This is a genomic window from Variovorax sp. YR752 (assembly GCF_943372545.1).
This window is the reverse complement of record NZ_CALRZC010000006.1, coordinates 1-55,183: the sequence shown is the minus strand read 5'-3', so window position 1 is coordinate 55,183 and position 55,183 is coordinate 1. Positions and strand designations below refer to the sequence as shown.

The window sequence follows — 55,183 nt, the reverse complement described above, 5'->3', positions numbered from 1 at the left end:
ACGAAGGCCGCGCGGCCTTCAAGGCACGCCGCCCCGCACAGTTCAAGGGGCGCTGAGATGCCGGCTTGGCAAGACGCCCTGAGCGTGGCGGCGACGCTGCCGTACGACGCCGACCGTGCACTGCTGGTCGGCCGCGTGTGGGTGCCCGGCCCTGGTGGCGGGCCCACGCTGGTGACGGTGCGCGACGGGCAGCTGTTCGACATCGGCGCGCTGGCGCCCACGATGTCGGCGCTGCTCGATCGTGCCGATGCAGTGCAGGCCGTTCAAGCGGCAACGGGTCGCACCCTCGGCTCGCTGTCCGACTGGCTGGCCGAGACCGCCGAGTACGGGCCGGACATCGCCCACCGCCATCTGCTCGCCCCGAACGACTTGCAGGTTGTGAAGGCGGCCGGCGTGACCTTTGCGGCCAGCATGGTCGAGCGCGTGATCGAGGAGCAGGCGCGCGGCGACGCGGGCCGTGCCGAGGCGGTGCGCCGCCAGGTGGTGGCCGTGGTGGGCGACGACCTCTCGGGCATCCGCCCCGGCTCGCCCGAAGCCGACCGGCTCAAGGCGGTGCTGCTTGCGCAGGGCCTGTGGTCGCAGTACCTCGAGGTCGGCATCGGCCCGGACGCGGAGATCTTCACCAAGGCGGCGCCGCTGGCCTCGGTCGGCACCGGCGTGCAGGTCGGCCTGCATCCGGGCTCGACCTGGAACAACCCCGAGCCCGAGGTGGTGCTGGTGGTCGATGCGCGCGGCGCCGTGGTGGGCGCCACCCTGGGCAACGACGTCAACCTGCGCGACTTCGAAGGCCGCAGCGCGCTGCTGCTCGGCAAGGCCAAGGCCAACAACGGCGCCTGCGCCATCGGCCCGTTCATCCGCCTGTTCGATGCGCACTTCGGCATCGACGACGTGCGCGCCACCGTGGTGTCGCTGCGCGTGGAGGGCGAGGACGACGGCTTCGTGCTCGAGGGTGCGAGTTCCATGGCGCGCATCAGCCGCGACCCGCTGGAGCTGGTGCGCCATGCCATGGGCGCTCACCACCAGTACCCCGACGGCATCCTGCTGTTCTGCGGCACGATGTTCGCGCCCATCCAGGACCGCGACGCGCCGGGCGCGGGCTTCACCCACCACGTGGGCGACCGCGTTGCGATTCATGCCGAGCGGCTGGGCACGCTGGTCAACCGGGTCGGGCGCAGCGATGCGATTCCGCCGTGGACCTTCGGCATCGGCGCGCTGATGCACAACCTGGCCGGGCGCGGCCTGCTGGCCGCCACGGGCACGCGTACCGACGCATGACGCGGCCGCCCCGGACCATGCGCCGGTTGACGGCAGAATGCGGGGCCTGCCCATGAACGACACCGACAAACGCCAGATCCGCCGCCGCTTCGGCACCAATTCGGTCACCATGGCCGACGTGGCGCGCGTGGCCGGCGTGTCGGCGCAGACGGTGTCGCGCGTGCTGCGCGAACCCGACAGCTGTTCACCGCAGACGGTGGAGCGCGTGCGCGAGGCGATCCGCAGCACGCAGTACGTGCAGAACCACGCGGCCAGCCACCTGGCGTCGAACCGCAGCATGACGGTGGCGGCGGTGATCCCCCAGATTGCTGCCTCCATCTTCGCGGAGACGCTGCAGGGCCTGTCGAACGTGCTGCTGCAGGCGGGCTACCAGGTCATCATCGGCCACACCGACTACAGCCACGAGCGCGAAGAGGCCGTGGTGCGCAACCTGCTCGGGCGCCGTCCCGACGCCTTCTTTCTCGTCGGCACGCACCACACCGACGCCGTGCGCGACATGCTCGTGCGCGCCGCGATCCCGGTGGTGGAAAGCTGGGCCTGGACCGATGCGCCCATCGACCAGCTCGTGGGCTTTTCGAACCAGGCGGCGCTGGCCGAAGCCGTCGCCTATGCGCGGCGGCGCGGCTATGCGCGCCCGACCTTCGTGGGCTCGCTGCGCGCCGGCGACGACCGCGCGCGCGAACGGATGGACGGCTACCTTGCCGGCGTGGCGCAGCACTACCCGGGCTTTGCGCCGCGCACCGTGGTGGCCGACGAACTGCCCTACACCATGGCCAGCGGCCGGGCGTTGCTGGACATCGCACGCGCCCGCCATCCCGACAGCGACCTGCTGCTGTTCTCCAGCGACCTGCTGGCCGCAGGCGCGCTGCTGGCGTGCCAGCGCCAGGGCATCGCGGTGCCGCAGGCGCTGGCCGTCATGGGCTTCGGCGATTACGAGGTCGCCAGCGAACTGAACCCCGGCCTCACGACCATCGCCGTGCCCACCGTGCGCATGGGCGAGGAAGCGGCGCGCATTCTGGTGCGGCGCCTGCGCAACGAGACGCCCGACACGCGCACGCTCGACCTGGGCTTTGAGCTGGTCGCACGCGGCAGCGCGTGACGAGGCGCCTGACTTGACCGTGGCGAAGCGGAAATGACGCGGCTCCCGCCGCGCTGATTTCAGTCCTCTTCGTGCCCCCGGTACTCGCCCATCAGCGTCTTCTGAACCGCCGGCGGCACGGCCTCGTAGTGCGACAACGCGATGGTGTAGCGGCCCTGGCCGGCGGTCATCGCATGCAGCCGCGACTGGTAGTTGGCCAGCTCGACCTCGGGCACCTGCCCACCGATGGCCACCGTGCCGCCGCCCTGGCCCGTGGTGCCGGTGACGAGGCCGCGTCTTGAGGATAAGTCGCTCGTGACGTCTCCCACGGAATGCTCGGGCACGGCGATCTCGATCTGCACGATCGGTTCGAGCACGGCCGGGTGGGCTTCGCGGATCGCGGCCATGAAAGCCTTGCGGCCGGCAGTCGCGAAAGCGATGTCCTTGCTGTCCACGCTGTGGTGCTTGCCGTCGTACACGACCACGCGCACGTCGACCACGGGGTAGCCGGCGATCGCGCCGTAGGTCAGCACTTCGCGCACGCCTTTCTCGACGGCGGGGATGAACTGGCCCGGGATCGCGCCGCCCCTGACTTCGTCGGCGAACTCGAAACCCGCGCCGCGCGCGAGCGGCTCGATGCGCAGGAAGACTTCGGCGAACTGGCCGGCACCGCCGGACTGCTTCTTGTGGCGGTGGTGGCCCTCGGCCGGCGCGGTCACGGTCTCGCGGTAGGCGATGCGCGGCGGCCGCGTCAGCACCTCGAAGTGGTACACCTCGCGCAGGCGTTCGAGCGCGATGCGCAGGTGCAGCTCGCCGAGCCCGTAAAGCACCGTCTCGTTGGTCGCGGCCACGTGCTCGATGCGCAGGCACGGGTCTTCGGCCGCGAGCTTGCCGAGAATTTCCCAGGCGCGCTGCTCGTCGCCGTGGCGCTTGGGCTCTATGGCCAGGCCGTACACCGGCACCGGGAACGGCAGCGGCGCCAGATGCACGTGGCTGTCTTCGGCGGCATCGTGCAGCACGGCATCGAAATGGATCTCGTCGACCTTGGCCACCGCCACGATGTCGCCGGGCAGCGCGCGCGACACCTCAACATGGTCCTTGCCCTGGAGCATGAACAGGTGCCCCACCTTGAAGGGCTTGCGGCCGTCGCCGATGTAGAGCTGGCTGTCGCGCGTGAGCGTGCCCTGGTGCACGCGAAAGATGCCCATCTTGCCGACATACGGATCGATGGTGACCTTGAACACATGCGCCAGCACATGCAGCGACGGGTCGGGCAGGGCCTTCATGGGTTGAGCCTGCGCGCCCTCGCCGACGATGAACTCCGGCGGATTTCCCTCGGTCGGGTCGGGCAGGAGCTTGACGATCACGTCCAGCAGCTCGGCCACGCCGGCGCCGCTGCGCGACGAGACAAAACACACGGGAATCAGGTGGCCTTCGCGCAGTGCCTGCTCGAGCGGCGCGTGCAACTCGGCCGGGTCCACATCGCCTTCGTCGAGGTAGCGCTCGACAAAAGCCGCATCGACCTCGACCACCTGCTCGACCAGCGCGCGGTGCGCCGCCTCGACGGAGCCGAAGTCGGAGCGGCCGAAGCGGTTGAAGAAGCAATCGATCACCTGCCTGTTGACGCCGTCGGGCACGTTCAGCGGCAGGCATTCGCGGCCGAAGGTGGCCTGGATGTCGGCCAGCAGGCCCGCCAGCGAGACGCCCTGCGAATCGATCTTGGTGACGACGATCATGCGGGCGAGGTGGCGCGAGGCGGCGTACTCCATCATGCGCACGGCCATCGGCTCGATGCCGTTGGCGGCATTGATGACCACCGCCACCGTTTCGACCGCTTCGAGCGCCGGCAGGCTCTGGCCGAGAAAATCGGGCCCGCCGGGCGTGTCGATGAGGTGGATGCGCGTGGCGGCATGCGTGAGGTGCAGCACCGAGGCATTGAGCGAATGCAGCATGCGGCGTTCGAGCGGGTCGTGGTCGCTCACGGTGCTGCCGCGCTCGATGCTGCCGCACGCCCCGATGGCACCTGCCTTGAACAACAAGGCCTCGGCGAGGGAGGTTTTGCCGGAAGCCGCGGCGCCCACGAGCGCCAGGGTTCGCACGGCTTGCACTTCGGCCGCGAGGCCGTTCGATCGGCTTGGCATGGCGGGTCTCCTTTGCGCGCCCGCAAGGCCGGCCCGGCGGCCCGCAGGGGCTCGGACGGTGCGCGTGGACGCCGGGCCAGCGTACGGGATTGACCGTGCGGATGCAAGTTGATTGCGCCGCCGGTCTTCCATCCGCAGGCGGGCCCCGGCCGATCGCCAACGCGATTCTTCAGCCCATGGGAGACAGCGTCATGGCCTTGACGACGTCACGACGCGGGCTCTTCTGGCCAAGGTCGGCTCGACGTGCACAGCACGCCCAAACCGACCCTCGCGCTCAGCTGGCGACGTTGACTGCGTCCTTCAGGGCCTTGCCTGCGGAGAACTTCGGCGCCTTGCTGGCCTTGATGGTCATGGGCTCGCCCGTCGACGGGTTGCGGCCGGAGCGCTCGGGGCGGTCCGACACCGTGAAGGTGCCGAAGCCGATCAGCTGCACGGTGTCGCCGCGTGCCAGTGCGCGGGAGAGGTTGTCGATGACGGAATCCAGTGCGCGGGCTGCATCGATCTTGCTGAGGTCGGTGTCTGCGGCAATGGCTGCAACGAGGTCGGTCTTGTTCAAGGCGGGGACTCTTTCAATGGAAGGGTGAAAAAAAGAATTCAGCGACACGAATGCGCGCAGGGGGGAGTCTAAGCACGACGCGGCCGGGTTCCCCGGGGGAAGCGTTTCGAAACGGAAAACTTCTTGACCTGCGTCATGCGCGCGCACTTCAACGTGGAGAGGCGCGGCATGTGGGAATGTCGCGGCACAATTCCGCGTGCCCCGAACCTTGCCTGCCCCGCCGCCCACTCCCTACTGGCTCTACCTCCTCGAATGCGAGGGCGGCGTGTACTACGCCGGCATCGCCATCGATGTGGAGCAGCGCTTCTTCCAGCACCTTTTCGGTCTCGGCGCCAAGTTCACGCGCGCGCGTCCGCCGCTGCGCGTGCTGGCCGCCCGCTGCTATGCGGACAGGGGCGCGGCGCTGCGGGCGGAACTCAAGGTGAAGGCGTTGCCGCGTGCGCGCAAGCTGTCGTTCTTCGACACGGTGGACTGATCAGCTCACTGAACCTCGTCGCACCACACCCTGAACCCGTCCAGCTCGTTGGGCCCGAAGGTGCTGGACAACGCGACGTCGCTGGCGTCGCGCCCTTGTGCAATCAGCACGCGGCCGATGCGGGGCACGTTGTTGCGCGCATCGAAGGTGTACCAGCGGTCACCCAGGAAGGCCTCGAACCAGCCTGCGAAATCCATCGTGCCGTAGGGCGGCAGGGTGCCGACATCGCCGAGGTAGCCGGTGCAGTAGCGCGCCGGAATGTTCAGGCAGCGGCACAGGGTGAGCGCCAGGTGTGCGTAGTCGCGGCACACGCCTTGCCCTTCGTTGAAGGCTTCAAACGCCGAACGCGTGCGCCGGGCGTGCTGATAGCCGAACTCGATGTGGTGATGCACGAAATCGCACACCGCCTGCACGCGGCCCCAGCCGGTCGGGCCGTTGCCGAAGCGCTGCCACGCAAAGTCGGACAGCAGGTCGGTTTCGCAATAGCGGCTGCCCAGCAGGTAGACCAGCGTCGATTCGGGCAGGTACTCCACCGGCACCTGCGGCGCCGAGGGCGCGACGATGTCGGGTGCGCCGCTGTCGCGGACCACGGTGTCCGTGCTCAACACGAAGCGGCCCGCGGGGGCGACCAGGCGGGTGCACCAGTTCCCGAACATGTCGCGGTAGGCGCTGGTGGGAACGGCCGGATTCGTGAGCAGATGGTCGGGCCGCACGAGGTCCGAGGCGCGCGAATAGTGGATGCTGAGGGTCAGGATCATCGGCGTCGGCCGGGGAAACTGGTACGCGATCTCAAAGCCGAGGTGGATGTTCATCGGCCCATGATGCGCCTTGAACCGCCCGCGCAGGGGGAATGCCCCGTCGGGGCCGGGTCGCACGCTCTAACATCCCCCCACGCAGACACACATTGGAAGTTGCACATGAGAGTTGAGGCCGAAGGTAAGTAGCCATGCATGAAATCATCTGCCCGCACTGCGGGAAAGCATTCAAGATCGACGAGGCCGGGTACGCGGACATCCTGAAACAGGTGCGCGACGGCGACTTCGAGAAGCAGTTGCACGAGCGGCTGGAGCTGGCCGAGCAGGACAAGCGCAACGCCATCGAACTCGCGCAAGCCAGGGCCGCCGGCGAATTGCAGAAGGCGGCCGCAGCCAAGGACGGCGAGATCCAGGAACTCAAGGCGAGGATCGAGGCCGGCGAGGTCGCGCGCAAGCTCGCGGTGAGCGAGGCCCTGGGCACGGTCGAAAAAGAGCGCGACGCGCTCGCCAACGAACTCGAGAAGGCCCGGCAGGACAAGCTGGCCGCGACCGCGCTCGCCGAGGCACGGCACCTGGGCGAACTGCAGAAGGGCGCCGCGGCAAAAGACGTGGAGATCCAGAACCTGAAAGCCAAGCTCGACGCCATCGAAGTGGCGCAGAAGCTCGCGATCACCGAGGCTGTCAGCACGGTCGAAAAGGAGCGCGACCAGCTGAAGAGTGGTCTCGAACGCACGCAGCTCGAAAAGCAGCTCGCCGAAAAGTCGCTCAAGGACAAATACGAGACGCAGATCAAGGACCGCGACGACGCGATCGAGCGCCTGCGCGACATGAAGGCGCGCCTGTCGACCAAGATGGTGGGCGAGACGCTGGAGCAGCACTGCGAGACCGAGTTCAACCGCATCCGGTCGATGGCGTTTCCCCGTGCCTATTTCGAGAAAGACAACGACGCGCGCACCGGCAGCAAGGGCGACTACATCTTTCGCGACACAGACGAAGCGGGCACCGAGATCGTCTCGATCATGTTCGAGATGAAGAACGAGAGCGACCGCACCGCGACGAAGAACAAGAACGAAGACTTCCTGAAGGAACTCGACAAGGACCGCACCGAGAAGGGGTGCGAGTACGCCGTGCTGGTGTCGCTGCTGGAGCCCGACAACGAGCTCTACAACACCGGCATCGTCGACGTGTTCCACCGCTACCCGAAGATGTACGTCGTGCGCCCGCAGTTCTTTCTGCCCATCATCACGCTGCTGCGCAACGCGGCGATGAACTCGCTCAAGTACAAGTCGGAGCTGGCGCTCGTGAGGGCGCAGAACATCGACATCACGAAGTTCGAGTCCGAGCTTGAAACCTTCAAGACGGCGTTCGCACGGAACTACGACCTCGCTTCCGGCCACTTCCAGAAGGCCATTGCAGAGATCGACAAGTCGATCGACCACCTGCAGAAGACGAAAGAAGCCCTGCTCGGCACCGACCGCAACCTGCGCCTGGCGAACGACAAGGCACAGGACGTGACGATCAAGAAGCTGACGCGCGGCAACCCCACGATGGCCGCCAAGTTCGCCGACCTCAAGACGCTGGGGCCTTCCGAGGCGGAATGACGCGGGCGCGGGCGGGGCCGAGGCCCGCCTGTAGCAAATGTCCTGCATCAACCGTGGCATCCGACCGGCACCATCGTGTTCGCCGGCGGCCACACTGCCGTCTCCCCTCAATCTGCCCGGAGGCCTGCGATGCTGGACACCCTGGAGATCCGCGTTCCCCCAGACGATGACGAGCGCATCGACATCACCGACCCCCAGGCGGTCGACTACTGGACCCAGTGGTTCGGCGTGACCGAAGAGCGGCTGCGCCTGGCGGTCGCGTCCGCGGGCACGGTGAAGGACGATCTGCGGGTCTACCTTGGACTTCCCTGAGCCCGGCCGCTGATGGCCGGCTCGAAGATCGCGATCTACGGCGCGATCGCGGCCAATGTCGCCATCGCGGTCACCAAGTTCGTGGTGGCCGGCATCACCGGCAGCTCGGCGATGCTGTCGGAGGGCATCCATTCGGCGGTCGACACCTTCAACGGCGTGCTGCTGCTCGTGGGCATCCGCCTGAGCCAGCGTCCGGCGACCGCCGAGCATCCTTTCGGCTACGGCAAGGAACTGTATTTCTGGAGCCTGATCGTCGCGGTGCTCATCTTCGGGCTGGGCGGCGGCGTGTCGTTCTACGAAGGCATCCAGCACATGCGCCACCCCGAGCCGATGCGCGATGCGACCTGGAACTACGTGGTGCTGGGCCTGGCGGCGTTGTTCGAGGGCACGAGCTTCTTCATTGCGCTGCGCGAGTTCCGGCGCGAGGCGCGGGGCCGGCCGTTCTGGCAGGCGCTGGTGCAGAGCAAGGACCCCACCACCTACACGGTGCTCGCTGAAGACTCGGCCGCGCTGGCCGGCCTGGGCGTGGCGGCGCTCGGCATCTGGGCGAGCCACCGGTTCGACATGCCGGCGCTCGACGGTGCCGCCTCGGTGGTCATCGGCCTGCTGCTGGCCGGCGTGGCGGTGCTGCTGATCAGCCAGGCGCGCGGTCTGCTGATCGGCGAGGGCATCCGGCCCGAGACGGCGCGCGCGATCCGCAGCCTGGCGATGGCGCAGCCCAGCGTGCAGGACGTGGGCCACGTGCTCTCGATGTACATCGGCGCCAACGAGGTGCTGGCCATCGTCGACGTGAACTTCAAGGACGGCACCGCCACCGGCGAGGCGGCCGACGCCATCGCCGCCATCGAGCAGCAGGTGCGCGCGCGCTTCCCGATGATCCGGCGGCTCTTCATCGAGGCGAGCGAGGCGCCGGTCGAGCCGCTTGCGCCTGCCTGAAGGGCGCCGTTGTCGTCGGCCTTGGCTGACGGGCGGTGCCGCCATTGCCTGAGCGTGTGGCGGCCCCGCGCACTGCACGGTCGATGTTCATCCAGGAGAACGCCTCATGACCTCGAAGCCCGCATCGCAGACGCAGAAACCCCGCAAGCCCGCCTCCGACGAGCCGGAGATCACGCAGGAAGAATCCGTGCCCACCGACGGCAAGGACACCGAAGGCGAAGGCCTGATGAAGAAGGTCGGCAACGACAAGCTCAAGGAGCCCGGCGACGCCGAGCACAAGACGCCCGAGAAATCCTGACGCCGGTGCTGCGCTCGGCGCCGGCCCGCGCGGCGCGTTGGTTTTGTCTTCTGCGCGGGAACGGCGATGCCCTACAGCCGCGGCGCCGGTCTCCCCGTCAAATCCTTCCTCGTGAGCCACAACGATGGAGGACGCAATGAAATTCGATGGCGCGGCCGGCCCGGCGTCGGACGAGGAAAAGAAAGCACAGGAACAAGCCCAGGCGCAGCAGCACGCCGAAGGCCTGATGATGGTCGGCGTGCCCGGCCTGGACGACGTGCTCGGCGGCGGCCTCACCGCCAACCGGCTCTACCTCATCGAAGGCACGCCGGGCGCCGGCAAGACCACCATTGCGCTGCAGTTTCTTCTTGAAGGCGTGCGGCGCGGCGAGCCGGTGCTCTACGTCACCTTGTCGGAAACCGCCGAAGAGCTGCAGGGCGTGGCGCAGTCCCACGGCTGGGACCTCAGCGGCATCGACGTGCGCGAGATGCTCCCCTCGGAAGCCACGCTCGAGCCCGACGAGCAGTACACGATGTTCCATCCGTCCGAGGTCGAACTCAGCGAGACGACGCTGCGCATCCTGTCGGATGTCGACGTCATCAAGCCCACGCGCGTGGTGTTCGATTCGCTGTCCGAGCTGCGCCTGCTGGCCGGCAGTTCGCTGCGCTACCGGCGCCAGATCCTGGCGCTCAAGCAGTTCTTTTCGGGCCGCCAGTGCACCGTGCTGCTGCTGGACGACATGACCGCCATGAAGCACGACCTGCAGGTGCAGAGCATCGCGCATGCGGTGGTGCGGCTGGAGCAGAACCACTCCGACTACGGCACGGCGCGGCGCCGGCTGCTCGTAAGCAAGTACCGCGGGCAGCGCTTTCGCGGCGGCTATCACGACTACCGCATCGAGCGCGGCGGGCTGCGCGTGTTTCCGCGCCTGGTGGCGTCCGAGCATGCCGCGGCACTGAACCAGCCGCGCATTCCCAGCGGCCTGGAAGCGCTCGACATCTTGCTGGGCGGCGGCATCGAACGCGGCACGAGCACGCTGTTCGTCGGCGCGCCGGGCACCGGAAAATCGACGGTGGCGGTGCAGTTCGCGCTGGCCGCGGCCCAGCGCGGCGAGTGCGCGGCGCTCTTCATCTTCGACGAGGGCATCCAGACCTTGCGCACGCGCTGCGAGAGCATGGGCATGCCGCTGTCGCAGTACATCGACTCGGGCCACGTTCTGGTGCGGCAGGTCGATCCGGCCGAGCTGTCGCCGGGCGAGTTCGTGCACCTGATCCGGCTGGCGGTGACGGAGTCGAAGGCCGCGGTGGTGGTGATCGACAGCCTCAACGGCTATCTCAACGCCATGCCCGACGAGCGCTTTCTCATCGCGCAGCTGCACGAGCTGCTGTCGTACCTGGGCCAGGCCGGCGTGGCCACGCTGCTGGTGGGCGCGCAGCACGGCCTCATCGGCATGCAGATGCAGACACCGGTGGACGCGAGCTACCTCGCGGATGCGGTGGTGCTGCTGCGCTACTTCGAACTCGACGGCGAGGTGCGCCAGGCCATCTCGGTGCTGAAGAAGCGCGGCGGCGCGCACGAGCGCACCATCCGCGATTTCTCGATGACCGCCACCGGGCTGCGGGTGGGCGAGCCGCTGCGCAACTTCAGGGGCATCCTGACGGGCGTCCCCGTGCCGATCGACGGCGTGCAGCGCACATCGTGAGTGCCAAGACGCCCGTTGCCATCGAACAGCGCATCCTGCTGCGCACCATGACCTCAAGGGACGCCGTCATGGCCAAGGCCGTGCTCGAACGCGCCCAGGTCGCGTCGCACACCTGCACCGACTTCTGCGCGCTCGTGCGCGGGCTGCAGGAGGGCGCCGGCGCGGTCCTGCTGGCCGAGGAAGCGCTGTCCGATCCGGCCGCCGCCGCGCTGACCGAGGCGCTGGCCTCGCAGCCGCCGTGGTCCGACCTGCCGGTGCTCATCCTGGCGCGCCAGGGCGCGGACTCGGTGGTCATTGCCAACGCGATGCGCCGGCTGGCCAACGTCACCGTCATCGAGCGGCCGGTGCGCGTGGCGTCGCTGGTGAGCACGGTGCGCGCGGCGCTGCGCGCACGCAACCGCCAGTACCAGATGCGCGACCTGCTGAGCGGGCTGCGCGAGGCCGACCAGCGCAAGACCGAGTTTCTTGCCACGCTGGCGCACGAGCTGCGCAACCCGCTGGCTCCGATGAGCACCGCGCTGACGTTGCTGAAGCGCAAGGCGTATGAGCCCGCCGAGGCGCTGCGCTACTACGAGCTCATGGGCCGCCAGATCGACCACATGGTGCGGCTCGTGAACGACCTCATGGAAGTCTCGCGCATCACGCGCGGCAAGATCGAACTGCGCATGGAACCCGTGGCGCTCGATGCGGTGATCAAGGACGCCCTCGAACTGAGCCGGCCCGTGCTCGAAGGCGCCCGGCACACGCTGCACATGGACCTGGGCCGCGAGCCGCTCGTGGTGCGCGGCGATGCGGTGCGGCTCACGCAAGTGTTCTCGAACCTGCTCAACAACGCCGCCAAGTACACGGCGCCCGGCGGAACGATCAGCGTGGTGCTGCGGGCGCAGGAGCGTGTCGCCGTGGTCGAGGTGCGGGACAACGGCGCGGGCCTTGCGCCCGACATGCTGCGCTCGATCTTCGAGATGTTCGTGCAGGTCAGCAGCACCTCGAAGGCCGCGCAGGGCGGGCTGGGCATCGGCCTGACGCTGGTCAAGAGCCTGGTCGAACTGCACGGCGGCAGCGTCGAGGCCATGAGCGCCGGGCTCGGCCAGGGCGCGACGTTCTGCGTGCGGCTGCCGCTCATCGGTGCCGCAAGCAGCGTGCGGCCCTCGCCGCCGCCCGCCATCGCGGGCTGGCCCGCCACGCTGCCGGTCACGGTGCTGGTCGTCGACGACAACCGCGACGCGGCCGATGCGTTGGGCGACCTGTTGCGCGCCATGGGGGCGTCGCCGCGCGTGGCCTACAGCGGTGAAGCCGCGCTCGCGCTGGTGGCCGACGGCCCGCCACCGGGGCTCGCGATCCTGGACATCGGCATGCCGGGCATGGACGGCTTCGAACTCGCGGCCCGGCTGCGCGCCAACGCGGCGCTGCGCGGGCTCGTGCTCGTCGCGCTCACGGGCTGGGGCCAGCAGGGCGACCGGGAGCGCATCGCCGCCGCCGGGTTCGACCATCACCTGCTCAAGCCGCTCGACCTCGCGGCGCTCATTGCGGCATTGCGCGGCACGGGCAGCCCGTCATGAACCGCCACGCCACCACGATCGATTCGACCGCCGCTGTGTCTTCGGACAAGCCGTCGCTGTGGCACCGCTGCCGTCGCTGGGCATTGCCGGTGCTCGGGCTCGTGGTGCTGGGCCTGTTGCTGTCGCACGCGCACAAGGTCGACTGGGCCGGCGCATGGGAGGCGCTGCAGCGCTATCCCGCGATGCTGCTGCTGGGCCTACTCGGGGTCGCCACGCTGAGCCACGCGCTCTACGGATGCTTCGACCTGATCGGGCGGCGGCACACGCGGCATCGGCTGCCGCGCTGGCGCAGCTGGGCCATCGCGGTCGTGAGCTATGCCTTCAATCTCAACCTCGGCTCGCTGGTCGGCGGCATCGCGCTGCGTGCGCGGCTCTATGCGCGTGCCGGGCTGGACGAGGCCACGGTGGCGCAGATCGTCGGCATCAGCCTGGCCACCAACTGGCTCGGCTACGGGCTGCTGGCCGGCAGCCTGTTCGCGGCCGGCGCCATCACGCCGCCGCGCGAGGCGCACATGGGCGTGGACGCCTTTCGCGCACTCGGCATCGGGATGGTGCTGCTCGCCGTTGCCTACGTGGTGGCCTGCTTCTTCCTGCACGGCCGGCACTGGCAGGTGAAGGGGCGGCGGCTCGAGCTGCCGTCGGCGCAGCTGGCGCTGGTGCAGCTTGGGCTCTCGGCCACCAACTGGGCCGTGATGGGCTGCGCCATGTACCTGCTGCTCAACCAGAAGGTGCCGTACGCGACGGTGCTGGGCGTGCTGCTGGCGGCGTCGATCGTCGGCGTGGTGACGCCGATTCCGGCCGGCCTCGGCGTGATCGAAGCCGTCTACCTGGCGCTGCTCTCGGGCAGCGTGCGCCAGGGCACGCTCATGGGGGCCGTGCTGGCGTACCGCGCGCTCTACTACCTGCTGCCGCTGGCTGGCGGCATCGTGCTGTACCTGCTGCTGGAGCGCTATGCGGCCCGCCATCCGGTGGCGGGCGAGGGCGGACACGGCGGTTGACGGCCGCGGTCCGGACGCCGAACGCTCAGGCCTCGGGCGGCGGGGTGTCTTTGGCGGGTGGCCGCTCGGGCGGCAACCGACCCAGGCGCGACGAGGTCGCGCGCTCGGTGCGGATTTTTCGCAGCGAGTTGGTCAGCGCCTGCGGGCTCGTGTTGAGCTGGCGCGCCGCCTTGGCCGGGCGCATGCCTTCGACCAGCACGAGGCGCGCGGCGGCGAGAGAGGGCGTGGCTTGCAGGTGCAGGAACTCCGCCACCTGCCAGAACTCGGCCGACGTGAAAGTGCCGAGGTCCGGCGGCAACGAGCGCGGCACGACAGCCTTGCGCTTCTCGAAAACGCAGCGGGGCGCGGGGTCCATCTCCGCGACACGGGCGACCAGCGCCTCGAGGTAGGCCTGCGTGGCGGGCGTGTTGGAAATCCAGTTCGAATGCAGCACCAGTTTCGACCCGTCGTCGGGAAAGGAGTGCTCCCAGCTGACCCTCAGCTCTGTCGTGGCCGGGGGTGGGGCGGGGGCATCGTCGGGGGGGCTTTTCTCGGTTATTTTTCGCCGCATTCGTGAAGTATGTCTCAGAAAATGGAGCGCCATTTCCAATTTGTCGCGAATCAGACACCAGGCGAATGTCTGGTGCCCGGGCCCCGACCGCAGGCCTCCGGGCGCCGAAGCGCGGTAGTTCAGCCCGACGTGGCGGGTGTCTGAGTCGCTTGCGGCAACTCCTGCGATGTGCGCACGGGCGCCGGCGGTCCGCAGTCGGTCGGCATCTTGCGCGAGGTGCCTCGCACCAGATGGCGGGGAACGTGGTGTGTCTTGATGAACTGCGCCAGCGCTTCGCTGCGTGCGGGCTCGGAGACCGGGATGAACATGTGCAGTGCGCTCATGGTGTCGTTCCGTCGATGCCAGGCAGGAAGGCGGCGCGCCCCGCTTGTGCCGGGGTGGCTGGCGACCCCTGGCATGGCCGCCCGGCGAAGATTATGTGCCTCTGGATCAACCCCGGTGGCGCAGATGTTTTCGGGCATTCCGGCCGCGCCAGAATGCTTGCTTGCCAACAAGGAGCACACACCCATGGGCCACGGAGTCACCGCATCGATCGTTTCCACCGACGTCGATTTCAATCACCGCATCCAGGTCGGCAAGTTCCAGCTCGTGGCGGACGAGCCGGCGTCATTGGGCGGGCAGGGCGCGGGGCCGGCGCCCTACGACTACTACCTGGCCGCGCTCTCCGCCTGTACCGCGATCACGCTGCGGATGTATGCGCAGCGCAAGGGTTGGGAGCTCGGCGAGTTCAAGGCCGAGCTGAGCTTCGCGAAGGACGCGGACGGCAAGGCGCACATCCACCGCGTGCTGCACGCCAGCGGGCCGCTGACCGATGCGCAGTGGAGCCGGCTGCTCGAGGTGGTGGCCAACACGCCGGTCACGAAGACGATGCGTGAAGGCGCCGAGATCACGAGCGAGCGTGGGGCGGCTGCGGCCTGATCTGCAGCCGATCAGAAGGCATGCCGGATGCCGACGTCGTAGCCCGTCGACGTCGTCGGCACGAGCGATGCGCTGCGCAGGTAGGCCGGTCCGCCGATGGTGATCGCCGCGCCGTTCTTGTTGCGCAGCCGGGCTGTGCGGCAGTGCGGCCTTCATTGCCCGTGCGCGGCGCGTGAGAAAAGCGGCGGGTGGCGCGATGCGGCAGGCCGGTGTGCTGGCGGCTGCAGCGCTGCATGCGCTGGACCATCACGTCGAGCGGCTCGCCGAGGACCATCGGCTGGCGCGGCTGTTGTATGAGGGCGTGTGTGATCGCCCCGGCGTGCGTGCCGAGGCGCCGCAGACCAACATCGTGTTTCTTGACCTGGTGGATCGTGGGGAAGACACGGCGCGTGCGCTTCAACAGCACCTGCAGGAAAGAGGCGTCCTCGTTTCGATGCTGTACGGCCGGCTGCGCCTGGTCACGCACCGGGACGTGGACGAGGCCGGCGCGCTGCGTGCGCTCGATGCGTTGCGCGAATTCCTGAGGCGGTAGCGGCGCCGCTCAGCGGCGCGAGATCACACGAACGACCGGTTCGCTGTGCACGCTGTCTTCCGCCCTGCAATCGGCACCGCCGCTTTCGCCGAAGCTGCGCGCGAATCAAAGCGCAGTGCATGCGTTGATGGCTGAACCACTTGGAACGTCCGCGGCCCGCTCTGCACGTGGATGTTGCAGAAGTTTCCTTGGGTAACAGGCGGTTGGTGATGGACGCTCGATTTTGCGACGCGTAGTCTCAGGACTACAACTTGCAAAGGCTGGAGGCGCTCATGATTCCTCAATTGCGTAGCCCACGCTTGGGCCAGCACGCCGCTTCCGGTCTCATTCAGCACGACGATTCGCAAGCCTGGGAGCAGCTCAATGTGCAGCCCTTCGCCTTCCAACACTTGCTGTCCAACCATCCCCTGTTGTCGATCGAGCGCCTGGCCCGTCTGTCGGAGCGCGCGTTCGACCGCGATCACTACAAGCGCTACTTCAAGGCCTGCGAGTTGACGGTGCCGCGCGACGTGCTCATGGCGCAGTTTCGCGAAGGCATCGAGCAGATTGCTGAGAACGGCAAGTGGGTGGCGCTGCACTACATCGACGAGATGGACCCCGAATTCAGCGATCTTTTTGACCTTCTGCTGGCCGACGTCGAGGAAATCACCCGCCGACCGATACGCAGGCAGATGACGTGGGGCGGTCTGTCGGTGTTCCTCAGCGCGCCGGGGCTGGCAGTGCCGTATCACTTCGACCACGAGACCAATTTCCTCATGCAGATCCGAGGGGAAAAGGACGTGCGCCTTTATCCGCGTGAGTTCGGCACTCTGACCGCGTGCGAGATCGAAGACTTCTACCGGCACAACCCCGTTGCCGGCATCTATCGAGACGACCTGGCGCATGCCGGCAAGGCCTGGACACTCCGGCCCGGCATCGGCGTACATCATCCGCCGCTGGCGCCTCATCGCATTCAGAACGGCAAGAACGTTTCGGTGAGTCTGTCGCTCTACTACACGATGCCGGAGATGGAGGAGCGCGGGCACGTCTACCAGGCCAACTATTGCATGCGAAAACTGGGTCTGCGTCCGCGTGCGCCAGGCGAGTCTGCGTTCTCTGACCACATGAAGATCAAGTTCATGCGCGCACTGTCGACCTCACACCCACGCACGCACGATGAGTTGCTCTATTCGGGCGTGTCGCGACTTGCTGCGCCCTTCAGGTGGGCCAAACGTTTGCGGGAAGCGCGGCCCTAGCAGGCCGAGATGTTCAGCCAGACCGGTGCACTCATCTTGTGTGAGCCTCTCAGAGGACGAGCCTGGACCGTTGTGGGGGAGGCACCTCCTCGTCGCAGACGAGGAGGTGTGTCGCGTCGCGCGGCGAGGGTGGCCTTGCCGGCGTCAGCGACTCAGAAGGTGTGAATGAATCCGGCGTGCCCGAGCAACTCGCCCAGGCGCGTTCGTTCACACCTTCTCAGCGCATCAGCACTTCATGGCCGTGGCTTGTGCGGCGAAGGCGTCGGAAGCGGCCTTGCAGGCGGTGCCGAGTTGTGCGGCGTTGGCGCCGTAGCTGGCCCAGGTGGCCTTGGTCTGCTCGAGGCTGCTCTTGAGCGCGTCGGCGGCGGCGCCGCTTTGCTTGCCCACGCAGGCGCTCACCTTGTCCAGGTATTCCTGGCATTCCTTGGGCACGTCGGCCGATGCCGTCGTGGTGGCAGCGGGTGCTGCGGCGGCCGGTGCGCTGGCGGCCGGAGCGGGTGCCGGCGTGGCCGGTGCTGCAGCAGGTGCTGCGGGTGCGGCCGGCGCTGCGGGCGTGGACTCTTGCTTGGAGCAGGCGGTGATGGCAGCAGCCACGATGATGAGTGCGAGCAGTTTGTTCATTTTTGTCTTACATGAGCGAGTTGGATGATGTGCCTCGCCTCGCGTCCCGCGACGCGCAGTCTGCACGCAAGGAACGCAAGGATCGAGGCCGAAACAGTATCGTCGTGCCCCGTGTCACGGACCGGGCGAACGTCACAGCTGCGCGTCGGGAACGACACAAAAATCGTAACAATCGTTGCTTTACGTTAAATATTGCCGGGTGTCGGTGGCCCTGCGGCGAGTGTCTGCGCGAGGCGCCCCGGGACCGTGCGAACCGGGGCCTTGACAAGTGGCGCGCCGGTCGCGCGAAGCTGCTAGTTATTTGGTGTTACGTCGCCGTCGCGGTTGTTGCGAGGGCGAGCCGATGGACGGCGTAGGCAGACAAACTTGCGTTCGAGGAGGCTTACTTGGTTTTGCAAGACAGTGAACGGGACACGGCGCGGCGATGAATGGGCAATCGGGGTTCTGAACAAGCGCGCCCGCTTGCTTATGTGGGGCGGGGCAGCGCCCGGTCACACCGGCCGGCGAAAAGCCGGCGGGTGCATGGCCTGAGGCCTGGGCCTTACAGCCGGGTGCGCTGCTCGGAGGGCGGGTGGTCCTGGTCGGAACGCAGGACCGCCAGCATGCTCATGAGCGTCACGCCCGCAGCAAGACCGACCAGAAAGGCGAGGGCAACAAGGGAGGGGTCGGATGTCCACATGGGGTTCTAACGCCGATCAATCCCACAAGGTTTACCAGTGTTTACACTAATTGGTCATGTTGGCATGACAGGGGTAAACAGGTGTTTGCAAGAGGGTCGCCGCACCCCGCTACACAGGTGCCACATGGCGTGGCTATAGTCGTTTCACCATGCAGCAACGGATCGAAGTCGTCTTTGTCTCGCGGCGCAATTCGCTGCGCAGCGTGCTGGCCGAGGCCTGCCTGGCGCACCTCGATTCGAAGCGTTTCGCGGCGCGTTCGTGCGGGCAGCCCGGGCGGCTTGCGGCCGATGTGCATCCCGCGGCGGTCGAGGCGCTGGGCAGCGCCGGCATGGCCTTGCCGACGTCGCCGCCGCGCAGCTGGGACCTGTTGGCGCGTGCGGGATCGCTCCGGGCCGATGTCGTCATCACGCTCGACCCCTCGCTCGAAGTGCTGCAGCCGCGCTGGCCCGGCCAGCCCGATGCGGCGTTGTGGCCTTACCCGGACGTGGCGGGCGCCGGCACTGGCCCGGACGACGCGGCGCATGGCGCGATCCAGGTGCTGTACTCGCTGCGCCGCCGGCTCGAATTGCTGATCAACCTGCCGCTTCTGGGCGCCGACCGCAGCGCGCTGCGCTCCGACATCCGCGACATGGCGCACATGCGCTGACGCGCAGGGTCAGGGAATGGCGAGCCGGAGCACGAAGGTCTTGGTGTGCGGGTCGGTCAGAAACACCTGCGCGACCTGCCAGGCCTGCTCGTGTGCGTCGCGCCATGCGGCGGCGTACTTGATGTCCAGGCGCGTCATGGGCGGTTCGTCGAGCTGCTCGAGCCGGCGCCAGAGCCGGTAGCAATGCACGACTTGCCGGGGGGAGCCCAGCAGTTCCTCGAGTTTGATGCGGTAGGTGAATGCCGCCACCATCACGTCCCGTACCGTGACGTTGCGCCCCTCGACTTCGACGGTGTAGAGGTGTTCGGCTGTGTGCGTCTCGTCCTTCATGCGGCGGCGCAGAAAGCAGGGCGGACGGTATCGACCTGCGGGGCAGGCCGGTCGGGAGGACGCACGGAAAGAGGGAGACGGATCACGGCCGCTCCATCCTAGATGGCACGCTGTTCCGGCGCGAGTGCCGAAAGTCATGCGGGTGTTCACACATGGTGTCCCTTTGCGCGGTGCGCGTGAAATTGTTATTAAACGAAATTAAATGCTAATACCTAGGAACTATGTCCTAGGGCGGCGCCGGCAGTAGCCCTAAGCTCCTCACTGACATGAGCGCCACACAGCAACATCTTTTCGTCGAACTTCCCGACGGTTGGTCCAGCCAGATCGACATCCGCCAGACCTCCGGCGGCCGCTACGCCGGCGTTGCCGAACTCAGCCTGCGCGGGCTCAAGCGCGGCGTGCTTGTCTTCATGCAGCAACCTTCGCTCGATGCCGCCGTCGCGCGCGTTCGCCTGCGGGCCAGCCAGTTCGCCCGCGAGCGCCTGTCGCTCGCCGAAACCCGGGCGGGCGTGCGGGCGAGCTGACCGGGCGCATCACCGCGCATCACCCGGCGGTTGAAGTTTTTCTATCCCGCCCATCGGGATTGCCAAACCCGCTGCGCTCTCCAACGGCGCACCATCGAGTCTTACCGATGGAGTGCACGACATGTTGAAGAACTTCAGGAAAGCCGTAGGCGTCGCCATTTCGCTGGCCGGTGTCGTCGTGCTGCTGACCCAGCAACTCTGAACGCCCGGACCCATTTCCCGCATGGCATCGCTCAGGGCCGGGGCGACATCAACGGCGACGTCGGCACCACCGGCGGCGGACGCTGCGGATACACCGAGGTGCCGAAGGTGTTGCCCATGCGGTGCCCGGTCGCCGCGCGATTGAACAACCCCAGCTGATTGCCCGGTCGCTGCGTGATCGCTTCCGAGGCGAGCCCGGGCGCCGCGTCGTCCGGCCCGCGTGCCGGCAGCGTGGGCGCGAGCTTGCGGGTCAGGCAGTCGTAGGCGGGCGTGCGCTCGCCGTTCACCACGACTTCGACGCAGCTTCCGTCATCGGCAGCCGATGGCGTCTGCGCGCCAGCCATGCCGCAGACCGCGCCGAGCGCCACACCCCACAGCCATACACCGACGCGCATCGTCGCCCCTTGAAGAAAAGATGAAGGTTCGCCGAGCGGATGCGGCGATCCACCCCGCAGTCTGGGCTGCTTGCAAGACAGGAAGAAGACGGTGGTCGAGGGGCTGACTGTCGTTGTGGTGAAGGCCGTCGTGCCCCCACCCCGACCCTCCCCCGGAAGGGGAGGGAGAAATACAAAACACAGCCGAGCGATGGCCTGGAGGTCTTGCTCCTTCCCCTCCCGGGGGAAGGCTGGGATGGGGGCAAGCGGCCTCCGATAAAGCACGGCTTCGCGACCAAAGAAAACACAAGGGCCTCCCATGCGAGGCCCTTCTTCTCATGCGCGCTCAACCCGCCGCGCCGGACCTCCTGCCGATTTCTTGATGAAGTTTTCGTGACAAACGGCAGTCGCCGCGCGCGCCGTGCGTCTAGGTATCGGTACGCAGCAGCGACATGAAGGCTCTCCACCCTGAGCCGCTGCCACGCGAGCTTCATCCTTGAGAACCGAGCTGTAAATGCATGACATGAAGAACAACGCGCCGCCGACCTGCTGGAGAGCGGTGTGGCTGGCAGTGATGGCGATGAGCGCCTCGGCGGCCTTCGCGCAGGCACCCGCCGCAGCCGCCACGCCGGCCGCAGCCACCGAGCCGGCCCGCAAGGTCGACATCGCCGAATACATCGTGCGCGGCAACACCGTGCTCGACGCCCGCGCCATCGAAAACGCGGTCACGCCCTTCCTCGGTCCCGAGCGCTCGCTGAAGGACGTGGAGGGCGCACGCGACGCGCTGCTCGCGGCCTACCAGGCGGCGGGCTACCAGTCGGTGTACGTCGACCTGCCCGAGCAGCAGGTCACGCAGGGCGTGGTGTTCCTGCAGGTCAACGAGACCCGCGTGGGCCGCGTGCGCGTGGTGGGCGCCGAGTACAACTCGCCGCTCGACGTGCGCGACCAGGTGCCGGCGCTGAAGGAGGGCGGCGTGCCCAACTTCAACACCGCGCAGGCCGAGCTCACCGCGCTCAACCGCGGCCCCAAGCGCCAGGTGATGCCGCTGGTTCGCCCCGGCGCACTGCCGGGCACGATGGACGTCGACCTGAAGGTCGAAGACCAGAGCCCGTGGCGCGGCAGCGTCGGCCTCAACAATGACTACAGCGCCGACACGCGCAAGCTGCGCGCCAGCGCTTCGCTGGGCCACGACAACCTCTGGCAGATGGGCCACAGCGCCTCCATCAGTTTCTTCGGCGCGCCGCAGGACCTCAACCAGACGCAGGTGTTCTCGGCCTCGTACAACGCGCCGCTCAAGGGCACGAACTGGAGCCTCGAAGCCAACGCCTTCGTGTCCGACAGCAACGTGGCCACCGTCGGCGGCACCACCGTGCTGGGCAAGGGCCACTCGATCGGCCTGAAGGCGACCTACACGGTGCCGAACAGCGGCAACTGGTGGCACGCCTTCAGCGTGGGCGTCGACTTCAAGAACAACAAGGAAGCGCTGACGCTCAAGGGCACCGGCGACACCGTGCCGCTCAAGTACGCGCCGATCACGCTGTCGTACTCGGGCTTCCGCCAGACCGACAAGAGCCAGTACGGCGTGGGCGTGTCGCTGGTGGCGGGCACCAGCAGCTCCTTCAAGTACGGCAGCGACTGGGAGGCCTTCGACTACAAGCGCTACAAGGCCTCGCCCAGCTTCATGGTGCTGAAGACCGACCTCAACGGCGCGCACAGCTTCGAGGGCGGCACGCAGGTGGCGTTCCGCGTCAACGCACAGATGACCGACTCGCCGCTCGTGTCCAGCGAGCAGATCGCCGCGGGCGGCATGAACTCGGTGCGCGGCTATCTCTCGGCCGAAGCCACCGGCGACTACGGCGTGGTCGGCTCGGTCGAGCTGCGCAGCAAGCCGCTCACCTTCCTGGGCAGCACCGTCGAGAACTGGCGCGTGTACGCCTTCGCCGATGCGGCGCGGCTGCGCCTGAAGAGCCCGCTGCCCGAGCAGGCCGAGCGCTTCGCTCTGTATTCGGTGGGCGTGGGCACGACCTTCAAGGTCGGCACCTATTTCTCGGGCCGCGTCGACATCGGCTATCCGCTGATCGACGGGCCGCGCACCAAGAAGCACGACCCGCAGGTGAATTTCAGCATCACCGCGAGCTACTGACGGCCTTTCCTCTTTCTTTCGATTTTTCTTCTCATTCCACGAGCTTTCCGGAGAACCCTGTCATGCGACGACTTCTTTTCATCGCGCTCACGCTGTTGAGCACGCTCCTGCCGGGCCTGGCCCATGCCTGGTGGCAGGCCGAATGGGCCTACCGCAAACCCGTCACCATCGACGGCGGCCCGCAGGCCGGCGCCATCGGCAGCGATGCCGGCCGCGTGCCGGTGCTGGTGCGCCTGCACACGGGCAACTTCAAGTTCGAAGGCGTGAGCGAGACCGGCGCCGATCTGCGCTTTGTCGCGGGTGACGACAAGACCGTGCTCAACCACCAGATCGAACAGTTCGATCCGCTGCTGGGCATGGCGCTGATCTGGGTCGACGTGCCCAACGTCTCGGCCGGCACGCCGCAAAAGCTCTGGATGTACTACGGCAACCCGAAGGCCCCGGCCTCGGGCAACGGCCAGCGCAGCTTCGACCCCGACTACACGCTGGTCTACCACTTCGCCGAAGGCGCGGTGCCGCCGCGTGACACCACGGCCTACGGCAACAACGGCCAGACCGCCGCGGTGCCCGTCGAAGGCACGGTCATCGGCAAGGGCGCGCAGCTCGGCAACGGCGCACTGATGCTGCCCGCCACGCCGTCGCTGGCCGTGACGGCCGGCGGCACGCTGACCTTCTCCGCCTGGGTCAAGCCCGATTCGCTCGGCGCGCGCCAGGCGATCTATGCGCGCCGCGATGGTGCCGGCGAACTCGTGGTCGGCATCGACCAGGGCGTGCCCTTCGTGCAGGTGAACGGCCAGCGCAGCACGCCGGGCCAGCCGATGCAGGCCGGCCAGTGGTCGCACCTTGCGGTGAAGGCCGAAGGCGACAGCGTGGCGCTGTATGTGGGTGGCCGTCCGGCCGTGTCGCTGGCGGCCAAGCTGCCCGCACTGAACACCGCCGCCGCGATTGGCGCCGATGCACCGGCCGCACCTGCTGCACCGGGCGCCGCACCCGCCGATGCCTTCGCCCCGTTCACCGGCGCGATCGACGAAGTGCGCCTGTCGAAGGTCGCACGCCCCGACGCGCTGCTGCTGGCCGATGCCGTGTCGCAAGGCGCCGAGTCGCGCCTGGCCGCTTTCGGTGCCGACGAGCAGCAGGCGGGCAAGAGCCACTTCGGCTTCATCCTGGCCGCGATGCCGCTGGACGCTTGGGTCGTGGTCGGCCTGCTGGGCCTGATGATGGTGCTGTCGTGGGCCATCATGATCGGCAAGGGCCGCAGCTTCGGCGCCACCTCGCGCGCCAACGCCACCTTCATCGAGCACTTCCGCGAAGGCGCCGGCGCTCCGCTGGACCGCATGGCCACGAACAACACGGTGCCGCAAGAGGTGCGTGCCGACTCGTCGCTGTGGCGCCTGTACGAAGTGGCCATCGAAGAGATGCGCCGCCGCCACGACCGCGGCTACGACCTGAACGCCGTGTCGGCCTCCACCATCGGCGCCATCCGCGCCGCGATGGACGGCGTGATGGTGCGCGAGACCGAGCGCATGTCCAAGCGCATGAACTGGCTCTCGACCACCATCGAAGGCGCGCCGTACGTGGGCCTGTTCGGCACCGTGATCGGCATCATGCTGGTGTTCGTGGTGGCGGCCATGGCCGGCGCCGTGGACATCAACTCGGTGGCACCCGGCATGGCCGCTGCGCTGCTGTGTACCGCCGCCGGCCTGGGCGTCGCGATCCCCGCGCTGTTCGGCTACAACTGGCTGGCCTCGCGCTCGGACGCCATCGGCGCCGACATGGCCGTGTTCGTCGACGAGTTCGTCACGCGCCTGGCCGAAGAGCAGGGCGAGGGCCGCTCGCTGCCGGTGGCCGTGCAGGCGCGCCGCGCCTGAGGACCGCGCACCATGGCAAACACAGCCGCGAAGTTCGCCGTGCGCAAGCGCACGGGCGGCATCAACATCACGCCCTTTGTCGACGTGCTGCTGGTGGTGCTGGTGATCTTCATCCTCACCAGCAACGCCAGCATCCCGGGCATCAAGGTCGACCTGCCGAAGGCCAGCGCCTCGGTGGCGCTCGAGAAGCCCAAGACCAAGGCCATCACGATCGACAACGCGGGCAACGTGTTCCTCGACGCCTACCCGGTCACGCTGCCCGAGCTCGAAGAACGCCTGCGCACCGAGAAGGCGCTGTCGCCCGACTTTCCCGTGATCGTGCGCGGCGATGCCAGCGTGCAGTACGCGAAGGTGGTCGACGTGCTCGACCTGCTGCGTCGCATCGAGCTGAACCAGATCGGCCTCGTGACCGGCAAGCAGAAGTGAGGACCGCAGCGTGAACCCTCGCGACCCGATTTCTTCTTCTGCCTCGCCTGCGCCGCGCTCCAGCGGCGCAGGTGGCACGGCCGCGCTCTGGCGCCGCTGGGGCGGGATGGTCATCGGCCTGGTGATCGTCGTGGCGCTGGCGCTGCTCGTGTGGCGGCTCTTGTCCGACACCGCGAGCCAGAAGCGCGTGGTGGCCGATGCGCCCACGCTGATGCTGCCGCCGCCTCCGCCACCGCCACCCGAACCCGAGAAGCTGCCCGAGCCCGAGCCGGAAAAGATCAAGCCCGAAGTGGTCGAGCCCGAGCCCAAGCCGGTCGAGCCGCTCGAAGCCCCGAAGGACGACGCACCGCCCAGCCCGTCGAAAGACCTGGGCGACCCGGTGACCATGGACAGCGCCGGCCAGGCCGGCAACGACGCCTTCGGCATCCAGGCCGGCAGCGGCGGCGGCATGAGCGGCACCGGCGCCGGCGGCGGCCTGGGCAGCGGCTCGTATGCGCGCTACGTGTCGAGCATGTTGCAGCAGGCGCTGTCGCGCGACCCGCGCACGCGCCAGCTGGTGTTCGATGACATCCAGATCGACCTGTGGCTCGGCGCTGACGGCAAGACCACGCGCGCCCAGCTGGTGCGCGGCACCGGCACCGAGGACATCGACGAAGCCGTGCTGGCGCTGCTGCGCGGGCTCGACCGCATCGAAGAACGTCCGCCGGCCTCGATGCGCTTTCCGATGCGCGTGTCCATGAAGGGACGCCGGCCGTGATCCGCATGACTTTCCATTTCTCCGCGGCCGACGCCCGGCCGACCTCTTCCATTCAGTGAACGAAGCGATGAACACCCTCCACAACACCCTCCCGCGCCGGGGCGCGATGCCGGCCCTGCGCCAGTGCGCGCTCGCGGCGGCCGTGGCCTCCGCGTTCGTGCTGTCGGCCGGCACCGCCATGGCCCAGACCGCCGCCGCGCCCGCCGCCGAATCCGCCATGGTCAAGCTGATCCGCGGCCTCATTCAAAGCGGCACGCTCGCCAAGGACGTGGGCGAAGCGCTGCTGGCCCAGGCCCAGACCGAAGCCATCGCCGCGCAGCAGGCACAGCGCCAGGCGGCCGTGTCGGCCACCGCCGCATCGGCCACCGTCGCGGGCGGCATGCGGCTCGAAGCCGGCGACGTGCGCGTGCCCTACATCTCGCAGACCGTGCGCGACCAGATCCGCGACGAGGTCAAGGCACAGGTCATGGCGCAGGCCAAGGACGAAGGCTGGGCCGCGCCCAACGAGACGCCCGAGTGGAGCAAGCGCATCCGCTTCGAAGGCGACGTGCGCGTGCGCAACGAGTCGCGCAGCTATGCCGGCAACAACAGCGACATCGAGATCAACTGGCCCTCGCTCAACCAGGGCAGCGGCTACGACGTCAACCCGAACACCAACCTCTCGCTGCCGTCGATCCTGAACACCCGCCAGGACCGCCGCAACCTGTTCCGCGCCCGCGCCCGCGTGGGCCTGCTGGCCGACCTGTCGGAGAACACCAAGGCCGGCGTGCGCCTGGCCTCGGGCAGCGACGAAAGCCCCGTCTCGACCACCACCACGCTGGGCGGCGGCCTGGGCAAGAAGAGCGTGTGGCTCGACCAGATGTGGATCTCGCACAAGCCGACCGACTGGCTCACCGTGACCGGCGGCCGCTTCGGCAACCCCTTCATGTCGACCGACCTGCTGTACTCCAGCGACCTGAACTTCGACGGCATTGCGGCGCAGTTCGACAAGAAGCTGTCGGCGAACCGTGACCTGTCGCTGTTCGGCACGCTGGGCCTCATTCCGTTGGAATACTCGGCGGACGGCTCGCCCACGCGTAGCCAGCGCAAGATGAAGAGCGAGAACAAGTGGCTGCTCGGCGCGCAGGTGGGCGCCGACTGGAAGATCAACGAAGACAACCGCGTGCGCGGCGCGCTGGCGTACTACAACTTCCGCAACATCAGCGGCCAGGTCTCCGAGCCCTGCGCGCTGTACGCGGGCGCCGACGGCTGCAGCACCGACTGGTCGCGCCCGGCCTTCATGCAGAAGGGCAACACGCTCATGCTGCTGCGCGACATCTCGCTGGACCCGCTCAACCCGGCCGGCACGCCGCAGCCGCAGTACGTGGGCCTGGCCTCGAAGTTCCGCCTGATCGACCTGAACCTGCGCTGGGACACCCAGGTGGCCGGCAACAACCTGCGCCTGGACGCCAACTTCGTGCGCAACAACGCCTACGACGCCAACGGCATCTGGGCCCGCGGCGGCATTCGCGGCGCCATCGTGAACAACTTCGGCCCGACCGGCGGCACCACCCAGTCCGACTTCAAGAGCGGCGGCAACGCCTACATGGTGCAGGCCACCTACGGCAAGCCGGCACCGGCCGCACGCGGCGACTGGAACGTGCTCGCCGGCTACAAGCGCATCGAGCCCGATGCCATGCCCGACGGCTACAACGATTCGAGCTTCCACGGCGGCGGCACCAACGCGCGCGGCTACTTCCTGGGCGGCTCGTACGCGATCGACAAGAACATGTGGTTCACCGGCCGCTGGATCTCGACCAAGGAGGTCTACGGCCCGCCGCTGTCGATCGACACCTTGCAGCTTGAATTCAATGCGCGTTTCTAAGCAAAAGAAGGAGTTCGCCGTGTCCCGAACGATCTTCCCGGCGCTGGCCCTGGCCGCACTGGCCGCCACGGCCGGCGTGGCGCATGCCCAGCAGGCGCAAGGCGCGAGCATGGAGGAGCGGCTGCGCGCGCAGCTGCGCACCACCACCACGCAGTTGCAGCAGGCGCAGAACGAGTTGGCCGCGATCAAGGCCGGTCAGCCCGCGGGCAAGGCGCCCGCGGCACCTGGCGCGGCACCGGCCGCGTCCGAGCTCGAGACGCTGAAGAAGGAACTGGCCGCCAGCCAGGCCCAGCTCGCGTCCGAGCGCCACGCGCGCGGGCAAGCCAGCGCCGGCAACGCGCAACTGCGCGAGCAGGCACAGGCCGCGAGCGAGAAGGCGAGTGCGCAGATCGCGCAGTACCGCGGCGCGTACGACGACCTGCTGAAGATGGCGCGCGCCTCCGAAGCCGAACGCCAGCGCCTGGCCGGTGAGGCCGCGCTGCAGCGCACCGCGCTCACGCAGTGCGAGGCCAAGAACACGCAGCTATACGCCGTCGGTCAGGAGGTGCTTCGCGCCTACGAAACCATGGATGTGGGGAGCGTGCTCGCCTCGCGCCAACCCTTCGCGGCGCAAAGCCGCGTCAAGTACGAACAGATCGCGCAGCAGTACGGCGACAAGCTCTACGAGAGCCGCTTCGACGTGCGCGCCGTGAGCGCGCCGGCGCCTGCGGCCGCTGCATCCGCTACAGAAGGAAAGCCGCAATGACGAACGCACAAACAACTCCCGCAGCCGGACTCGGCCGGCGCCTGCGCGCGGCGGCCGGCGTGCTGCTGGTCTCGTCGGTCGGCGTGGCCGCCGCGCAGCAACCCGTTGCGCCCGGCCCCGCCGTGGTCGCGCGCATCGGCGAGGTCACCATCGGCCAGGACGAAATCGAGAAGCTGCTGCAGACCCTGCCCGAAGCCGAGCGTGCTGCCGTGAAGGCCGACCGCGCGAGCCTCGACGGCTGGCTGCGCCAGCGCCTCGTGAGCGAAGCGCTGCTGCGCGACGCCCGCGCCAAGGGCTGGGCCGACCGGCCCGACGTGAAGGCGAAGATCGACGCCGCCACGCGCGAGATCACCGCGCGCATCGTCGCCACCAGTTATCTCGAATCCGTGAGCCAGGTGCCTGCGGGCTTTCCGTCGGACGCCGAGGTGAAGGCCGCCTACGACCAGGGCAAGACCGGCTTCAACCTGCCGGCCGCCTACCGCGTGGCGCAGATCTACCTCGCCACGCCCGAGCGCGACCCGGCCGCCATCGCCAAGGTGCGCGACGAAGCGAACCGCCTCGCGAAGCAGGCCCGCAGCGGCGACTTCGCTGCCGTCGCGCGCGCCAGTTCGCAGGACCGCCGCAGCGCCGAGCGCGGCGGTGAGGTCGACACGCTGCCGCTCGCGCGCATCCTCCCCGAACTGCGCGACACCGTGGCCAAGCTCAAGCAAGGGCAGGTCAGCGAGCCGGTGCAGGCCGAGGCCGGCTTTCACATCGTCAAGCTGCTCGACATCCAGCCCGCGCGCACTGCCACGCTCGAAGAGATGAAGCCGCAGCTGCAGGCCGCGCTGCGCCAGCAGCGGCAACAGCAGCTCGTGCAGGCCTACATGACCCAGCTGGCGCCGCCCGCGCAAGTGAGCATCGACGGCGCCGCGCTCGACGCCGCGCTCAAGAAGACCAACTGAACCGTTTCCCCTTTTTCCTGAAAGAAGAACCACACATGAATACCAACGTCACGACCCCGGAAGCCAACGACCAAGCCGCCGCGCCAGTCGCATTCGAGATGCTCGACGCCGTCACGCCCGACCAGGTGTCGGACGCCATCAAGGCTGCCGGCGGCGCCGTCACCGCCATCGAACAGGACGGCGTGGTGCGCCTGCACAGCGCCAGCCACGGCATTGGCTTCCAGGTGCTGTGGGGCAACGCCGTCACCACCACCCAGTACACCGACTTCACCCTGAGCTGCCCGCTGCGCGTGCAGGGCGGCACGCTGCCCGAGGCCGTGCTCGCCGCATGGCACCGCAGCAAGCGCTTTGCGCGCGTGGCACAGCACGGCGACTTTGTCGTGCTCGAGATGGACGTCGTCGTGGCCGGCGGCGTCAGCCCCGCCTACCTGGCTTTTGCCGTGCGGCTGTGGATGCAGATGATGGGCGAGTTCTTCCTGCACCTGCGCAACTACGGCCCCGCTGCCGAAACGCGCGGCGATGCAGCCAATGGCGAAGTTGCCGCTGCTGCCGCCGTCCAGGGTGTGCCCGCCGCCGCGTGATGCTGCCCATGCGCGCCGCACCCGGCCTGTCGATGGACGACCACCACAGCCATCCCACGCACGACTCGCCCACGGGCCGCGCCATCCAGGCCGCGGCACGCCAGGCCCAACGCGCGCGTCGCGCCGAGACCGTGCGGCTGCGCCAACGCGCCGCGCTGCTCGAACTGCTGGTGCAGACCATGGCGGAGCTGCACATCTCGATGGCCGAACTCAATGCGGCGCGCAAGGCGTTAATGCCTGCATGGCGGCATGTGGGGGAGGAGGGGGCTTCGCTGGACCGCAACCTGGAGCGTTGACGCAACGCGGCAAGGTGGCGGAGGGTAGGGCAGAATCGCCCGCCGCCCACGCCCCCGAAAGGCCGCACCCGTGACGACGCCCACCCGCTCCACCCAGATTGCCCAGACCACGCCCACGGGCGCCGCCATCGCAGAGAAGGTGACGCAGGCCTACGACCTCGGCGAGGTCCGGTCGTGCGAGCTGCTGCGACGCAGCTTCAACCACGTCTACGGTCTGCAGTTTGCCGACGGCCGCTGCGCCGTCGCGCGCCTGAGCGCCGACCGCCCGCGCGGCGCACCCAACATCGGCTACGAAACAGCGCTGCTCGCGCACCTGAAAGCCGAGGGCGTAGCCGTGGCCGGCACGCTGCCGGCCCGCGACGGCGCGCACGCCGTCGCGATGGACTTGCCCGAGGGCGAGCGCCCGCTGATCCTGTTCGAGCACCTCGACGGCGACGTCCCGGGCGACGTGCTGCCCGATGTCGAAGCCACCGGACGCGGTCTGGCGCTGTTGCACGACGCCGCGCAGGACTACCACGGCCCCGCCAGCCGCTACGCCCTGGAGCTGCCCGACCTGCTGCACGCGTCGCTGGAGCGCTTGCACGCCGCGCCCACGATGACCGACGCGCTGCGCCCGGAGTTCAGCGCCATCGCGCGCACGCTCGAAGCCCGCATCACCGCGATGCCGGTCCTGACGCGTGTCCATGGGCACGGCGATTGCCACGGCATGAACAACTTCGTGACGGAAGGCCTGGACGGAACGCGCGTTGCCTCGTTCTTCGACTTCGATGACGCGGGCCCTGGCTGGCTGGCCTACGACCTGTGCGTGTACCTGTGGGCGATGCATCCACGTACCGTGGGCGGAACGCTCGATGCGACATTGCTGGCGCGTTGGCGCAGCTATCGGGCGGGCTACCGCAGCGCGCGCCCGCTGCCTTCGGCGGATGTCGAGGCCATCGCCGCATTTCTCGCGGTGCGGCAGTTCTGGCTCATGGGGGAACACGCGGGCCGCATCGCGGTGTGGGGCACGCAGTCGATGTCGACGAGCTGGCTGCGCACGCAGGTGAAGATGTTGACGGCGTGGGCGGAGTTGCAGACGCCGGAGTGAGAGGGCGGGTCAGGCTGCTTGCGCGACCCAGCCTCTGAACGCCATGCCCGCATAGAACAAGCGGACGTTGGTGAAGCCCGTCTCTTCCAGCAGTGCTTCTTCCTGTTCCGGACTGAGCAGCGACAGCGTCGAACCGATGGCCGTTGCCGCCTTGCGCGCGTTGTCCGGATCGACACCAGACGCCGCCGCGAAAGCGACATAACGCGAGAGCCACAACTCCCGCTCTCCGTCCGCCTGGGGAAAGCTGAGGTGAGCCATGACGAACGGCGCACCGGGCTTCAGCCGGCGACGAATTTCCATCAACGTCGACCGGCGTTCATCGAGCGTCAGGAAGTGCATCGTCAACAGGCAGGTCGCTGCATCGAAAGGGCCTTCGGGGGCGGTGTCTGTGTAGCCGTGGTGCAGCGCGACCCGCTCGGCAAGCGGGCCGAGCGTTTCCGCAGCGAGGTCGAGCATGGGCTGCGACGGATCGACACCGACGAATTGCCATCGGGGATGCGCCTGCGCGAGCACCTTCACCTCCATGCCGCCGCCAGCGCCGATGACCAGCACGTTCGCTGCATTGGGCGCGCGCTCGGCGACGAGCAGGGCCGACATCGTCTGCAGGTCGTGCAGGCCCGGCACGAGACGGGCGGTCTTCTCGGCGTAGTTGTTGGTGGCGGACGGGGCGTTGAAGGTGGATGCGGGCTGGGACATTTCGCCAGTCTATGTGGGCATCGCGCGCTTCGCAGGCGTGGGGTATCTAGCAGAATCTGGCCGGAAGCGAATGCCCATCCGGGTGCACGCGTCACGGGGTTCAGAACAATGACTGACGACGACACCTTCGACACAGAACTCTCACCCGCTGAGCGTGAGCGGTTAGCCAAGCTACCAGAGCCGGATCTGGCGCTCATCGATGCGGCGCTTCTGTCGCAAGCGTCCAGTCAATGGCGGAAGGTGGCGCGCGTGGTTGGCATGGCGATGCTGTCGATGCCCGATCACCTGGAGGATGTTCCTGATGCCTTCTTCGCGAAACGGGTCGCGCTGCTCGTCGCGTCGGGGCGATTGGAGTCGCAGGGCGACCTTCGGCGCATGCGGTTCAGCGAGGTGCGGTTGGGTTCGGTCTGATCAACCTGCAACAGCCTCAAGCCAACGTCGATACACGCTCAGCGCGAGACACCCTCGCAAGCCGCCACGTCATCCCGATCCCGACAACCGTCGCGATCAACCCCACCAGGAACACACTGGAGTGGCCGTAGTGGTCGGCAATCAGCCCCGCCATCGGGCCCGTGACGCCGTACGCCAGATCCTGGAACGCCGCGAAGCCGCCGATGGCCGTTCCGCGCAGATGGGCAGGGACGCGCTTGACGGCCTCCAGTCCCATGGCGGGGAACACCATCGAGCAGCCCATGCCGGTCAGCAGTGCGCCCACCATGGCCACGACGGGATGGGGCGCCAGCCAGAGCAGCGCCTGGCCCACAGCCTCGATCGCCAAGGAGACCAGCGCCACCTTGGTGCCGCCGATGCGGTCGGGCAAGCGACCCGCCAGCAGTCGCACCAGGACGAAGCCAACGCCGAAGCAGGTCAGTCCATAACCGGCACCCTGCCAGCCATGGGCCAGGAAGTACAAGGGAAAGAACGCGCCCAGGGCCGCAAAGCCGACGCCTTGCAAGCCCACGACCGAGCCTTGCTTCCAGATGAGTCCCAGCACATCGGAGAACGGTGCGCGGCGCCCCTGTGCAGACATGGCGGGCGCGATGGACCACAGCATCACACCGCTGACCAGTGGCAAGGCGATGCTGCCCGCCATGAGGCCGGCGAAGCCGAGCCTTTCCAACAGCCAAAGGCCCAGAGGACCGCCGACCGCAAACGCGCCGTACATGCCGGCGCCGACAAGCGCCATGACCCGCCCCGAACGCGCGGGGCCCATGGCCGCCATCGCCCAGCCGAGCATGCCGACGAGCGCGAAGCTTTCGCCGAGGCCCAGCACGAGGCGCCCCACCAGCAGAACCAGGTACGCGCCGACGCCATGGCCCAGCACCGGCAGCGAGGAGGCCCAGCACAAGAGCGATGCAGCCGCATAGAGGACAAGGCCCCTGAACATGGCGAACTTGCCGCCCCGTTCGTCAGCCAGCCGGCCCGCCCAGCCGCGACTCAGGATGGTGGACAAGAACGCAATGCCGACGCCCAGGCCGGACGCGACATTGCCCATGCCCAGCGTCTGCGACACGTGGAGCGTCACAGCCGGCATCGACATGGCGACAGACAGGTAAGCGAGAAAAAGCGCGAGGGTCATCCAGACCAAGGTGCGCAGGGAAGAAGAGTTTGTTGTTTGGACGTTCGTCATTGAGCGCCGCTCCTTGAATTTTCAAAGGCGGCACCGGCCGGTCGAACGAGCGGGGACGAGGAGCACCGAAGCGACCAACGCACACCACCAGTCGGCCGCGGGTGCCACTGGTGATGCGTTGGTTGACGTAAACGCTTACGGCTGGATGGAGCTCTGAACAACAGGTCAGAGTCGATTTTTGCAGCGCCGATTCTAGCCACGCCAGATCGAGTTCGTGCTCCGCGTCCGGCTAAAGTCGGATCGACTCCACGCCATCGATCTCATGAACAACATCACCATCGACTACCGCCACAACGTTCCCCTCGACCCGATCGACGTCGCCCGCGTCTTCGATCAATCCGGCATCAAGCGCCCCACCGGCGACCTCGCTCGCATCGCGCGCATGTTCGCTGCGCCCAGCCTCTTGCTGTCGGCATGGGTCGGCGATGAGCTGGTGGGGCTGTCGCGTTCGTTGACCGACCATGCGTACTGCTGCTACCTGTCGGACCTGGCGGTGGACAAGAAGTACCAAGGCCATGGCATCGGCACCGAACTCGTGAAGCGCACGCAGGCGATCATCGGCGACGAGGTGTCGTTGATCTTGCTGTCGGCCCCCGACGCGATGTCTTATTACCCGACGCTCGGCTTCGAGCTGGCGCAGAACGCGTACGTCATCCGGCGAAAGAAGTAGGGCCGCTGTTCAGCGGCTCACTATGTCCGTCGTGACCCCGACAGCCCGGCCTTCGCATCCAGCAGGTGCCCCAGCGGCAGCGCCGCCTCCGACTTGATCTCGCGCAGCACGATGCTCGACCGCACGTGCGTCACGCCGGGCAGGCTGAACAGCACTTCGTGCAGGAAGCGCTCGTAGTGCTTCATGTCCGGCACGGTGACGTTGAGGATGTAGTCCGCGGGCCCGGTGGCCGACACGCAGCGAATGATCTGCGGGCTTGCGGCCACGGCTTCTTCGAAGCGTTGCACCATCGCCTCGCTGTGCCGGTCGAGGTTGACCTCGGCCACGGCCGACACGTGCAGGCCCACCAGCTCGGGATCGACGAGTGCGGTGTAGCCGCGGATGACGCCGGCCGCTTCCATGTCCTTGATGCGCGTTGCTCGACGCATTTTCTATCGCACGATTCCCAAACGCCGGGCAGCGCTGACGGCCTGCATCCGGCTTCCCGCCGCGAGCTTGCTGTTGATGTTGCGAAGATGAGTGCGGACGGTACTGTCCGTGATGCCCAGCTTCTCGGCCATGGCGATGTTGCTGTATCCCTCGGCAAGGAGATGCAAAACGTGGACCTCCTTCTCCGTGAGCGGATCGAGCAGCACCGCCTGTTGGGAGGGGGAAGGTTCAACAACGGGCAGCGTCGAGCCGTAGCCCTCTCGCAGGTCTGTGAGGTAGCCGAGAAACGTGACGTCGGTCGATACCCTGCTTGAAGATGTGGCTCGATCATGCAACTGTCGGACGAGCACGCCGAGCTGGGGCCCTTCGTCGAGCACCATGCGCACGAAGCCCTGCCGGTGGCAGGACCGCAGCGTCGATTCGAGTGTGCTGAGCGCCGCGAACTCCCGCCCCGCGCGCGCCAGGGCAATGGCCAGCACAAGCTCGAGGGCGAGGCCGCGTCGGCGGCGTTGCGCCGAGAAGGCGACCGTCGCCTCAGCGGTCAGCGCCATTGCCGCTGTCGCAGCGTCTCCTGAGACCGCTTCCCATCGCAGGTTGGCGAGAAGAGGGTAGTCAACATCGTTGCCTGCGAGTCGAAGGGACTGCATCCTGATGGCTGTAGTGTCGTCGCTCACTCTGGCCAGTTCCTGTCGTGCGGCGATGGCGTGGCCTTGCAGCAACTGCACCCGCGAACGCTCCAGCCGGGCGCTGGTGACCACGCGCGGAAGTTGCCTCTCATGGCCCAGGGCTTCAAGTTCGGTCAAGAGTCTGAACGCCTCGTCCACGTCGCCAGCCAGGAACGCGATCCTCGAAAGCATTCGGTAGCCTTGGATCATGTGATCGGGCAGCCCGACGTCCCGTGCCTGAGGGACGTAGACCCTTAGCAGGTCTGTCGCATGGGAAGTCTGGTTTCGTTCGTAGGTGGTCAGGGCATAAAGGAGGCCGGCCCATGCGTTGCCGCCAGTGCTCTTTCGCCCCTCAGCGATCGTGGTAACGGCCGTCCTGAAGCGCGCGTGAGCCTCATGAATCCGACCGGCGAACAGGTCCAGCGTGCCTTCCATTGTCTCGGCATACATGCGATGCAGTTGGCTGCTGTGCCCGCTCTGCGAACGCCGGCTTGCGCTCATCAGCTCCAATGTTTCAAAGGACTGTCCCCGCATGGAAAACACGCCCGCCATCGTGCTGATCAAGGCGCCATCGGCAAATGGGTCGCTGCTGGGGAGCCTTGCGAGGCTGCGCTGCCCAGCCTCGAACGCATCCTCCTGCCGGTCCATCATGCTGAAGAGCATGGGACGCAGCGCCGAAACATGAGGCCAGACATCCTCATCTGTCGAATCGGCCAGGCCGCAGGTGTTCAACTGCGCCATTGCTGCCCAGGGGCCACGCGTGAAGCAGAGCGTCCACAGTTGTGCCATCTTGAGTCTCGGATGCGGTTGCAGCGCGTCCGGTGGCAGCTTGCTGAACCAGCGCTCGAGCAACCGCATTCGCCCTTGTGCAAGCAATGCGTAGATGTGGTGCGACATCAATGGAAGAACCTCCGATAGTTCACCGCTTTCGAGATGGTGATCAATCGCAGGAACCGGTCTGTCTTGCGCCGCGAACCAACGAGCTGCCTTCTGATGCAGGGCCGCAACCGTGCTGGGAGACTGGCGCCGCAGTTCGCATTGAAGAAAACTCGCAAAAAGGCTGTGGTAACGGTAGGTCTGGTCTTCGCCTTCGACGAGGGTGAGCAGCACATTCTCCGCACTAAGGTCTTGAAGAATTGCGGCACTGTCTCCCTGCGGAACCAGTGCGTTGCACAAACCCGGCGTCAACTCTTTGAGAATGCTCGTCCTGAGAAGGAATTGGCGGACCTGCTCTGGCTGTTGTTCGAAAACTTCACCCAAAAGATAGTCGGCGACCGAGAGGTTGGAGCCGGAGAACTTGCGAACAAACTCGGCCTTTCCCGCGTGGCGATCGAGTGCCATCGAAGCCAGCCACAGGCCGGTGACCCAACCCTCGGTTTTGCCGTGTAGTTGTGAAAGTTCCTCGGGAGCAAGACCGGTGCGATGGCGGCCGCCGAAAAGCTCCGATGCCTCATTCAACGAAAACCTCAGCTGCAAAGTGTCGATCTCGACCATCTGGCTGAGCGCGCGCAAGCGACCGAGTCGAAGATCTGGCACGTTGCGAGAGCCAATGATGAGGCGCCCGTTGGGCGGAAGATGGGTGATGAGTTCGCGCACCCACTCGTGGACACTGGCTGCATGAATGGTCTCGAAGTCATCCAGGAAAAGTACAAACGGGCCTTCGTATGCAGAGATCCGGTGCAACACGTGAACGTCATCATCGTCCACATCCCCTTCATCGAGCAGATGGTCAACGCAGCATCGCAGTGATCGCAGGAAGCGCGATACATCGTTGTCGGCGCGATCGAGCGTCAGCCAAGCAGTCGCAGTCCCAGAATCTTCAAGACAGCTCCGCATCTGGGCCATCGCGGTGGTCTTGCCGAAACCGGCCGGCGCCCGCACCAGGATCAGCTTGACGTACGCTGGCCCCAGGGCCACATCGGAGAGTCGCGATCGCACGATCTCCGTAGCCACGCGTGCGGGGGGGCTCAGTTTTGTGCGCAGCGATGCACCCGGGGGGCTTTGGGGACCGGAGTGACCAGCCCCTGCTGCGCCTTCGTGGCGGCGGTCTTGGAAGCGAGAAGCCATCGTTGCTGAGCCGAAAATCCGAAGCGGCATTGTCTCCAGGTGATGCACAGGCACACCCCGAGCAATGATCTTACGCGGGTCGTTCGCCGTTTTTCGCCGGCGCTGCATTCATGTTTTGGGCGGCTGGCATGTCGCCTCGTCGGTTTCGACGAGCTGGAGTTGCAGATATTGCTCTAGATTCCGTCGAACAAAAGGAGACAAGATATGAAATCAGAGTCAATCGTCGCACCGGTACCGGCTGGTATTCCGAACGCCGGGAGCCCTGCACCCAACTCTCTCGAGCACTGGGCGATGGTGAAGCCGAACGAGGTGGCGATCATCGACGGTGAAACCGAAGTGACCTGGGGTGCGTGGAACCTGGCTGCCAATCGACTTGCCGAGGCATTCGCGCGCATCGGCGTTGTGGGTGGTGACGTCGTCGCGATTCGCTCGCAGATTCGGCACGAGTGGCAGTTCATCAGTTCTGCACTGGCCAAGTTGGGGGCTTCGATACTGCCTTTCAACTGGCGGCTGACCCCGAAGGAATCGCGGCACATCCTCGAGGACAGCGGCGCAAAGGTTCTAGTCCTGGACGATGCAGATGTACAGGCGTTCTTGCCTGCGTACGAGGGCCTGAATCTGAAGGCGGTGGTCGCCATCGGTTCGCAGCCCCCCGCCGAAGTGCTTTCGATGGATCAGCTGTTGGCACAGACCGAGCCTGTCCCCCGCTTTGCGACGGGCCGCCCGCCGTTGATCATCTACACCTCCGGTACAACGGGGCAGCCCAAGGGCGTCGTCATGGGCGAGCTCGTGATGAGTGCGGAGCGTATGGAGCAACTTCAGAGCGTCGAAGCTGCGGACCCGCAGCTTCCGGGGGCACGCGCCATGCTGACACTTCCCATGCATCACGGCGCAGGACCAGGCACCTGTTGGAGCTCGATTGCCGCGGGCAACACCTTGATCATGGCGAGGCGTTTTCTACCCCAGCAAGCGCTTGCCGACATTCAGCGTCACCGTATCAATCACTGGGTTGCAGTGCCCACCATGTTGAAGCGGATTGCCGCATTGCCTGAAGATGTGCTGCGGGGTTACGACGTTTCCTCGATTCGCTCCTTGCGCACCGGCGCCGCGCCAGTGCCTACAAGCCTGAAGGAATGGGTGCTGGGCTATTTTGGAGAGGTTCTGCACGAAGCCTACGGAGCGACAGAGGTCGGCATGATTGCGCACCTCGGTCCGCAGGACGTGCGCAGAAAGCCGGGGTCCAGCGGCAAGCCGTATCGGCACGTACAGATTCGCATCAAGGATGAGATCGGCAAGCTGTTGCCGGTAGGGGCGGTGGGGGCCATCTGGGTCAAATCCCCGGCGGTGATCAAGCGCTACGTCAATCAACCGCTGCTCGGACGAGACACCATTGACGAGGACGGCTTCTTCCAGGTGGGTGATGCGGGGCGACTGGACGAAGATGGGTACATCTACCTGACAGATCGCATCAAGGACATGATCATTTCAGGTGGCGTGAACATCTATCCGGCCGAGATCGAATCCGCCTTGATTCAACACCCGGCGATTCAGGACGTGGCAGTCATTGGCGTTCCAGACGAAGATTTCGGTGAAGCCGTCAAGGCGTTCGTGGAACTCAGGAGCGGCGCAACGTTGACCGCGAACGAGCTTCTGACCTTCGTCGAGCCCTTGCTCGCCTCGTACAAGCGTCCTCGCTCCATCGAGTTCGTGGTCGAGTTGCCACGCAGCACGATGGGAAAGATCCTGAAGCGCGAGCTGCGAAACCCGTTCTGGCAGAACGAGGAGAGAAATGTATGAGCGCCGAGACTCATATTTTCGACCTTGATGGCGGGTTCCAAGCGCTGTTCGCCAGGCAGCCCACTGCGAAGGCGTGAACACGCTTCCGATCAAGCTCGCGTAGCGTCTTGTCGCGCGCTTTCGTGAGCCTGGACGCCTCATGTATCCATCGCTCTTGCCATCTTCCTGCAGATGTTCGAGCCGGCCAGCTGGCTCGATCAAACGTCGCATGGCGCTCTTCCGCACTGTGTCTCGCTCCAGCCGGAGCGCGGAGTTGCGTTCGAGCATGCAACGAGATTCAAGTGGACTCATCCCGGAGTTCGCCCTCGCGGCTCCAATCTTTTTGGGTTGCTCGTCGCTTCCGACGATCGCAAAAGAACGCCGCGTACCTACATTTGTTCCGGAGCATCGGGCAGGAAAAAAGAGACGAAGGCTACACGGGACTAACCGTGGAGATTTCTGAACCGCCTGTCAGAACCTTTGCGCGGCACGCCGAATTCACATCTTGATGCGCACGATGCGCACTCTTTAGGAAATAGGAGAAAACGAATGAGTGTCGAAACCCAAATATTCAATCTTGATGGCCGTGTTGCCGTGGTCACTGGCGCAGGCCAGGGCGTAGGCAAGGGCATCGCGCAGATGCTGTCCGCGCACGGTGCGGCCGTGGTCGTCAATGACTACTTCGCTGAACGTGCGCATGCGGTGGCGCAGGAGATCAAAGCGGCGGGCGGAAAGGCTGAAGCCATCCAAGCCGACGTGACAGACTACGCCAGCGTGGGCGCCATGTTCGAGAAGGCGAATGCAATCTTTGGCAAGGTCGACATCCTCGTGAACAACGCGGGAAATGCCGGCGCCAATCCTGACAGTGGTTCCAGCAGGAAACCATTCTGGGAATCCGACCCCGCCGACTGGGAGCGCTTCATCTCGGTGAATCTGGACGGCGTGATGAACTGCAGCCGGCATGCCTTGCCGGGCATGGTGGATCGGCAGCACGGTCGACTGATCACGATCATCTCCGACGCCGGCCGCTCAGGCGAAGCGAATGGGTTGGAGGTTTACTCCGCAGCCAAGGCCGGTGCAGCAGGCCTGACCCGCGGCATCGCGCGCGGCGTGGGGCGGTACGGCATCACTGCAAACAACATCGCGATCTCGGCGACCAACACGCCGGCAATCGCCGCCGCCGTTGCAAATCCGGAGCTTATCAAGAAGGCGCTCGCCCAGTATGTCGTGCGCCGGCTGGGCGAGCCTTCTGATGTTGCCGCCATGGTGCTCTTCCTGGCATCGGGGGCAAGTAGTTGGATCACGGGCCAGACCTATCCGGTGAATGGCGGCTTCTCGTTCTCGATGTAAGGCACATCCATGAGCAAATCTCTTGTCTTCACCGAGCGTCTGGGGCAGATCCTGGTCATCACGATCAATCGGCCCGAGGCCAGGAATGCATTCGATGCAGCCACCGCGAAGGCCATGTCGGACATCGTCGACGATTTCGACAACGATGCGTCGATTTTCCTGGCGGTGGTAACCGGGGCTGGCGGCACTTTCTCCGCCGGCGCCGACTTGCGCGCTGCAGCGCGAGGTGAGTTGGCCTCGACGCCCGAGCGAGGAGGCTTCGGGATCTTCACACGCCCGCCGGCCAAGCCGCTGATCGCGGCGGTGGAAGGGTATGCGGTGGGCGGCGGCATGGAGCTGTGCATGGCCTGCGACCTGGTGGTTGCCGCGAGCGATGCGAAGTTCGGCCTGCCCGAGGTGCGTCACAACGTGATCGCGCTCGGCGGCGGGTTGTTCCGTGCGCCCAGGCGCGTCCCCTACAACATCGCAATGGAACTCCTGCTGACGGGTGACATGCAGAGTGCGGCGACTTTGCAGCAATGGGGTTTTGTCAACCGCGTGAGCGAACCAGGCCAGGCGTTGGCTGGAGCACTGGAGCTGGGGCGGCGGATCTTGCGCAATGGGCCGACTGCCCTTGCCGCAACCAAGCAGATCGTGCGAGCCGCCGTCGACTGGACTGAGAACGAGGCGTGGGCGCAGCAGATGGCGATGGCCACGTCCGCCCTCGAGTCGGAAGACCGCAGAGAGGGCGTGCAAGCCTTCCTTGAGAAGCGCGATCCAGTGTGGCAAGGACGTTGAGCATGATCCGTCTTCCAGAGCACATCGCCAGACGACTTCACCTACCTGTGATTGCGGCGCCCATGCTGCGCGTCTCGGGGCCGGACCTCGTGATCGCCACCTGTCGCAGCGGTGCGATCGGCGCGTTCCCGACCGCTAACGCGCGCAGCGCGGAGGAACTCGATGCGTGGCTGGCACGCATTGTTTCGGAACTGGGCGATAGCGATGTGAAGGCTGCCCCCTGGTGCCCGAACCTGATCATCCACCGCGGCGAGGAATCCTTGAAGAGGGATGTGGAGTTGATCGTGCGCCACGGTGTGGAGATGGTGATTACCAGCGTCGGCTCCCCCGAACCGGTGATCGCGCCACTTCACGACGCAGGATGTCTGGTGTTCGCCGATGTCGCGACGATCAAGCATGCGCGAAAGGCCATCGAAGCGGGCGCGGACGGCCTGGTGCTTCTGACCGCAGGTGCGGGCGGCCAAACCGGTTGGCTCAATGGCTTCGCGTTCGTGCGGGCTGTTCGCAGCTTCTTCGATGGCCCGATCGTGCTTGCAGGCGGCGTGAGCGACGGAGCCGCACTTCTCGCCGCACAGGTACTCGGTTGTGACCTGGCCTACATGGGAACCAAGTTCATTGCCGCCGAAGAAAGCATGGCGTCTCAGGCATACAAACAAATGCTGGTGAACTCCAGTGCCGATGACATCGTACTGACGCGTGCCATCACCGGGCTGCAGGCAAGCATGCTGGCGCCGTCCCTGTTGGCGGCAGGTCTCGATCCGGCCGCACTCGACGAGTCCATGACGCCGGAGAGGGCCCGAGAGCTCTTCAGCCAGGCCAAAGACCCCAACCGTGCCAGCCGTTGGACCGACATCTGGAGCGCGGGGCATTCGGTGAGCGGCGTTGGCGCGATCGAGCCAGTGGCCGAGATCCTGGCGACGACTGGCCGTGAATTCGACGCTGCGCGCTACAGGATGCGATCGATGGTGGACGCATGTTGATGGCTATCGCAGGCGACCCCGTCACTTCGCTCTTTTGACCTTGTTCCAGGACCCCTCGATGACCTCTTTGCAATATCAAGGTTTTTATGCGGAAGAAGGTACGGCTGCACTGCCGACTTCACCCGCGCTGCGCGCCGTCAAGTCCCGCAGCGGACACATCAGCTTTCCGCCGCAGCACTATGGCTGCCAGCTCACGGGCGACACGGGCGAGAACCTTGTCGAGGTGCTTCTGACGGGCCGTGGGCGCCTGCATGCGCAATCGACAGTTCACATGCATGCCAGGCCCGTGCCGCCTGTGCCCTTCACGGTGGTCGAGGTTGCGCTGGAGGACGGCCCGCTTGTGCGGGGACTCCTCTCGGCGGCTCAGGTGGTGCCGCTGCAGAACGGCGCGATGCTCGTCACCTGTCTGGAGGCGGTGCAGAACGAGGCGGGAGAAACGGTGCGCGACTTGCGCTTTATTGCCGAAACGGCAGCCGGCAGCAGCGGCAAGGAGGATTGAAATGGCAAAGACATTGGCACAACTGCGCCCCGTGTACGTCGTAGGTGTGGGCTGGCATCGCTACCAGGAACTGTCCGAGACACCGTATGTCCAGTTGGGCCTGACGGCAGTTCGCCAAGCGCTCGCCGACGCCGGAGCAAAGTGGACCGACATCGAGACGAGCTATGTCGGCACTGCCTTGTTGGGCATGGCCAGTGGCCGGCCGATGCTGAGCCATCTGGGCAGCAACCAGAGCTCGATCGTCCACATCGAGAACGCCTCCGCCTCAAGTTCGGCGGCGTTCCGGCATGCCTGCATCGAAGTGGCCTCGGGCGTGAGCGACGTGGGTCTGGTCGTGGGCGTGGACAAGCCCGCGCGGGTGGGCAACGCCATGAAGCAAACCGGCGTCCGGCAACTCGCGGCCGAAGAAATCGTGCCGTTTACGCACTTCGCTCTGCTCACCGACGCCTACATGACGAAGTACGGCGTAACCATCGAAGATATCGCACGCGTGGCGGTCAAGAACCATGGCAACGGCGCGAAGAATCCCAACGCGCATCGCCAGAAGGCGCGGTCGCTCGAAGACATCCTCAAGGGGCGTCCCGTGTCGGGTCTCCTGACGACGCTTCAGTGCTGCCCGGTTGGAGAAGGGGCGGCTGCGGCGGTGATCGTCTCGGAGGAGGGCATCAAGCGCCTCGGGCTGGACGCGTCGCGCGCAGTGAGGGTTTCCGCCTCAGCCGCCATCAGCGAGACGGTCTACCCGCCGGAGGTGGGGTTCGACGCCGAGCTGACCCGGCGTGTGAGCGGCATGGCGATGGCACAGGCGGGCATCAAGGCTTCGCAGCTCGATCTGGTCGAACTGCATGATGCTTTCACGGTGGAAGAGCTTCAGTACATCGAAGCCATGGGCATCTGCCGGCCTGGCGACGCGGTGGAGTGGCTCAAGGAAGGAGCCTTCGACATCGGGGGCAAGGTGGCAGTCAACCCTTCGGGGGGCCTTCTTGCCATGGGGCACCCCATCGGGCCAACGGGGGTGGGTCAGATCGGAGAGATCACGATGCAGCTGCGTGGCGAGGCCGGCGGCAGGCAACACAAGGGTGCAAGGATTGGCCTGGCCCATATGGTGGGCTTGGGTGCAGTGGGCTATGCCCACGTGCTGCAACGCGACTGACTCACGCTGAAAGAGGCACGGGCCTTCAGGCGGAGCTCTGCCAGCGGCCTGCGGTCAGTCAGGTCAGATACGAACAGCACCTGGCGGGAATATCCATCAACAACGAAGGAGACAGGCATGAAAACGACATTGCGCATTCTGGCCTCGGTGGCCGCATTTTTGGCCCTGAGCGTGGGAGCGCAGACGAAGAGCAAGTACGACGACGGGGCATCGGACACCGAAATTCGCATCGGGCATACGAGTCCGCAAAGCGGACCGGCATCGGCGTGGGGAGGTCTTGGCAAGGGCATGATCGCCTACTTCAAGATGGTCAACGACAACGGCGGCATCAACGGACGCAAGATCAATCTGCTGACCTATGACGACGGCTATCTACCTCCGCGTACGGTCGAGGTGACCCGCAAGGCGATCGAGTCCGACAAAGTGCTGTTCATGGCCGGCGGCATGGGCAGCAGCCCGCAGCTTGCGGTGGCACCTTATCTGAATCAGAAAAAGGTGCCGCAGCTCTTTCTGGCCGCCGCCGCCTCCAAGTTGGCAGATCCGAGCAAATTCCCGTACACGCTGATCCTCGCCACAACCTACGAGTTCGAAGGCGGTTCGTGGGCCGAGCATCTGTCCCAAACCAAACCCAACGCCAAGGTTGCAGTGATCTATCAGGATGATGATGCCGGGCGGGCAGTTCTGAGCGGCTTCAAAGCAAAGCTTGCGGGCACCAGCATCACGGTGGTCTCTGAGCAGACCTACACGGTGACGGACCCCACGATCGACTCGCAGATCATTGCGATGAAGAACTCGGGCGCTGACGCGGTGCTGATGATTACGATCTCCAAGATGAGTGCCCTGGCGTTGCGCAAGATCCGCGCGCTCTCATGGGATCCAGTCATCTATGCCAGCTCGGGCGGCTCCTCGCCAAAGACATCTTTCGCGCCCGCGGGTCTTGAGAGCGCGAGGGGGGTGATCATTGCAACTTGGAGGCCGAGCGTCGGCGCCAAGGAATTCAAAGATTCACCAGAGGTCAAGGCCTACAGGCAGTTTCTCGCGAAGTACCTTCAGGGCGTAGATGCCACAGATGAAATCTACGCCGCCGGGTACAACGCCGGCGCGGCGACTGCGGAAGTGATCCGATTGGCTGGGAACGAACTGACCCGCGAGAACATCCACAAGATCGCGTCGAACCTCAAGGGAGTTCGCCTGCCGCTGATGCTGCCCGGCATCAGTCTTAATACGACCCCCACGGATTCGCGCCCCCTCAAGCAGGCGCAGTTCTTCAGGTTCAACGGTGCCGAGTACGAATCTCTCGGGTCGATCCGCTCGCTCGAGTGAGGCACGCCCGATGACTTCACTTGGCGTCCCACATGTCGGTTCTGCTGCCGAGCGGCCCTTGCTCTCGGTCGCGGGGCTCTCGATCCGATTCGGTGGCCTGCTTGCACTGGACGATGTGTCGTTCGCGGTCGCACCCCGGCAGATCTGCGGGCTGATCGGGCCCAACGGCGCCGGAAAAACCACGGTATTCAATTGCCTGAGCGGCATCTACCGCCCCTCCGCGGGCGAGATCCGGTTCAAGGACCGTGCCACGCTGAGGGTGCCGTCGCACAGGGTCGCGGCGCTTGGCATCGGTCGCACGTTCCAGAACCTGGCCCTGTTTCCCGAGATGAGCGTCATCGACAACGTGATGGTCGGCGGCTACTGCAGGACGAAGACCGGGTTTCTGGGCGGCATGCTCGGCACCGAGGCAGGGCGTCGGGAAGAGAAAGCTCTGGCAGGCCGTGTGAACGGCATACTGGACTTCTTCGACCTTACAAGCGACGCATCCAGACAGGTGGGCGACTTGCCTTTCGGAATCCAGAAGCGCGTCGAGTTTGCACGCGCACTGGCTGGTGAGCCAGAACTGCTCCTCTTGGATGAGCCTGCAGCCGGCCTCAATCACCATGAGGTCGAAGCGCTCAAGGCAATGATTCTTTCCGTGAGAGAGCGTTACAGGCTTGCTGTGCTCTTGGTCGAGCATCACATGAACCTGGTCATGTCCGTCTCGGACAACGTGGTCGCGCTCAACTTCGGGCGCAAGATAGTCGATGCCCCGCCCGCTGTCGCGCAAGAAGACCGCCAATTGATCGCGGCGTATCTGGGAGGCGGCAATGAATGACAACTTGATGAGCATTCGCGGACTTCGCGCCTTTTATGGCGCCACGCAGGCGCTCCACGGGGTCGATGTCGACGTTGCGCGCGGCGGGGTCACGGCCATCCTTGGTGCGAATGGCGCGGGCAAGACCACGACCCTGCGCGCCATCAGCGGCCTCGTTCGCGCCGAGGGAGCGATTGAGCTCGAAGGCAAGCCTCTGCTCGGTTTGCGGCCGGACCGCATCACAGCATGCGGCATCGCCCACGTGCCAGATGGACGAGGAACATTCAATGCAATGTCGGTCGAGGAGAACCTCTACCTGGGCGCTTATACCCGCAAGGATCGCATCGAAGTCGCGGCAGACATCGAAAGGGTGTACGTGCACTTCCCGCGCCTCAAGGAGCGCCGGACCCAACAGGCGGGCATGCTCTCCGGTGGCGAGCAGCAAATGCTGGCGATCTCACGGGCATTGATGCTGAAGCCCCGAATCCTGCTGCTCGACGAACCTTCGTTTGGCGTTGCGCCACTGGTTGTTCGAAACATCTTCGATATCTTGCACGACATCATCTCCTCGAAAGGAGTCAGCGTTCTGCTCGTCGAGCAGAACGCCAATCTGGCGTTGGAAATCGCGGATCGTGCATTCCTGCTGGAAACCGGACGCGTCGTTCTTTCGGGTAGTTCTGATGAACTGCGACGCAACGACACCATTCGGCGTAGCTACCTCGGCGCATAGCCAAAAGGGTTGAGATGGAAAATCTTGTTCAACAGGTTCTCGCCGGTCTGACCAGCGGCGCGATCTATGCGAGTCTCGGTCTGGCGATCGTGATGATCTACCGAGCGACGGGTCATCTGAACTTTGCGCAGGGAGAACTGGCCACGTTCTCGACCTTCATTGCGCTGAGCTTGATCACTCTTGGCGTTCCGTACTGGCTGACGTTACCGATGACGCTGGCGATCTCGTTCTTCGGTGGCGCCTTCTTGTGGAGTCATGTTGTCAAACCGATCGGGAGCATCAGTCGCGCAGCGCCCATCGCGGCATTGATCGGGGTCTTCCTGATCGTGAACAGCCTGTCGGGACTGATCTGGGGGCATGACACACAGGCCTATCCGAGCCCATTCGAAGAGTGGAGGTGGCTGTCGAACACTTACTTTTCTGCGCACGAATGCGGCGTCATCCTCATGATCGGATTGGTTTCGCTCGTGTTGCACATGTTCTTCCGCTTCACGAGGGCGGGACTTGCCATGCGCGCTTGCGCCGAGAACCCGTCGTCGAGCCATCTTGTCGGCATTCCGGTCGAGCGCTTGTTGTCGATTGGTTGGGGCATATCTACCGCGTTGGGTGCGCTCGCAGGAATACTGGTCGCCCCGATCATCTACCTGGATCCCAACATGATGGGCGGCGTGCTGATCTACGGATTCGCTGCCGCGCTCCTGGGTGGAATCACCAGCCCGGTAGGCGCGCTCGCGGGCGGAGTGATCATCGGAGTTGCCGAGAACCTCATTGGCTTTTACCTGATTGGCACCGAAATCAAGCTCAGTATCGCCTTGATGTTGATCATCGCGACATTGCTCTTCAAACCGGCCGGCTTGTTTGGCAAGACGATCTCCACGAGGGTTTAACGATGGACGCTATCAAGACAGCTTCTCTTCGAGCGCCATCAGCGCTCAACACGACATCTCCCCCTCGATTCCGGGGCGGGCGGGGCCGGACGGCAGGCCTGATGGCGCTCGTGCTTGTGCTTTGTGCAGTGCCCTTCGTGGTTGACGGCTACCGCAGCTTCCAGGTCGCTACGATCCTGCTTTATGCGGTCGCACTGATCGGCCTTAACTTGCTCACAGGCTACAACGGCCAAATATCCCTGGGCCATGGAGCCTTCTTTGCGCTAGGTGGATACGTGACGGCCATTCTGAGTGCTACGTTTGGAGTCCCGTTCTGGTTGACAGTCCCTTTGGCAGGTTTGGTCGGTCTCATCGTCGGATTCCTGTTCGGACTTCCGGCGCTCCGACTCGGTAGCCTCTATCTTGCGCTGGCCACGTTCTCGCTTGCCCTTGCGGTTCCCCAGCTTCTCAAATGGAAGTCAGCAGAGTTCATCACAGGTGGTGTCCTGGGAATAGCACTTCAGAAGCCCTCCGTCCCTGCATGGCTGCCATTGACCCAAGACCAGCTGCTCTATCTCTTCACGCTCCTGGTTGCGGTCGTCATGTACGTCCTCGCGCACAATCTGGTCAATAGCCGGATCGGCCGAGCTCTGATCGCGATTCGCGAAAGGCCGATAGCTGCGACGGCTGCGGGCATCAACGTGGCAATCGTGAAGTCGACCACATTCGGTGTCAGTGTGATGTTCACGGCAGTTGCCGGCGCATTGAGCGCATTGCTCGTTCAGTATGTCGCGCCAGACAGTTTCAGCCTGATGCTGTCCATCACAATGCTGGTCGGGATCATCGTGGGCGGCACGGCGTCGCTGGCCGGTCCTGTGGTTGGAGCGATCTTCATCACGTTGATACCGAACGTCGCCGAATCAATTTCCAAATCGGCGCCAGGTGCGATCTATGGCGCTTGCCTTCTGATCGTCGTCCTCTGCATGCCGCGTGGCATATGGGGGGCAGTCCAGAGCGTCGTGCATAGGTTCTGCAGACGCAAGGCCGTCGGCTCATCGAAGGTCCCATGACAGCGAAGTCGCCTTCGGAGGCGCTGGGTGGTGCATTTCTCCGCTACTTTCCATCGGTGCAATTTGATACGACCTGACTCCCGGCGGAGACCACCAGGTCCCAAACGCGCCAGCACGACCGCCGCAACGCGTCGCCGATGGACACGCCGCGCCCAGTCTCCTGCTGTCGGCATGGGTCGGCGACGAACTGGTGGGGCTGTCCCGCTCGCTGACTGACCATGCGTACTGCTGTTACCTGTCGGACCTGGCGGTGGACAAGAAGTACCAAGGCCATGGCATCGGCCGGGAACTCGTGAAGCGCACGCAGGCGATCATCGGCGACGAGGTGTCTTTGATCTTGCTGTCGGCCCCCGACGCGATGTCCTACTACCCGACGCTCGGCTTCGAGCTGGCGCAGAACGCGTACGTCATCCGGTGGAAGAAGTAAGGGGGGCGCTGCTCCGCGTCTCACACACGACGACCGGAGGCGTCTAGGTCCGTCGTGACGCCACCAAGCCGGCCTTCGCATCCAGCAGGTGCCCCAGCGGCAGCGCCGCCTCCGACTTGATCTCGCGCAGCACGATGCTCGAACGCACGTGCGTCACGCCGGGCAGGCTGAACAGCACCTCATGCAGGAAGCGCTCGTAGTGCTTCATGTCCGGCACGGTGACGTTGAGGATGTAGTCGGCGGGCCCGGTCGCCGACACGCAGCGAATGATCTGCGGGCTTGCAGCCACGGCTTCTTCGAAGCGTTGCACCATCGCTTCGCTGTGCCGGTCGAGGTTGACCTCGGCCACGGCCGACACGTGCAGGCCCACCAATTCTGGGTCGACGAGTGCGGTGTAGCCGCGGATGACGCCGGCCGCTTCCATGTCCTTGATGCGCTTCCAGCAGGGCGTGGGCGACAGGCCTACGGCCTCGGAAATCTGCTGCACGGTCTGCCGGCCGTCATGCTGCAGTGCAGAAAGAATCTTGAGGCAATGCTCGTCAAGAGAAACAGAACCGACGTTCATCGTGATTTTTGAGTGGATTCTTCTTCAAACAAGGGTCTGCGCCAGTGTATTGAAGAAACACTTACTTGGGGGGCGGCAGAACAATTCCGGGCATGAACGCCCCACACCCAGCGACCGCACTCAGACGGCCCGACTACCAACTTTCCGACAACCTCTGGGCCGATGCCGGCTCGGTCTTCCTCACCGGCACGCAGGCGTTGATCCGCATCCTGGTGATGCAGAAACAGCGCGACGCGGCACGCGGCCTGCACACGCAGGGCTTCGTGAGCGGCTACCGCGGCTCGCCGCTGGGCATGGTCGACCAGGCCATCTGGAAGGCCGGCGAGCGCTTCAAGAAGACGGGCATCCGCTTCGTACCCGCCGTGAACGAGGAGCTGGCCGCAACCCAGGTGCTGGGCACGCAGCGTGTGGAGTCCGACCCCGAGCGCACCGTCGATGGCGTGTACGCCATGTGGTACGGCAAGGGCCCGGGCGTGGACCGCGCGGGCGATGCGCTCAAGCACGGCAACGCCTACGGCTCGTCGCCGCGCGGCGGCGTGCTGGTGGTGGCGGGCGACGACCACGGCTGCGTGTCGTCGTCGATGCCGCACCAGAGCGACCACGCTTTCATGGCCTGGCGCATGCCCGTGATGCAGCCCGCGAGCGTGGCCGAGTACCTGGAGTTCGGCCTGTACGGCTACGAGCTCTCGCGCTATTCGGGCGCGTGGGTCGGCATGGCGGCGCTGTCTGAAATCGTCGAGAGCGCGGGCACGGTGGACCTCGACGCGGTGAACGCGCGCGTGGCCGCCTGGGAAGGCGCCGATGCCGTGCGCGCCGCCACCGGCCACGCCGCGCCGCCCGACGGCCTGCACTACCGCTGGCCCGACCTGCCGTCGCTGCGCATCGAGTCGCGGCTGGAGGACAAACTCGCGGCCGTGGCCGCCTTTACCCGCCGCAACAGCATCGACCGCCATGTCATCGTGAGCGCGCACGCCAAGGTGGGCATCGTCACCTGCGGCAAGGCGCACCACGACCTGATGGAGGTGCTGCGCCGGCTCGAACTCTCGCCCGAGCAACTCGCGCGCGCGGGTGTGCGGCTCTACAAGATCGGGCTGAGCTTTCCGCTCGAGCGGACGCGCCTGAAAGAGTTCGCGCAGGGGCTCGATGAAATTCTTATCGTGGAAGAGAAGGGCGCGGTGGTCGAGACACAGCTGCGCGACATCTTCTACAACGCGCCGCCCGATGCGCGCCCCATGCTCGTGGGCAAGCACGACCACGCGGGCCAGCCGCTGGTGTCGGCGCTCGGCGAGCTGCGGCCTTCGCGCCTCATCGAACTGGTTGCGCACTGGCTGGCCGAGCACTTTCCCGAAAACCACGACCTGGGCGATCACCTGCAGCATGTGCGCGACTTCACGCCGCCCGAGCTGTTGGGCAACGCGAGCGATGCGGTCAAGCGGGTGCCGTACTTCTGCGCCGGCTGCCCGCACAACACCAGCACCAAGGTGCCCGAAGGATCGACGGCGCGCGCGGGCATCGGCTGCCACTTCATGGCCAACTGGATGGACCGCAGCACGGCAGGCCTGATCCAGATGGGCGGGGAGGGCGTCGACTGGATCTCGCACGCGATGTTCACCAAGACGCCGCACGTGTTCCAGAACCTGGGTGACGGCACCTACTACCACTCTGGCTACCTCGCGATCCGCCAGGCCGTCGCGGCCAAGGCCACGCTCACCTACAAGATCCTGTTCAACGACGCGGTCGCGATGACCGGCGGCCAGCCGGTCGACGGCGTCATCAGCGTGGACGCGATCGCGCGGCAGGTGGAGTCGGAAGGCGTCACCAAGGTGGTGGTCGTGAGCGACGCCATCCATCACTACGACGCCATCAGGAACAAGTTTCCGGCCGGCACCGAGTTCCACGACCGCGCCGCGCTAGACGAGGTGCAGCGACGCCTGCGCGAAATGCCCGGCGTGACCGTGCTCATCTACGAGCAGACCTGCGCCGCCGAGAAGCGCCGCCGCCGCAAGAAGGGCGAGCTGGCCGATCCGCCCAAGCGCCTGTTCATCAACGAGGCCGTGTGCGAAGGCTGCGGCGATTGCACCGTGCAGAGCAACTGCGTGGCCGTGCTGCCGCACGAAACGTCGATGGGCCGCAAGCGCAAGATCGACCAGACCAGCTGCAACAAGGACTACTCCTGCGCCAAGGGCTTCTGCCCGAGCTTCGTGGGCGTCACCGGCGGCAAGCTGCGCCGCAAGAGCGGGGCGCTGGCGGCCGGGCGCGATGCCTTCCTGCACCGCGTGGCCGCGCTCGCGCATCCCGCGCCGCATGCATGGACCGGCCCCTACGACCTGCTCGTGACCGGCGTGGGCGGCACCGGCGTGGTGACGGTGGGTGCAGTCATCGCGATGGCCGCGCACCTCGAAGGCAAGTCGGCCAGCGTGCTCGACTTCATGGGCTTCGCGCAGAAGGGCGGCTCGGTGCTGAGCTTCGTGCGGCTGGCCGACACGCCCGAACGGCTGAACCAGGTGCGCATCGACACGCAGCAGGCCGACGCCATCCTCGCGTGCGACGTGGTGGTGGGCGCCTCGGCCGACGCGCTGCAGACCGTGCGGCACGGGCGCACGCGCGTGCTCGCGAACATCCACGAGATTCCCGTGGCCGAGTCGCTGCGCAACCCCGACGCCGACCTGCATGTCGACCTGCTGCTGGAGAAGATGCGCTTCGTCGCGGGCGAGGAACAGGTCGAGACCTTCGATGCGCAGAGCCTGGCGGAAGAGTTCCTGGGCGACACGCTGGCCGCGAACATCGTGGCGACCGGCTACGCGTGGCAGCGCGGCCTCGTGCCGCTGAGCCTCGAGGCGCTCATGCATGCGATCGAACTCAACGGCGTGGCCGTGGCGGCCAACCAGTCGGCGTTCTCGCTGGGGCGGCTTGCGGCCGGTGACGCTGCGGCGCTCGACCAACTGCGCGCGGCACCGGTCGAGGCTGCAGCGAACCAGGTCGACGACCGCCCGTTGGATGCCTTGCTGGTCGATGCGCGCCGCCATCTCACCGGCTACCAGAACGCCGCATGGGCGCAGCGCTTCGACCAGCGCATTCGCGCGCTGCAGGCGGTCGAGTCCGCATTGCCGGGCGGCGATGCGCGCCTGCCCTTCACGCGCAATGCAGCGCGCAGCCTGCTGAAGCTCATGAGCTACAAGGACGAGTACGAGGTCGCGCGCCTGTACACCGACGGCGCGTTCCTGCAGAAGCTGAAGGACCAGTTCGAAGGCGACCTGAAGCTCGAGTTCCACATGGCCCCGCCACTGCTCTCACGCCCTGCGCACGGTCAGGCGCCCGCCAAGATTCGCCTCGGTGCATGGATGCTGCCAGCGATGAAATGGCTGGCCCACGGCAAGCGCCTGCGCGGCACGCCCTTCGACCTGTTCGGCCACACGGCGGAGCGCCGCACAGAGCGCGGGCTGATCGATCACTTCGACCGCTTGCTGCAGGAAATGGCACTCGAACTGACGCCCAACAACCAGTCGACCGCCGCACGCATCGCAGCGCTGCCGCTGTCGGTGCGTGGCTTCGGCCATGTGAAGCTGGCGAACCTGGATGCGGCGCGCGTTCGCGAAGCCGAGCTGCTGCACCGCTTTGCGCCATCGCGCTACGCGAAGCCGGTGGACGCGCCCAGCGCCGGGCAGATCCGCGGCATCGCCATCGTGGCCAGCGCGCAGTAGCGGGCCGGTGGCGGGCGTGCGTGGCTCGGATACGATCCTTGCGAAGCACCCCCTCCCGCCACACTCCAACGACCGCCGACATGCGCACCTTCTTCTACTACGCCCTGATGCTCCTGCTCGGATACGCCTGGTACAGGGCCGGCCAGAACCTGCTCCGCAAGGGGTACCGCGACGAGAAGGGCGAACTCACCCAGGGCATCGTGGGGCCCGTCGGATTCCTGATGGTCGGTGGCGTGACCTGCTACCTCTTCTTCGCCATGCTGCGCGCCTTGGTTCGGGGCGAAATTCCTTGCGTCGGCAAAGGCTGCGTGGGGCAGGTCTACACGCTGGCGGCGCATGCGGGCGACTACTGGGCCAACCTGTTTTTCGTTGCGTGGTTGGTCCTGGGCTTGGGCTACGCGATGTACGTGACGCTCAGGATCTGGTTCCGGGCTTAGGGCGCGCGGTGCGCGGAGCCGGCTCCCGCGCCAGCATCTCGACCACCAAGGCAATGAACCACTGGTGCAGCGCCGAGGTCTCGTGCCGCTCGTGCCAGACCAGCTCGACGGTGCGCGCCGGCGCCGCCAGCGGTGGCGCCACGCGCTTCAGGCCCGTCATGCGCACCGTCTCCAGGCCCTCGGACCAGGGCAGCACGGCGATCAGGTCGGAGCGGCGCACGGCCTCGTAGGCTGCGGAGTAGTGGCTCACCGTAGAGACCAGGTTGCGTTGCAGGCCGCGGCTTTGCAGCACGCGGTCGTAGATGCCGCCGACACGGCCCGCCAGGCTCACGTCGAGGTGGCGTGCGGCCAAGAATTTCTTCAGCGGAATCTTGTCGAGCTTCGCCAACGGATGGTCATTGCGCATGAAGCAGGCGAAGTCGACCGACCACAGCCGGCGTGAGCGCATGAAGCCCGGGCGCTGCACGTCGTCGTTGTAGGCGCCGATGGCGAAGTCGGCCCGGTTGTCGTCCAGTGATTGTGCGAAGTCCACCACCGTGCCGGGGTGGGTGTGCAAGTGCATGCCCGGCGCAAGTTCGCCGAGCCGCTCGAGCAGCCGGGGGGCGACGATGCACGCCACGTAGTCGGTCATCGAGACCGTCAGGCGTGCGTCGCTTTGCGAGGCATCGAAGCTCTCGCCCTCGAGCGTGCCCCGGATGGTGCGCAGCGACCGGGCCAGCGGCGCCCACAACTCCGTGGCGCGCCGCGTCGGGCGGATGCCGGCGCCGTTGCGCACGAACAAGGGGTCGCCGTAGGTTTCGCGCAGCCGGCGCAGCGCATTGCTGACGGTGGGCTGCGTGAGCGACAGCTTCGATGCGGCGCGCGTCACGTTGCCTTCGTTCATGAGGGCTTCGAAGACCTTCAGCAGGTTGAGATCGGCGTTGCGGTAGTTCATGGGCAGGAGGCTGAAACCATTCATTCCATCAATGGAATGGATTCAGCATATAAATTTTTCGGAATTGTGACGCGATCCTACGATCCCGTCATTCCTTACCGCCCACGCCCCGGAACCCGGCAAACAGACCCCATGACCCAGATCCTCGTCAAGAACGCCCGCCTGCTCGATCCGCTGAAGCCCGAGCTGCAGGACCGCCACGACATCCTGATCGAGGGCGACACCATCCGCGAGGTGTCCGACCGGCCGATCGTGGCGCGCGATGCGCGGGTCATCGACGCCGCAGGCAAGACCGTGATGCCCGGCCTGATCGACCTGCATGTGCATGTGGTGGCCATCGAGCTGAACCTGCAGCGCCAGGCGCAGATGCCCAATGTGCTGGTGACGTTGCGCAGCCTGCCGATCCTGCGCGGCATGCTGCGCCGCGGCTTCACGACCGTGCGCGACGCGGCCGGCGCGGGCGACGCGTTCAAGCAGGCCGTGCAGTCGGGGCTGGCGCAGGGGCCGCGCCTGTTCGTCTCGGGCCGCGCACTGAGCCAGACCGGCGGCCATGGCGACGGCCGTGCGCGCTCCGACTATCTGATCGCCAACGGCGTGTGCCCCAGCTGCGCCCGCGTGGGCATGTTGGCCCGCGTGGCCGACGGCGTGGACGCCG

Annotated in this window: 58 protein-coding genes and 1 pseudogene (1 of these 59 cut by a window edge); 43 read left to right on the top strand and 16 right to left on the bottom strand. The window is 66.2% G+C overall.

The genetic code is table 11. The annotated features are described in order from the left end of the window. The 3 genes in view from AAG801_RS02450 to AAG801_RS02440 are tightly spaced (at most 52 nt apart) and all read left to right on the top strand, a layout consistent with a single transcriptional unit that may run on beyond the window. Positions 1 to 56, top strand: partial view of an enoyl-CoA hydratase/isomerase family protein gene (locus AAG801_RS02450; protein ID WP_341887009.1) — the final stretch only. It extends 712 nt beyond the left edge of the window; only the last 56 of its 768 coding nucleotides appear in the window; its start codon lies off the left edge, out of view; the stop codon is at positions 54 to 56. A gap of 1 nt (position 57) precedes the next feature. After that, positions 58 to 1,275 (top strand): fumarylacetoacetate hydrolase family protein, encoded by a 1,218-nt coding sequence (locus AAG801_RS02445; protein ID WP_341887008.1) that lies wholly within the window; start codon positions 58 to 60, stop codon positions 1,273 to 1,275. 52 nt (positions 1,276 to 1,327) lie between these two features. Next, positions 1,328 to 2,374, top strand: a complete 1,047-nt coding sequence (locus tag AAG801_RS02440; RefSeq protein ID WP_341887007.1) for a LacI family DNA-binding transcriptional regulator — start codon at positions 1,328 to 1,330, stop codon at positions 2,372 to 2,374. Between the two features lie 59 nt (positions 2,375 to 2,433). Here the strand turns inward: AAG801_RS02440 and fusA are convergent, their stop codons facing one another. Together fusA and AAG801_RS02430 are read right to left on the bottom strand one after the other, a co-directional pair. After that, complete coding sequence (gene fusA, locus AAG801_RS02435; protein WP_341887006.1) at positions 2,434 to 4,494, bottom strand: elongation factor G; 2,061 nt, start codon at positions 4,492 to 4,494, stop codon at positions 2,434 to 2,436. Between the two features lie 274 nt (positions 4,495 to 4,768). Continuing rightward, positions 4,769 to 5,068 carry an HU family DNA-binding protein gene (locus tag AAG801_RS02430; RefSeq protein WP_180838928.1) on the bottom strand — a complete coding sequence of 100 codons (300 nt, stop codon included), beginning with the start codon at positions 5,066 to 5,068 and terminating at the stop codon, positions 4,769 to 4,771. A 178-nt stretch (positions 5,069 to 5,246) separates the two neighbouring features. Here AAG801_RS02430 and AAG801_RS02425 point away from each other — a divergent pair, with 178 nt between their 5' ends. After that, a complete protein-coding gene (locus tag AAG801_RS02425; protein ID WP_101489813.1) occupies positions 5,247 to 5,525 on the top strand; it encodes a GIY-YIG nuclease family protein in 279 nt (92 codons plus the stop codon). A gap of 5 nt (positions 5,526 to 5,530) precedes the next feature. Here the strand turns inward: AAG801_RS02425 and AAG801_RS02420 are convergent, their stop codons facing one another. After that, complete coding sequence (locus AAG801_RS02420; RefSeq protein WP_192192469.1) at positions 5,531 to 6,337, bottom strand: transglutaminase family protein; 807 nt, start codon at positions 6,335 to 6,337, stop codon at positions 5,531 to 5,533. A gap of 134 nt (positions 6,338 to 6,471) precedes the next feature. Between AAG801_RS02420 and AAG801_RS02415 the strand changes: the two genes are divergently transcribed. The 7 genes from AAG801_RS02415 to AAG801_RS02385 all read left to right on the top strand — a co-directional run bounded on the left by AAG801_RS02415 (position 6,472) and on the right by AAG801_RS02385 (position 13,665). Beyond that, positions 6,472 to 7,881 (top strand): DUF2130 domain-containing protein, encoded by a 1,410-nt coding sequence (locus tag AAG801_RS02415; protein WP_341887005.1) that lies wholly within the window; start codon positions 6,472 to 6,474, stop codon positions 7,879 to 7,881. A gap of 129 nt (positions 7,882 to 8,010) precedes the next feature. After that, a complete protein-coding gene (locus AAG801_RS02410; protein ID WP_341887004.1) occupies positions 8,011 to 8,193 on the top strand; it encodes a DUF3606 domain-containing protein in 183 nt (60 codons plus the stop codon). Positions 8,194 to 8,205: 12 nt separating this feature from the next. Next, the gene (locus tag AAG801_RS02405) at positions 8,206 to 9,129 is read left to right on the top strand and encodes a cation diffusion facilitator family transporter (RefSeq protein ID WP_341887003.1); all 924 of its coding nucleotides are present in this window, start codon (positions 8,206 to 8,208) and stop codon (positions 9,127 to 9,129) included. Positions 9,130 to 9,235: 106 nt separating this feature from the next. Beyond that, the gene (locus tag AAG801_RS02400; protein ID WP_101489818.1) at positions 9,236 to 9,427 is read left to right on the top strand and encodes a hypothetical protein; all 192 of its coding nucleotides are present in this window, start codon (positions 9,236 to 9,238) and stop codon (positions 9,425 to 9,427) included. A gap of 136 nt (positions 9,428 to 9,563) precedes the next feature. Continuing rightward, entirely contained in the window at positions 9,564 to 11,108 is a 1,545-nt protein-coding gene (locus AAG801_RS02395; protein ID WP_341887002.1) for an ATPase domain-containing protein, read from the top strand. Then, complete coding sequence (locus AAG801_RS02390) at positions 11,105 to 12,667, top strand: hybrid sensor histidine kinase/response regulator (RefSeq protein ID WP_341887001.1); 1,563 nt, start codon at positions 11,105 to 11,107, stop codon at positions 12,665 to 12,667. The genes AAG801_RS02395 and AAG801_RS02390 overlap by 4 nt, the downstream gene beginning before the upstream one ends. Continuing rightward, the gene (locus AAG801_RS02385) at positions 12,664 to 13,665 is read left to right on the top strand and encodes a lysylphosphatidylglycerol synthase domain-containing protein (protein ID WP_341887000.1); all 1,002 of its coding nucleotides are present in this window, start codon (positions 12,664 to 12,666) and stop codon (positions 13,663 to 13,665) included. Before AAG801_RS02390 ends, AAG801_RS02385 begins: the two co-directional genes overlap by 4 nt. Positions 13,666 to 13,690: 25 nt before the next feature. On the opposite strand, the gene AAG801_RS02380 is transcribed toward AAG801_RS02385, so the two are convergent. Beyond that, positions 13,691 to 14,098, bottom strand: a complete 408-nt coding sequence (locus AAG801_RS02380) for a hypothetical protein (protein ID WP_341886999.1) — start codon at positions 14,096 to 14,098, stop codon at positions 13,691 to 13,693. 236 nt (positions 14,099 to 14,334) lie between these two features. Beyond that, positions 14,335 to 14,538 (bottom strand): hypothetical protein, encoded by a 204-nt coding sequence (locus tag AAG801_RS02375; RefSeq protein WP_341886998.1) that lies wholly within the window; start codon positions 14,536 to 14,538, stop codon positions 14,335 to 14,337. Positions 14,539 to 14,722: 184 nt separating this feature from the next. Here AAG801_RS02375 and AAG801_RS02370 point away from each other — a divergent pair, with 184 nt between their 5' ends. Further along, positions 14,723 to 15,133 (top strand): OsmC family protein, encoded by a 411-nt coding sequence (locus AAG801_RS02370; RefSeq protein ID WP_101489823.1) that lies wholly within the window; start codon positions 14,723 to 14,725, stop codon positions 15,131 to 15,133. Between the two features lie 11 nt (positions 15,134 to 15,144). Here the strand turns inward: AAG801_RS02370 and AAG801_RS02365 are convergent. After that, positions 15,145 to 15,267, bottom strand: a pseudogene (locus tag AAG801_RS02365) (porin); the annotation flags it as partial. Positions 15,268 to 15,305: 38 nt separating this feature from the next. On the opposite strand from AAG801_RS02365, the gene AAG801_RS02360 reads away from it, so the two are divergent. Then, the gene (locus AAG801_RS02360; RefSeq protein ID WP_341886997.1) at positions 15,306 to 15,665 is read left to right on the top strand and encodes a beta-eliminating lyase-related protein; all 360 of its coding nucleotides are present in this window, start codon (positions 15,306 to 15,308) and stop codon (positions 15,663 to 15,665) included. A 272-nt stretch (positions 15,666 to 15,937) separates the two neighbouring features. Continuing rightward, positions 15,938 to 16,900, top strand: coding sequence for a hypothetical protein (locus AAG801_RS02355; RefSeq protein ID WP_341886996.1), 963 nt, complete (start codon positions 15,938 to 15,940; stop codon positions 16,898 to 16,900). Between the two features lie 225 nt (positions 16,901 to 17,125). Here the strand turns inward: AAG801_RS02355 and AAG801_RS02350 are convergent, their stop codons facing one another. Both AAG801_RS02350 and AAG801_RS02345 read right to left on the bottom strand, forming a co-directional pair. Further along, the gene (locus AAG801_RS02350) at positions 17,126 to 17,521 is read right to left on the bottom strand and encodes a hypothetical protein (RefSeq protein ID WP_101489824.1); all 396 of its coding nucleotides are present in this window, start codon (positions 17,519 to 17,521) and stop codon (positions 17,126 to 17,128) included. A gap of 541 nt (positions 17,522 to 18,062) precedes the next feature. Beyond that, on the bottom strand, positions 18,063 to 18,200 hold the full coding sequence (locus AAG801_RS02345) for a hypothetical protein (protein WP_192192447.1): 138 nt from the start codon (positions 18,198 to 18,200) through the stop codon (positions 18,063 to 18,065). A gap of 149 nt (positions 18,201 to 18,349) precedes the next feature. On the opposite strand from AAG801_RS02345, the gene AAG801_RS02340 reads away from it, so the two are divergent. After that, positions 18,350 to 18,847 carry a protein tyrosine phosphatase gene (locus tag AAG801_RS02340; protein WP_341886995.1) on the top strand — a complete coding sequence of 166 codons (498 nt, stop codon included), beginning with the start codon at positions 18,350 to 18,352 and terminating at the stop codon, positions 18,845 to 18,847. Between the two features lie 9 nt (positions 18,848 to 18,856). Here AAG801_RS02340 and AAG801_RS02335 read toward each other — a convergent pair whose 3' ends face one another. Next, positions 18,857 to 19,177 (bottom strand): hypothetical protein, encoded by a 321-nt coding sequence (locus AAG801_RS02335; RefSeq protein ID WP_101489826.1) that lies wholly within the window; start codon positions 19,175 to 19,177, stop codon positions 18,857 to 18,859. A 266-nt stretch (positions 19,178 to 19,443) separates the two neighbouring features. Between AAG801_RS02335 and AAG801_RS02330 the strand changes: the two genes are divergently transcribed. Further along, positions 19,444 to 19,701: a hypothetical protein gene (locus AAG801_RS02330; RefSeq protein WP_341886994.1), complete on the top strand. Its 258-nt coding sequence runs from the start codon at positions 19,444 to 19,446 to the stop codon at positions 19,699 to 19,701. Positions 19,702 to 19,934: 233 nt separating this feature from the next. Here AAG801_RS02330 and AAG801_RS02325 read toward each other — a convergent pair whose 3' ends face one another. After that, on the bottom strand, positions 19,935 to 20,297 hold the full coding sequence (locus AAG801_RS02325; RefSeq protein WP_341886993.1) for a hypothetical protein: 363 nt from the start codon (positions 20,295 to 20,297) through the stop codon (positions 19,935 to 19,937). Between the two features lie 493 nt (positions 20,298 to 20,790). Between AAG801_RS02325 and AAG801_RS02320 the strand changes: the two genes are divergently transcribed. The 10 genes from AAG801_RS02320 (at position 20,791) to AAG801_RS02275 (ending at position 30,987) form a co-directional block, all read left to right on the top strand. Then, on the top strand, positions 20,791 to 22,419 hold the full coding sequence (locus AAG801_RS02320; protein ID WP_341886992.1) for a ShlB/FhaC/HecB family hemolysin secretion/activation protein: 1,629 nt from the start codon (positions 20,791 to 20,793) through the stop codon (positions 22,417 to 22,419). 62 nt (positions 22,420 to 22,481) lie between these two features. Next, positions 22,482 to 24,287, top strand: coding sequence for a MotA/TolQ/ExbB proton channel family protein (locus tag AAG801_RS02315; protein ID WP_099790546.1), 1,806 nt, complete (start codon positions 22,482 to 22,484; stop codon positions 24,285 to 24,287). 12 nt (positions 24,288 to 24,299) lie between these two features. Further along, a complete protein-coding gene (locus AAG801_RS02310; RefSeq protein ID WP_062474100.1) occupies positions 24,300 to 24,713 on the top strand; it encodes a biopolymer transporter ExbD in 414 nt (137 codons plus the stop codon). 10 nt (positions 24,714 to 24,723) lie between these two features. Continuing rightward, complete coding sequence (locus AAG801_RS02305) at positions 24,724 to 25,470, top strand: hypothetical protein (RefSeq protein ID WP_341886991.1); 747 nt, start codon at positions 24,724 to 24,726, stop codon at positions 25,468 to 25,470. A 67-nt stretch (positions 25,471 to 25,537) separates the two neighbouring features. Continuing rightward, the gene (locus tag AAG801_RS02300; RefSeq protein ID WP_101489832.1) at positions 25,538 to 27,334 is read left to right on the top strand and encodes a putative porin; all 1,797 of its coding nucleotides are present in this window, start codon (positions 25,538 to 25,540) and stop codon (positions 27,332 to 27,334) included. Between the two features lie 19 nt (positions 27,335 to 27,353). Then, positions 27,354 to 28,079 (top strand): hypothetical protein, encoded by a 726-nt coding sequence (locus tag AAG801_RS02295; protein WP_341886990.1) that lies wholly within the window; start codon positions 27,354 to 27,356, stop codon positions 28,077 to 28,079. Then, positions 28,076 to 29,023 (top strand): peptidylprolyl isomerase, encoded by a 948-nt coding sequence (locus AAG801_RS02290; RefSeq protein ID WP_341886989.1) that lies wholly within the window; start codon positions 28,076 to 28,078, stop codon positions 29,021 to 29,023. The genes AAG801_RS02295 and AAG801_RS02290 overlap by 4 nt, the downstream gene beginning before the upstream one ends. Positions 29,024 to 29,058: 35 nt before the next feature. Then, positions 29,059 to 29,604 carry a YbjN domain-containing protein gene (locus AAG801_RS02285; RefSeq protein WP_153283480.1) on the top strand — a complete coding sequence of 182 codons (546 nt, stop codon included), beginning with the start codon at positions 29,059 to 29,061 and terminating at the stop codon, positions 29,602 to 29,604. Positions 29,605 to 29,612: 8 nt separating this feature from the next. Further along, positions 29,613 to 29,900: a hypothetical protein gene (locus AAG801_RS02280; protein WP_341886988.1), complete on the top strand. Its 288-nt coding sequence runs from the start codon at positions 29,613 to 29,615 to the stop codon at positions 29,898 to 29,900. A gap of 70 nt (positions 29,901 to 29,970) precedes the next feature. Then, positions 29,971 to 30,987 (top strand): phosphotransferase, encoded by a 1,017-nt coding sequence (locus AAG801_RS02275; RefSeq protein WP_341886987.1) that lies wholly within the window; start codon positions 29,971 to 29,973, stop codon positions 30,985 to 30,987. 9 nt (positions 30,988 to 30,996) lie between these two features. On the opposite strand, the gene AAG801_RS02270 is transcribed toward AAG801_RS02275, so the two are convergent. Beyond that, positions 30,997 to 31,683, bottom strand: a complete 687-nt coding sequence (locus AAG801_RS02270; protein ID WP_341886986.1) for a class I SAM-dependent methyltransferase — start codon at positions 31,681 to 31,683, stop codon at positions 30,997 to 30,999. 108 nt (positions 31,684 to 31,791) lie between these two features. On the opposite strand from AAG801_RS02270, the gene AAG801_RS02265 reads away from it, so the two are divergent. Continuing rightward, the gene (locus tag AAG801_RS02265) at positions 31,792 to 32,094 is read left to right on the top strand and encodes a DUF3658 domain-containing protein (protein ID WP_341886985.1); all 303 of its coding nucleotides are present in this window, start codon (positions 31,792 to 31,794) and stop codon (positions 32,092 to 32,094) included. Positions 32,095 to 32,110: 16 nt separating this feature from the next. On the opposite strand, the gene AAG801_RS02260 is transcribed toward AAG801_RS02265, so the two are convergent. Continuing rightward, the gene (locus AAG801_RS02260) at positions 32,111 to 33,313 is read right to left on the bottom strand and encodes an MFS transporter (RefSeq protein WP_341886984.1); all 1,203 of its coding nucleotides are present in this window, start codon (positions 33,311 to 33,313) and stop codon (positions 32,111 to 32,113) included. A gap of 262 nt (positions 33,314 to 33,575) precedes the next feature. On the opposite strand from AAG801_RS02260, the gene AAG801_RS02255 reads away from it, so the two are divergent. Next, the gene (locus tag AAG801_RS02255) at positions 33,576 to 33,983 is read left to right on the top strand and encodes a GNAT family N-acetyltransferase (protein WP_341886983.1); all 408 of its coding nucleotides are present in this window, start codon (positions 33,576 to 33,578) and stop codon (positions 33,981 to 33,983) included. A gap of 20 nt (positions 33,984 to 34,003) precedes the next feature. Here AAG801_RS02255 and AAG801_RS02250 read toward each other — a convergent pair whose 3' ends face one another. Further along, positions 34,004 to 34,411: an Lrp/AsnC family transcriptional regulator gene (locus tag AAG801_RS02250; protein WP_341886982.1), complete on the bottom strand. Its 408-nt coding sequence runs from the start codon at positions 34,409 to 34,411 to the stop codon at positions 34,004 to 34,006. A 3-nt stretch (positions 34,412 to 34,414) separates the two neighbouring features. Next, positions 34,415 to 37,030, bottom strand: a complete 2,616-nt coding sequence (locus AAG801_RS02245) for a LuxR C-terminal-related transcriptional regulator (protein ID WP_341886981.1) — start codon at positions 37,028 to 37,030, stop codon at positions 34,415 to 34,417. 318 nt (positions 37,031 to 37,348) lie between these two features. Between AAG801_RS02245 and AAG801_RS02240 the strand changes: the two genes are divergently transcribed. The 12 genes from AAG801_RS02240 to AAG801_RS02185 all read left to right on the top strand — a co-directional run bounded on the left by AAG801_RS02240 (position 37,349) and on the right by AAG801_RS02185 (position 48,891). Further along, positions 37,349 to 38,941, top strand: coding sequence for an AMP-binding protein (locus AAG801_RS02240; RefSeq protein ID WP_341886980.1), 1,593 nt, complete (start codon positions 37,349 to 37,351; stop codon positions 38,939 to 38,941). Between the two features lie 528 nt (positions 38,942 to 39,469). Next, entirely contained in the window at positions 39,470 to 40,270 is an 801-nt protein-coding gene (locus tag AAG801_RS02235) for an SDR family oxidoreductase (RefSeq protein WP_341886979.1), read from the top strand. Between the two features lie 9 nt (positions 40,271 to 40,279). Next, the gene (locus AAG801_RS02230; protein WP_341886978.1) at positions 40,280 to 41,047 is read left to right on the top strand and encodes a crotonase/enoyl-CoA hydratase family protein; all 768 of its coding nucleotides are present in this window, start codon (positions 40,280 to 40,282) and stop codon (positions 41,045 to 41,047) included. Positions 41,048 to 41,049: 2 nt separating this feature from the next. After that, entirely contained in the window at positions 41,050 to 42,027 is a 978-nt protein-coding gene (locus AAG801_RS02225; protein ID WP_341886977.1) for a nitronate monooxygenase, read from the top strand. 58 nt (positions 42,028 to 42,085) lie between these two features. Then, positions 42,086 to 42,526, top strand: coding sequence for a hypothetical protein (locus AAG801_RS02220; protein WP_341886976.1), 441 nt, complete (start codon positions 42,086 to 42,088; stop codon positions 42,524 to 42,526). Position 42,527: 1 nt separating this feature from the next. After that, a complete protein-coding gene (locus tag AAG801_RS02215) occupies positions 42,528 to 43,676 on the top strand; it encodes a thiolase family protein (RefSeq protein ID WP_341886975.1) in 1,149 nt (382 codons plus the stop codon). Positions 43,677 to 43,793: 117 nt separating this feature from the next. Then, entirely contained in the window at positions 43,794 to 44,999 is a 1,206-nt protein-coding gene (locus AAG801_RS02210) for an ABC transporter substrate-binding protein (protein WP_341886974.1), read from the top strand. Positions 45,000 to 45,009: 10 nt separating this feature from the next. Further along, positions 45,010 to 45,819: an ABC transporter ATP-binding protein gene (locus AAG801_RS02205; protein ID WP_341886973.1), complete on the top strand. Its 810-nt coding sequence runs from the start codon at positions 45,010 to 45,012 to the stop codon at positions 45,817 to 45,819. Then, entirely contained in the window at positions 45,812 to 46,528 is a 717-nt protein-coding gene (locus AAG801_RS02200) for an ABC transporter ATP-binding protein (RefSeq protein WP_341886972.1), read from the top strand. Before AAG801_RS02205 ends, AAG801_RS02200 begins: the two co-directional genes overlap by 8 nt. Before the next feature lie 14 nt (positions 46,529 to 46,542). Beyond that, positions 46,543 to 47,415, top strand: a complete 873-nt coding sequence (locus AAG801_RS02195; protein WP_341886971.1) for a branched-chain amino acid ABC transporter permease — start codon at positions 46,543 to 46,545, stop codon at positions 47,413 to 47,415. Between the two features lie 101 nt (positions 47,416 to 47,516). Then, entirely contained in the window at positions 47,517 to 48,464 is a 948-nt protein-coding gene (locus AAG801_RS02190) for a branched-chain amino acid ABC transporter permease (RefSeq protein ID WP_341886970.1), read from the top strand. Between the two features lie 73 nt (positions 48,465 to 48,537). Continuing rightward, a complete protein-coding gene (locus AAG801_RS02185; protein ID WP_341887033.1) occupies positions 48,538 to 48,891 on the top strand; it encodes a GNAT family N-acetyltransferase in 354 nt (117 codons plus the stop codon). A gap of 43 nt (positions 48,892 to 48,934) precedes the next feature. Here AAG801_RS02185 and AAG801_RS02180 read toward each other — a convergent pair whose 3' ends face one another. Then, the gene (locus tag AAG801_RS02180; protein ID WP_341886969.1) at positions 48,935 to 49,456 is read right to left on the bottom strand and encodes an Lrp/AsnC family transcriptional regulator; all 522 of its coding nucleotides are present in this window, start codon (positions 49,454 to 49,456) and stop codon (positions 48,935 to 48,937) included. Positions 49,457 to 49,548: 92 nt separating this feature from the next. Between AAG801_RS02180 and AAG801_RS02175 the strand changes: the two genes are divergently transcribed. Both AAG801_RS02175 and AAG801_RS02170 read left to right on the top strand, forming a co-directional pair. Further along, positions 49,549 to 53,157: an indolepyruvate ferredoxin oxidoreductase family protein gene (locus AAG801_RS02175; RefSeq protein WP_341886968.1), complete on the top strand. Its 3,609-nt coding sequence runs from the start codon at positions 49,549 to 49,551 to the stop codon at positions 53,155 to 53,157. Positions 53,158 to 53,237: 80 nt separating this feature from the next. After that, on the top strand, positions 53,238 to 53,594 hold the full coding sequence (locus AAG801_RS02170) for a hypothetical protein (protein ID WP_341886967.1): 357 nt from the start codon (positions 53,238 to 53,240) through the stop codon (positions 53,592 to 53,594). On the opposite strand, the gene AAG801_RS02165 is transcribed toward AAG801_RS02170, so the two are convergent. Next, positions 53,572 to 54,528 carry a LysR family transcriptional regulator gene (locus AAG801_RS02165; RefSeq protein WP_341886966.1) on the bottom strand — a complete coding sequence of 319 codons (957 nt, stop codon included), beginning with the start codon at positions 54,526 to 54,528 and terminating at the stop codon, positions 53,572 to 53,574. The genes AAG801_RS02170 and AAG801_RS02165 overlap by 23 nt on opposite strands. Positions 54,529 to 54,660: 132 nt before the next feature. Between AAG801_RS02165 and AAG801_RS02160 the strand changes: the two genes are divergently transcribed. Continuing rightward, positions 54,661 to 55,183: amidohydrolase family protein (locus tag AAG801_RS02160; RefSeq protein ID WP_341886965.1), on the top strand; the 523-nt coding region annotated here is incomplete at its 3' end.

Bases quoted from the DNA above. Each gene is read 5' to 3' on its own strand.
- AAG801_RS02230 (WP_341886978.1), top strand. From the start codon at position 40,280: ATGAGCAAATCTCTTGTCTTCACCGAGCGTCTGGGGCAGATCCTGGTC.
- AAG801_RS02330 (WP_341886994.1), top strand. From the start codon at position 19,444: ATGAGCGCCACACAGCAACATCTTTTCGTCGAACTTCCCGACGGTTGG.
- AAG801_RS02170 (WP_341886967.1), top strand. From the start codon at position 53,238: ATGCGCACCTTCTTCTACTACGCCCTGATGCTCCTGCTCGGATACGCC.
- AAG801_RS02370 (WP_101489823.1), top strand. From the start codon at position 14,723: ATGGGCCACGGAGTCACCGCATCGATCGTTTCCACCGACGTCGATTTC.
- AAG801_RS02440 (WP_341887007.1), top strand. From the start codon at position 1,328: ATGAACGACACCGACAAACGCCAGATCCGCCGCCGCTTCGGCACCAAT.
- AAG801_RS02265 (WP_341886985.1), top strand. From the start codon at position 31,792: ATGACTGACGACGACACCTTCGACACAGAACTCTCACCCGCTGAGCGT.
- fusA (WP_341887006.1), bottom strand. From the start codon at position 4,494: ATGCCAAGCCGATCGAACGGCCTCGCGGCCGAAGTGCAAGCCGTGCGA.
- AAG801_RS02260 (WP_341886984.1), bottom strand. From the start codon at position 33,313: ATGACGAACGTCCAAACAACAAACTCTTCTTCCCTGCGCACCTTGGTC.
- AAG801_RS02200 (WP_341886972.1), top strand. From the start codon at position 45,812: ATGAATGACAACTTGATGAGCATTCGCGGACTTCGCGCCTTTTATGGC.
- AAG801_RS02165 (WP_341886966.1), bottom strand. From the start codon at position 54,528: ATGAACTACCGCAACGCCGATCTCAACCTGCTGAAGGTCTTCGAAGCC.
- AAG801_RS02420 (WP_192192469.1), bottom strand. From the start codon at position 6,337: ATGAACATCCACCTCGGCTTTGAGATCGCGTACCAGTTTCCCCGGCCG.
- AAG801_RS02355 (WP_341886996.1), top strand. From the start codon at position 15,938: ATGATTCCTCAATTGCGTAGCCCACGCTTGGGCCAGCACGCCGCTTCC.
- AAG801_RS02415 (WP_341887005.1), top strand. From the start codon at position 6,472: ATGCATGAAATCATCTGCCCGCACTGCGGGAAAGCATTCAAGATCGAC.
- AAG801_RS02190 (WP_341886970.1), top strand. From the start codon at position 47,517: ATGGCGCTCGTGCTTGTGCTTTGTGCAGTGCCCTTCGTGGTTGACGGC.
- AAG801_RS02240 (WP_341886980.1), top strand. From the start codon at position 37,349: ATGAAATCAGAGTCAATCGTCGCACCGGTACCGGCTGGTATTCCGAAC.
- AAG801_RS02195 (WP_341886971.1), top strand. From the start codon at position 46,543: ATGGAAAATCTTGTTCAACAGGTTCTCGCCGGTCTGACCAGCGGCGCG.
- AAG801_RS02175 (WP_341886968.1), top strand. From the start codon at position 49,549: ATGAACGCCCCACACCCAGCGACCGCACTCAGACGGCCCGACTACCAA.
- AAG801_RS02220 (WP_341886976.1), top strand. From the start codon at position 42,086: ATGACCTCTTTGCAATATCAAGGTTTTTATGCGGAAGAAGGTACGGCT.
- AAG801_RS02395 (WP_341887002.1), top strand. From the start codon at position 9,564: ATGAAATTCGATGGCGCGGCCGGCCCGGCGTCGGACGAGGAAAAGAAA.
- AAG801_RS02325 (WP_341886993.1), bottom strand. From the start codon at position 20,297: ATGCGCGTCGGTGTATGGCTGTGGGGTGTGGCGCTCGGCGCGGTCTGC.
- AAG801_RS02400 (WP_101489818.1), top strand. From the start codon at position 9,236: ATGACCTCGAAGCCCGCATCGCAGACGCAGAAACCCCGCAAGCCCGCC.
- AAG801_RS02210 (WP_341886974.1), top strand. From the start codon at position 43,794: ATGAAAACGACATTGCGCATTCTGGCCTCGGTGGCCGCATTTTTGGCC.
- AAG801_RS02310 (WP_062474100.1), top strand. From the start codon at position 24,300: ATGGCAAACACAGCCGCGAAGTTCGCCGTGCGCAAGCGCACGGGCGGC.
- AAG801_RS02180 (WP_341886969.1), bottom strand. From the start codon at position 49,456: ATGAACGTCGGTTCTGTTTCTCTTGACGAGCATTGCCTCAAGATTCTT.
- AAG801_RS02250 (WP_341886982.1), bottom strand. From the start codon at position 34,411: ATGCGTCGAGCAACGCGCATCAAGGACATGGAAGCGGCCGGCGTCATC.
- AAG801_RS02280 (WP_341886988.1), top strand. From the start codon at position 29,613: ATGCGCGCCGCACCCGGCCTGTCGATGGACGACCACCACAGCCATCCC.
- AAG801_RS02385 (WP_341887000.1), top strand. From the start codon at position 12,664: ATGAACCGCCACGCCACCACGATCGATTCGACCGCCGCTGTGTCTTCG.
- AAG801_RS02255 (WP_341886983.1), top strand. From the start codon at position 33,576: ATGAACAACATCACCATCGACTACCGCCACAACGTTCCCCTCGACCCG.
- AAG801_RS02235 (WP_341886979.1), top strand. From the start codon at position 39,470: ATGAGTGTCGAAACCCAAATATTCAATCTTGATGGCCGTGTTGCCGTG.
- AAG801_RS02290 (WP_341886989.1), top strand. From the start codon at position 28,076: ATGACGAACGCACAAACAACTCCCGCAGCCGGACTCGGCCGGCGCCTG.
- AAG801_RS02315 (WP_099790546.1), top strand. From the start codon at position 22,482: ATGCGACGACTTCTTTTCATCGCGCTCACGCTGTTGAGCACGCTCCTG.
- AAG801_RS02225 (WP_341886977.1), top strand. From the start codon at position 41,050: ATGATCCGTCTTCCAGAGCACATCGCCAGACGACTTCACCTACCTGTG.
- AAG801_RS02215 (WP_341886975.1), top strand. From the start codon at position 42,528: ATGGCAAAGACATTGGCACAACTGCGCCCCGTGTACGTCGTAGGTGTG.
- AAG801_RS02205 (WP_341886973.1), top strand. From the start codon at position 45,010: ATGACTTCACTTGGCGTCCCACATGTCGGTTCTGCTGCCGAGCGGCCC.
- AAG801_RS02345 (WP_192192447.1), bottom strand. From the start codon at position 18,200: ATGTGGACATCCGACCCCTCCCTTGTTGCCCTCGCCTTTCTGGTCGGT.
- AAG801_RS02285 (WP_153283480.1), top strand. From the start codon at position 29,059: ATGAATACCAACGTCACGACCCCGGAAGCCAACGACCAAGCCGCCGCG.
- AAG801_RS02350 (WP_101489824.1), bottom strand. From the start codon at position 17,521: ATGAACAAACTGCTCGCACTCATCATCGTGGCTGCTGCCATCACCGCC.
- AAG801_RS02340 (WP_341886995.1), top strand. From the start codon at position 18,350: ATGCAGCAACGGATCGAAGTCGTCTTTGTCTCGCGGCGCAATTCGCTG.
- AAG801_RS02335 (WP_101489826.1), bottom strand. From the start codon at position 19,177: ATGAAGGACGAGACGCACACAGCCGAACACCTCTACACCGTCGAAGTC.
- AAG801_RS02300 (WP_101489832.1), top strand. From the start codon at position 25,538: ATGAACACCCTCCACAACACCCTCCCGCGCCGGGGCGCGATGCCGGCC.
- AAG801_RS02375 (WP_341886998.1), bottom strand. From the start codon at position 14,538: ATGAGCGCACTGCACATGTTCATCCCGGTCTCCGAGCCCGCACGCAGC.
- AAG801_RS02410 (WP_341887004.1), top strand. From the start codon at position 8,011: ATGCTGGACACCCTGGAGATCCGCGTTCCCCCAGACGATGACGAGCGC.
- AAG801_RS02320 (WP_341886992.1), top strand. From the start codon at position 20,791: ATGCATGACATGAAGAACAACGCGCCGCCGACCTGCTGGAGAGCGGTG.
- AAG801_RS02405 (WP_341887003.1), top strand. From the start codon at position 8,206: ATGGCCGGCTCGAAGATCGCGATCTACGGCGCGATCGCGGCCAATGTC.
- AAG801_RS02270 (WP_341886986.1), bottom strand. From the start codon at position 31,683: ATGTCCCAGCCCGCATCCACCTTCAACGCCCCGTCCGCCACCAACAAC.
- AAG801_RS02445 (WP_341887008.1), top strand. From the start codon at position 58: ATGCCGGCTTGGCAAGACGCCCTGAGCGTGGCGGCGACGCTGCCGTAC.